The organism is Rhizobium sp. Leaf311, from assembly GCF_001423445.1.
In the GTDB taxonomy this organism is placed as follows: domain Bacteria; phylum Pseudomonadota; class Alphaproteobacteria; order Rhizobiales; family Rhizobiaceae; genus Agrobacterium.
Map to the genome: position 1 here is coordinate 434,589 of NZ_LMNZ01000004.1, position 55,438 is coordinate 490,026.

Here is a 55,438-nt window from a genome sequence, read left to right on the forward strand (position 1 = left end):
CGGCAGAGCTCCAAGACCGGCATATCTGCCTCAAGCTCCTTCAATATCCCGATGATCTGCTCGTCTGTGAAACGGTTGCGCTTAATTCTCTGGTCCTATCAATGGGCAAGAGCTTACTTCAAAATGGATTAGTTCAACGGGGAAGGTCAGTGATTTCGAATTGCTTCGTGAAGGCAGCGTGTTTCGAAGTTTGCCAGATAGAAGGAACTGTTGACTTGGTCACTTCAGTTTTCCCTGCTCGAATTCGGAAGAAACAAAGCCGCGATCGCGGCGGTCACGGATGAGAATGATAGCTCACGAGTCATTTTTGCCATCCGTCAACAACGGATGCAAGCAGAGATTGCGGATTGTAAGTATTGGCAAAACGAAAAAGGCACGCCCGTAGGCGTGCCCTCGTATTGCGAAATTTTCGACAGGCCGTGATTCCCGCAGGAAAAACGCGCGTTACAGCGCCATGTCTGGACGCTTGACGCCGGATTCGTTTGTCGCGCCCGGAGCTGCTTTGATCGCCGCCATGTCGATCTGCGGCGGTGTCGGCAGTTGCAGGTGTTCGCTGGTATAGGTCCATTCCTGCATGACCTTCTCCGGGTCGGCGTTCAGCTTTGTGCCATAGCTTGGAACGATCTGGCGGATCTTGGTCTGCCATTCGGGGGTGGCAACCTTTTCGGCAAAGACCTTTTCCAGAACCTGCAGCATGATGGGAGCGGCGGTAGAGGCGCCTGGGGAGGCGCCGAGCAGGGCTGCGATGCTGCCGTCCCTGGCGCTGACGATTTCCGTGCCGAGTTTGAGAACGCCGCCCTTGTCCTTGTCGCGCTTGATGATCTGCACACGCTGGCCGGCCTGCCACAGGCGCCATTCGCCCTGCTTGGCACCGGGGAAGTATTCCTGCAGCGCTGCAAAGCGATCGTCGTCGGATAGCATCAGCTGGCCCGCAAGATATTCTACCAGCGGATACTCATCCATGCCCACGCTCATCATTGGCCATGCATTGCTCATGGTCGTTGAGGTCAGGAGGTCGAAATAGGAGCCTTCCTTCAGGAACTTCGTAGAGAAGGTCGCAAAAGGTCCAAACAGGATGACGCGCTTGCCGCCGATGACGCGTGTGTCGAGGTGCGGGACGGACATTGGCGGAGAGCCGACGGACGCCTTGCCGTAAGCCTTGGCCAGATGAAGCATCGTTACATCGGGGTTTTCATTGACGAGGAAGGAGCCGCCAACCGGGAAACCGGCGTAATCGTCACCTTCCGGAATGCCGGACATCTGAAGCAGATGCAGCGCTCCGCCACCGGCACCCACGAAGACGAACTTGGCATCGACCGTGTGGCTGCTGCCATCCTTCGAATTGCTGTAGCTTACGCGCCATGTGCCGTCGTCGTTGCGTTCAATGCCATCCACTTCGCTTGAAACCTGCAGATTGAAGTTCTGCTGGCTTTTCAGATGCGCGACGAACTGGCGTGTGATCTCGCCAAATTCCATATCTGTGCCGAGCGGAGACCAGGTCGCGCCGATTTTCTGGGACGGGTCACGGCCCTCCATCATCAGCGGAACCCATTTTTTGATCTCTTCCGGATCGCTGGAATATTGCATTCCGGCAAAGAGCGGGCTGGCCTTCAACGCCTCATAACGCTTCTCCAGATAGGAGATGTTCTCATCACCCCAGACGAAGCTCATGTGAGGCGTGTGGTTGATGAAGGAACGCGGGTTTTTCAAGACGCCGTTGCGAACCTGCCAGGCCCAGAACTGGCGCGAAATCTGGAAGGATTCGTTGATTTCGATTGCCTTGGAAATATCAATGCCGCCATTGGCGGTTTCCGGCGTGTAGTTGAGTTCTGCAAGTGCAGAATGGCCTGTCCCGGCATTGTTCCAGCCATTCGAGCTTTCCATCGCCACTGCGTCCAGACGCTCGAGCATTTCAATCGACCAGGTGGGCTCCAGCTCATGCAGCCAAACACCGAGTGTCGCGCTCATGATGCCGCCGCCGATGAGGAGAACGTCCACTTTCTTGGTTGTGCCCTGTGCCAGCGCTGGCGCACCCGGAACCGCCGCAGCGACGAGACCCGCCAACGCCGTACCCAGCACCTGTCGGCGGTTCATCGTGAGGCTGTCCTGCGAAAATCCGGTGGTAAGGCCGTTGCCCTGTTCTACTTTGGTCACGTCTTTTCCTAACGCTTGATGATCTTCAATTTGTGCGGCGCAATAACGCAATCAAATCGGTAAGACAACTCTCGGCAGGTGTCGCTTGGAGCTCAGAAATAGAGACCACGGCAGCGATACGAGAGGGACCCTGGCTAAAGTCGCGTGCCGGCAATGAATGGGGGTTGAGATTTTTCCCTTATTTTCCGGGGACCTAAAGGCATTCCTCACCTGCCGCAGGGCGGCGTCAAGCTTAGCCAAGTATAAAATGCATTTCTAATATACAAAGACATGCAATCAGCGCATAACAGATCTGCGCATGGGAATCTGGGACGAAAGTGACATCCAACGACGTTGAGCAGGGTCAGTTCCGACATAAAAAAACCGCCGAAGTAAACTCCGGCGGGCACTGAAACTGTGGTACTCAGATATTACTCGGCAGCGAGGAATTCCGCGCAATAGCTCGGGCCGTTGACGCCGGGGCGGTCGGACACGGTACGGATCGAGCGGATCTTGTAGTCGCCGCCAACAACCAGCTGCACCGTGCAGGAGAGGTAGGATGTGCGTGCCGGAGAAATCTGGCGACCGCGTTTGCCGTCCTTGCCTTCTTCGAACTTGGCAGGAACCTTTGCCGTCTTGTAGCCGCCGCGCCAGTTGTATGTGGTCGTATCGCCGGTATCGACATCACTCAAGGGTGGACCGAACTTTGCGAAGAATACGCCTGCGGACTGTCCAACCCAACGTGTTTCCACGGCACTCTTGGGAGAGAGTGAAGGGGCGGTGGTTGTGCAGGCGGACAGGGCAATTGCCAGACCTGCCAGTGTTACGCTGCGAAAACGCATGTCGAATAATCCTTGTTGGGCCGTTTCCGGTGTGTTGTGGGAGATGACGTTCCCCTAGCAGATTTATCGAGAAGCGGGAGTGGCAGCGGCCACGAGATTGAAGTTTTTTTGCCACAATTGCTTTTTTGTAACGATTTTTCGCAGGCGTCGAAGGGGCGGGAGCCGCAGTTTGCAAAAGAAAATCCGTCACAAAAATTTCATCGCCATGCTTGTCGAGAAAACGGTGCTGGTTTATAGAAGCGCCGCTGGTCACGGAGTGTAGCGCAGTCTGGTAGCGCACGTCGTTCGGGACGACGGGGTCGGAGGTTCGAATCCTCTCACTCCGACCACCTTTCCTTAGATATTGCTGTTTGTTCTTGCGGTGGCGCAGAGACCTCGGGTCGTGCGTAAGCTTCGCAAAAGCCGGGCTCTATATCGCTTTGCCATAGTCTGTCGGGCTGTTTGTTCGTGAGGGGAGCAGCGCTGGCGGGTAGCAAGAGACTTAGCCCTGCGTCTGTCCTCGGGCTTGAGAATTGACTGTCGGCGAGGGGCAAGTTCTGCTGTCGTTTCAGAGACAATTCTTCACACGGGGCAATGCCGGAGCGTCATTCACAGGCGGTTGCAATGTCCAATTCAGAAGTTCTTCTATCCATTTGTGTGCCGACCTATAACAGGCAGTTCCTGCTTGAGCGGAATGTCAATTTCCATCTTGAGTGGTTTCGCAAGATGGGCATGTCTTTTGAAATCGTCATTGTCGATGACTGCTCTACAGACGGTACTGCCGATTACATAGCAACACTCGCCGATGTTCCCGAGGTAAGCCCCTACAGACGCACCAGGAATTCCGGCTTTGTCAGCAACTATGCCTTCGCAATGCGCCGGGCGCGTGGTCGCTATGCCGTATTCCTGGGCGATGACGACCTGCTGATCCCGGAAAAGGTCAGGGAATATGTCGGCATCATGGAAGCGGAACCCGGCATCGGCATGGTGCAGGCGCCGTGGCTGCTGGTCGATGCAAGAGGCGGTCAGCGCGATCTGGGACCGTTTTATCGGATTCCGGGACCAACGCGGCAATCGAGGGGCGATTTTTCCTCATTCCTCAATTTCGTCTTCAATCACCATGTGTTTCCCGAGTTTCTGATCGTTCGCCGCGACGTCCTGGCAAGATCCATATCGAGTGCAACGCCCTTCATCTTCTGGGCCTATCTTTACACGGTGCGGGCGCTCGACAAGGCCGATGTCCTGTTCATGCCGGAGCCCTTCGCTCGCGTCACCGCCATTTCTGACGATCCCAGAATGCAGCAGGGCAACAATGAATGCATGTTCCAGTGGGATACCTACCGCGGCGGTATCGAATACCTCGCCGCACAGATGTGGAAGAACAAGATACCCTCGACCCATGAGCGTGATGAGTTCTTCCGCCGGCTCGTTGAGTTCATGATGGTGCGACAGGGCGTTGCCTTGCGGCTGCATATCGAGGCGCGCAACTGGCCAGAAGCCTATATCCTCTACAACAGGATGGCAGCCTATCAGACAGTGCCGCTGGCGGGCACGTCAATCGGCACGTTGCAGAAACTCGCCGGGCTGGTGGTGGCGGCAAAAGAGGCCGCAGCTTTCAGCGATCTGCCGATAATCCTCGATCCTGCCGTCGGCAACGATATCGTGGAACTGCTGCCGGTGGCAGTCAAGGAGCGCATCACGCGCGACATTCCCACCTATGACGATGGGCCTCGTGCCTGGCTTCGGCTGGATCCGCGCTTCGGGGAACCTCTCAGACGGACCGATGCTGCATTCGATCTGCCGACCTATCTCGATCAATTCATTTGAGCGAGTTTGAAGCCTCCCTCCCGCCGGATGGAGGCTTTACTTCTTCAAGACATAGATAAACGACGAGTCTACCCAGCGGCCGGCACATGGTGCTGTTGCCCACTCTGCTGAGCGCAAAAGCAAGTTACTCTCTTCAAGAACCGTTCAGACAACGAAAAACCCTCTACAGACATAGGCGAAATCTTCGCTTCGTCTGGAGAGGGTTATTTTATGCTGGCTTGCTGCTTTTTGACGGTCGATCGACCTAGACTTTAAAGCCGCCGGCAATGGCGTCGAGCACGATTTCCGTTGAAGGACGTTCGTTGGGAAGGAGCTTTTCCAGCAGGCGGGCGCGTTCTTCACCCTGCTGCCACGGCTTGCCGTTGGCGTAGGCCATAACGGCAGCTTCGATCTGCGGCATGGTGGTAACATGTTCAGCGCAGGCGGATGCAAGCTCTCCCAAGGCGTTGAAGGGAACGCGACGCTGGGAATCGATGAAGACCAGGGGCTTGTTGAAGAGCTGGTACTCGGTCAGGAACGAGATGCCGTCCGTCAACATCAGGTCGGACGCATCGAAAAGCTCTCCGTACTGTCCGTCAACAATTGTGCAGTTGGGCAGGCTTTCCCATCGTGTCCTGAAGTCGTTGATATCGGCCTGGGAAATCAGACCCATTTTGACGACAAGCGCAAAAAGCGCCGGGTGAGGCTTCAGCACGAATTCGATGCGGGGCGAGCGTTGGGCCCAGCTCAGCATGTCCCGGTAGATGCGATGGAACACGCCGAATGCAAGCCAGTCGCTGCCAACGGAATGGTGCGGCGCCCAGATGACGCGAAAGGCTTTCTCGCCGTCATTCTTTATCGGCCACGAACCCCTGCCAATGAAGCTCGCGAGCCTCTCATGCTTCGGGTAGCCGGAGAGAACGAATTTGTTGGGATCCGAGTGCTGGAAGCTTCGAAAGTAGGATTGCGTCTGTTCCGTCTCGCAAAAGACCCGCCATGCCGATCTGTGATAGGGCTGATCGAAGGCCATAGGAGATATCTCGTTGCTGGGTTCAGAATGGCTGAATTTCGCAACAATGGAGACGCCGTAGGTGATCGCGCAAAGCCGTGCAAAGCCGAGCTCCGGGGTGCGGAAGGCAGGAGGGTAATCTCTGTCCCAATGCGACTGACGGAAGATGACGTCGGGCATCAGCGCGCGCAGCACATCCAGCCCCTCAAACGAATTGGGCATGCCCAGGCGAAGATGGGGAACGCCGAGATTTGTCAGCGACTCGCTGATGGAACTCTCGCCGCCGCAAACATTGTCGCCGGGGAAGACCCTGTCGATGCTGATGACGATCGGATCGAAACGATCATCCTTCTGCATGGCATGGAAAATGTCGATCTGTGCATCCCACGCCTCGATCAGATGAACGAGGAAGACGCAGCGGATCTTGCCCGATGTCGTCGGCATCTTGCGGATGCCGGTATGGACGATCTGCCGCAACTGCGCGAAATTGTTGGCCGCACTGGCTTCATTCGACCGGGCGAGGTTTTTGACGCTCTCGACCAGGTTGTTTGCGAACGTGTTGTTAGAGGATGAAAGGTCTCTGACGTTTCTGGCAATATCCTGCGATGCTTCATGTAGTTTCTGGGCGGTCGTCTGTTGCAGGCCGATGGTGTCCTCGCGGAAGCGAGCAAGGAAATTGACCAGTTCCAGCATGATTTCATCCTGGATTTGCTGCCTTTGCGCCAGCGAAGACAGGTCGGCGATGACCTGGTCGAGCTTTGCGTTGACGGAGGCCGGAGATGCGCCGTTCGTTGTCGAATCCATTGTAAAACTCTCACCCAATTTTCTGAAGCTATCTCAGGGTTTGCTTGCGCCGACCTGTACTGCGCATCCTCAAGGGTGGGGGCGGCAGGAACCATTGCGTGTCCCCGCGCGTTAACTAGCCACATAATAGAGGAGAGATATGATGTTGAAAGCTGTGGTATTGTGGGCGATGGGCGTGCCCCTGGTTGTAGTCGCGCTGCTGTGGATGTTCTTCTTCTAGAAACATCGCAGAACTTGAAATTCTGAAAAAAGCGTCGGTTCCAGCCGGCGCTTTTTCTTTGTGGGCAGTCTGGTCAGGCTGAGGAAAGGTTATGTTCCTAGTGATGAATTCACATCTGTTTTGATGCTCTGAAGCACATTTCCGGATTGCGCGTGCCTGTCGGGCGCGACTTTGGAGGGCGCCTTGCAGCATTGGGACGAGCGGTATTCGTACATGAAGGTTGTTATATGTATCGCCAAGCGACCCACGCCCAGACATTGACCTTTCAGCGCAGTCCGGCTCTCCTCAAGGGAGAGGAAATCCAGACCGCTTTCGCATTCGACCTCGACGGAACCATTACCCGCGCAGAGCTTCTTCCGATGATTGCTTCGGAGTTGGGTCTGGAGGCCGAGATGCGGCTTTTGACCGAGCTGACAATGGCTGGCGTCATTCCCTTTGAAGATTCGTTTCGTCTGCGTTTCGCCATTTTGCGCAGCGCCGGGATTGATCGCATTCGGTCGATTGTTTCGCAGGTCGAGTTTGATCCCGATATCGAAGCCTTCATTCGCGAGAATGTAGAGCGGTGCTTTGTGGTGACCGGCAATCTGGATCTCTGGGTTCAGCCGCTGATGGAGCGCCTCAAGTGCCAGTTCTACACGTCCACCGCAATTACGGACGCAGATGGCCGCATCACGGGCCTCGATACCGTCATGCGGAAAAACGTTGCCGGGCTTGAGTTGAAGGAGCGCTTTGACAGGCTCGTATCCATCGGCGATGGCTTCAACGACATCCCAATCTTCGATGTCGCAGATATCGGCATCGCCTTTGCAGGACTTCATAGCGCCCCTGACGCGCTGATTTCAGTTTCAAACTACGTTGCGCTGGATGGGAAATCTTTATGTCGCCTGTTAAACACGCTGTAATCGCAGCCGCCGGACTCGGCTCCCGGCTTGGCCATGGCAAGCCAAAATGCCTTGTCGAGATCGAGGGGGTGAAGATCCTTCGCCACCTTCTGTCTCTCTTGAGCGATGTGGAAGATGTGCGAGTCGTTGTTGGCTTCGAGGAAAAGGAAGTCATCAACGAAATCCGGAAAATTCGCTCTGATGTCATGGTCGTGCGCAACCCCGGCTTTCGGGCAACGACGACATTGCACAGCTATGAGCTCGGCGCGCGCCATATCAAGGGTGACTGCCTATTCATGGATGGCGACATGCTGATCGAAGAGGCAAGCTTCAAGGCGTTTCTGGCGTCCTGCAAGCCGAATACGCCGCGTCTGGCCATTACCAAGACCAAGACGCGCGATGCCGTGTTCACCACCATCGAAAACGGCATTGCGACCAGTTTCCGCCGCGACGACCCGACAGAATATGAGTGGGCAAACATTTCCTGGTTGCCGAACGCCTTCTTCTCGGACATCGGCAATACGGCCGTCTACGAACAGCTGCGCCAGTTCCTGCCCATGGAGACGCAGGAATTGATCGCCTATGAAATCGATAGCGAACAGGATCTGTCGCTGGCCAAAGAAAACCTCCACCTTTTCAGTCTGAGTGCTCTCGCAAGCTAGAGACGCCTGGGGCAGGAATGGTGGAGCAGGAGAGAGTCCGCATATGAGCAGAATCTACGATACGAAAGAAACAATCGACGGAAAGCAGGTCCAGACCTTCTTCAATTCGCGTGCAAAGAAGGAAGCAAATGCGGTTGATGCCGTCATGCTGCAGTCTGCGGGTTCGACACTGGCAACGGATCGCGACAAGTTCGAGCGGGAAAACCTGCTGCCAAGGCTCGATAAGCCAGCAAAGGTCGTGGAACTGGGATGCGGCGCTGGCCGTCTGGCGCCATTTTACGGCGCAGCTGGCCATCAATATCTCGGCCTCGACTTCTCGGACGAATTGATCGCGCGTGCGAATGCAGAGGCGATGGCCAGTGGCTCGATCCATTTTCAGGTTGCTGAAGTCCCCTATGTCAAAGTGGAAGAGCTGAAGCTCGAACCGCCATTCGACATGCTGGTCGTGACGGGGCTGATGATTTACCTCAACGATGAAGCGGTGCTGGATTCGTTCAAGCTGCTTGCAAAACTGGCAGCTCCGAAAGCCAAGATCTATGTCCGCGAATCTCTTTCCGACATGGACATTCGCCTGACCCTGAAAGAGCATTTCTCAGACGAGCTGGATGACGTCTACAACGCCATCTACAGAACGACTGCAGAATTGAAGGCCGTCATGGATGACACTCTCATTGCGGATGGCTTCCGTTACGAAGTCTGTGGCGAATATGCTTTCCCGCCCGCCCTGCGCAATCGCACCGAAACAACGCAACGCTATTTCACGCTGACACGTGATTAAGTCTGGACTGACCTCCGGAACGTAAAAGGCCGCCGATCATGATCGGCGGCCTTTTTCATTTAAACACTGTGAAGGTTCTCAATCCAGCTCGTCAAAAACACGAGACGCGGTGGCGCTGCTGGTCCGGCGGATGTCGATCTCGTCGCGGCGGCTGGAGAACTGCTCGCTGGCCAGAAGTGCTTCCGCCAGATCGGCAGGCAGAGACATGATCACGCGCTCGCCCTGCGATATCTTGCCGGTATCGCTGCGTTTTCCAAGGATCATGCCGCCCGCGACCGTGTTGTTGGTATCGGGGTCGATCAGGATGAAGGAGCCGGTCGAGCGGTTCTGGTCGTAGGGGTCGAAGATCGCCGTTTCATCGAAGGACAGGCGCACCTTGCCGATGGCGTTCATGGACAAGGTTTCGGCATGGGGCAACCATTGGCCGTTCTTCAGGTCAAGCTGTGTTGTCGGCTGCACTGTCACACGCTGGCGGCGGCTGCCGCTTTTCAGCCAGTAGCGCTTGCCGGGCTCGATACCGCCGGGCTGTAGCGCCACGATCTGCGCATCGAAGGCATGTCCGGTCTGCGGCTGGGCATCGATGGAAACGATCATGTCACCGCGCGATACGTCCACCTGCCGGTCCAGAACGAGCGTCACGGCATCGCCTGCGACGGCTGCATTGCGAACCAGGTCGAAGGTGACGATCTGCTTTACATTCGCCACCATGCCCGATGGCAGGATGACAACGGAATCGCCTGGTTTTACGGCGCCACCGGCAACCGTGCCCTGATAGCCGCGAAAGCTTTCGCCGGGGCGCGATACACGCTGCACCGGAAGGCGGAAGCCGCCGGTCTGGGTGGTGCGAACGGTGGCAAGCTCCAGCGTTTCTGCCAGCGTCGGGCCTTCATACCACGGCATGGATGTCTTGCCGGACAGCACGACATTCTCGCCCTTCAGCGCAGACATGGGAATAGCGGTGATCTGCTTGATGCCAAGCGACAGCGCAAATTCGCGGAACTCATGGGCAATCAGCTCGAACCCCGCCTTGTCGTAGTCGGTCAGGTCGATCTTGTTGACGGCCAGCACGAACTGGCGGATGCCCATCAGGGCCGCAATCGTCGCGTGGCGGCGGGTCTGTTCCAGAATGCCGGTACGAGCATCGACCAGAAGCACGGCGAGATCTGCCGTCGATGCGCCCGTTGCCATGTTGCGGGTATATTGCTCATGGCCGGGTGTGTCGGCCACGATGAAGGCACGCTTGTCGGTGGCAAAGTAACGATAGGCCACATCAATGGTGATACCCTGTTCGCGCTCGGCCTGCAGGCCATCCAGCAGCAGGGCGAAATCCGGCAGGCCCAGATCGTTCTGCTTGCCACTGTCGCGGTGCAGCGTGGCGGCCTGATCTTCCTTGACGGCCTTCGTATCCCATAACAGGCGGCCGATGAGCGTCGATTTGCCGTCATCGACGCTGCCGCAGGTGATGAGACGCAAGGGGCGTGCGTCTTTCACGGCCTTTGCAGGTTCAACGAATGGCAGAATTGTTGCAGATTGTGCGGCGTTCTGGCTCATCAGAAATAGCCCTCGCGTTTTTTCTTTTCCATGGAGCCCGACTGGTCGCGGTCGATTGCGCGGCCCTGACGCTCGGAGACGGTTGCGATCTCCAACTCGGAAATCACTTCGTCCAGCGTCGTCGCATGAGAGTTGATGGCGCCGGTCAGCGGGAAACAGCCAAGCGTGCGGAAACGGATCATGCCGCGCTGCACGACTTCGCCAGGCTGCAGTTCCAGACGCTCGTCTTCGGCAAGAATCATCATGCCATCGCGTTCCACATAGGGACGTTCCGCGGCGTAGTAGAGCGGCACGAGCGGAATGTTTTCCGCCTGGATGTAACGCCAGATATCGACCTCAGTCCAGTTGGACAGGGGGAAGGCGCGCACGCTCTCGCCCTGACGGACCATGCCGTTATAGATATTCCACAGTTCCGGACGCTGGTTGCGCGGGTCCCATTTGTGGTCGGGCGTGCGGAAGGAATAGATGCGTTCCTTCGCACGGCTGGCTTCCTCATCACGGCGCGCACCGCCGAAGGCGGCGTCGAATTTGCCGGCATCCAGTGCCTGGCGAAGCGCTTCCGTCTTCATGATATCGGTATAGAGCGCAGAGCCGTGGCTGAACGGCGTGACATTTTCCTCAGCACCGCGCGGGTTGGTGTGGGAGATCAGGTCGAGATCATATTCCCTGACGATATTGTCACGAAACTCGATCATCTCCTTGAATTTCCAGCCCGTGTTGACGTGCAGAAGCGGGAAGGGGATGCGGCCGGGGAAAAATGCCTTGCGCGCCAGGTGCAGCAGCACGGACGAGTCCTTGCCGATGGAATAGAGCATTACCGGTCGCTCGAACTCGGCGGCGACTTCACGGAAAATGTGGATGGCTTCGTTTTCGAGGGCCTTCAGGTGCGGGTCAAGTGGCTGCTTGGGTGAGGCGACACTTTTGCCTTCCGTCTCCGGAACTGCATTGGACATTGTAAACTCCGGCAATGTACTGATTTCTATGATCGTTATGATGCGGTGGGTATTATCGAGGCTTGCGCTGCCTCGGCCACATGCAGGCCGCATTCGCGCTTCTCGTCATTTTCCCACCACCACCGGCCGGCGCGTTCAGGCTCGCCGGGCTTGATGGCGCGCGTACACGGCTCACAGCCGATGGAGGGGTAGCCACGCGCATGAAGAGGGTTGATGGGGATATTCTCCGCTGCGACCTGGGCATTGATAAGACCAATGTCCCAGTCGGCCAGCGGGTTGATCTTGATGAGATTGCGCTCGGCGTCAAACTCGGCAAAGGGCGTTGTTGCACGGTTGCCGGACTGGCCACGGCGAAGGCCGGTGACCCAGAAGCTTGCACCTTCGAGCGCCTTGGCCAGCGGCACCAGCTTGCGCACGTGACAGCAGGCATGGCGGGCCTCGACGCTGTCATAGAAGCCGTTCAACCCGTACTTGGCCGCAAAGGCGTCGATATCGTCCTGCTGCGGGTAAAACCGCCGGATCGTGAGATTGTATCTCTCTTCGGTCTCGTCGATGAGCTTGACCGTCTCTGCAAACAGGCGGCCCGTTTCCAGTGTGGCGATGTCAATTGGCAATCGGTGCGTGCCGATTGCTGCGGTGATGACCTGATCCTCAATACCAAGACTGGTGGTAAACACCGCGCGCCCGCCAAGTCCCGCGATAAAGGCGAGCCGCTGCGCCAGGTCGAGACCGGCAAGTGTATCGTCCAGAGAAGAGACTTCCTGGCTGGAAAAGCTATGCGCAGATGTATTGATGGTCATTTCATCGTATCCGAACTCTACTGTTACGGATAATCCCTGAAATCCGGGTTTTTTGACAGGAATGGCTATGCTTCTGCATGGCCTTGCTGAGCAAATATCTCTCTTGCGCGCTCCTTAGGCGCAAAAGACTCCCAATCGCTCAAGCCCGGTTCAGATTTACACTGGTAAAAGAATGTCATTCGTAGAAAAACACAACCAGCTTATCCCGTTTCGGTAATTCAGAATGATTTCCCAGAAGGCAAAATATGCGCTGCGCGCCCTCATCGCATTGGCGAGAGCTGATGAGGGCTGTCCTGTCCAGATTTCCGACATTGCGCGCAGTCAGGTCATTCCCAAGAAATTCCTGGAGCAGATATTGCTGGAGCTGAAACGGGACGGGCTGGTGGCCAGTCGTCGCGGCAAGCAGGGCGGGTATCTGCTGCGCCGTTCGTCCAGCGATATCTCATTTGGAGAGGTGCTACGGCTCATCGATGGGCCAGTGGCGCCGCTGCCATGCCTTTCAAAGACGGCCTATAAGCGCTGCGAGGATTGCGATGGCGAAACCGGGTGCGAGATCCGCCACGTTTTTGCACGGGTAGCGGATGCCACGCGCAATATCCTGTTCAATACGACCATTGCAGACGCAATCAGCGGCACCGACGTTGCGGAACTGCTGACGGCGTGAGGCCGCAACCCACTTCCCGGCACTCAAAGTCATCACGCATCCGGCGATTTGCGCCGATATTGGTAAAAATCCCGAACTGGTTTTGCGTGAAGCCGATGTTTTGAACGGTGCTTGTTGCGCGTTTCGAAGTTGCCGCGCTGTGTTTGTTGCCGCCGAAGACAAGACAAGGGAAACACTTTTGCGATCGTCATTGGCCTGATTGACCAACTCTACTGATCCGGTAGTGTTAAGGGCAAGACATCCAGGAGGGTTAACATGTCGAAACTTCTTTCCAGCCTCAGCGCCGTGGCGCTCACCCTGTCCATTACGCTCGGCGCTGCCGGGACGGCATGGGCAGATACCAAGCTGCTCAATGTTTCCTATGATCCGACCCGCGAACTCTACAAGGACTTCAACGCAGCCTTCGCCAAAAATTGGAAGGCCGACACGGGTGAAGACGTTTCCGTACAGCAGTCGCATGGCGGCTCCGGCAAGCAGGCCCGTTCCGTTATCGATGGTCTGGAAGCCGATGTGGTCACACTGGCGCTTCAGAGCGATATCGACGCCATCGTCAAGAACGGCGGCAAGATCAAGGAAGACTGGCGCAGCCGCCTGCCGCACAATTCCTCTCCCTACACGTCCACCATCGTCTTCCTGGTCCGCAAGGGAAACCCGAAGGGCATCCACAACTGGGGTGACCTTGTGAAGGGCGATATCCAGATCGTAACGCCGAACCCGAAAACATCAGGCGGCGCGCGCTGGAACTATCTGGCCGCCTGGGCCTGGGCCAATGAGGAATACAAGGGCGATCAGGACAAGATAAAGGCCTATGTCGGTGAACTCTACAAGCGGGCTCCGGTGCTCGATACCGGCGCGCGCGGCTCCACCGTTACCTTCGCTCAGCGCCAGATCGGCGACGTCTTGCTGGCCTGGGAGAACGAGGCCTATCTGGCTGGCGAGGAATTCGGCAAGGACGAATTCGATATTGTCGTTCCGCCGATCTCCATCCTCGCAGAACCACCCGTTGCCGTGGTTGACGCCAATGTCGATGCCAAGGGCACCCGCAAGGTTGCCGAAGCCTATCTTCAGTATCTCTATTCTGACGAAGGCCAGAACATCGCCGCCAAGCACTTCTACCGTCCGTCAAACCCGTCTGTTGTTTCCAAGGATCTCCTGAAGCAACTGCCTGACATCAAGCTCGTCACCATCGACGATCCGCAGTTTGGCGGATGGGCCAAGGCACAGCCTGAACATTTTGGTGACGGCGGTATCTTCGACCAGATTTACAAGCCCGCAAAGTAAGCGGATGATGCAAAACGCCGAACAGGCCCACACCAGGGCTTTGTTCGGACCGGATACAAGATCGACCGGCCGCAAGCCGGTCGAAGACGCATCAGAGGGCGGCTGACGATGGCCCCCATTTTACCGGAGCCTTGATGAGCAGTACCCCATCGCCAGCGAAATGGAAGTGGCGTCAATCGAGCGTGTTGCCTGGTTTCGGCCTCACGCTCGGCTATACCATCACCTATCTTTTTCTCATTATTCTCATCCCCCTGGCCGGTCTGGTCTGGTCCACCGCCAAGCTTGGCTTTTCGGACTTTCTTGCCATCGCAACCGATAGCCGAACCTTGAACGCGCTGCGCATCAGCTTCAGCACGGCCTTCGTCGCAGCCTTCGTCAACGCCGTCTTCGGTGTGCTGATTGCCTGGGTGCTGGTGCGTTATCGCTTTCCCGGGCGCCGCTTCGTGGATGCCATTGTCGATTTGCCTTTCGCGCTTCCCACCGCCGTTGCCGGCATTGCGCTCACCGCGCTTTACTCCAATCGCGGTTGGGTCGGGCAGCTGTTCGAACCCTTCGGCATCAAGATTGCCTTTACCCCTTCCGGCATTGTCATTGCGCTGATCTTCATCGGACTGCCCTTTGTGGTTCGCACGGTGCAGCCTGTCATGGAAGAGATCGACCGTCAGGTGGAAGAGGTGGCTGCAACGCTGGGCGCCAACCGTTTCCAGACCATCACCCGCATTCTTCTGCCGGGGCTGGTTCCAGCCATCCTCACCGGCTTTGCGCTGGCCTTCGCCCGTGGCGTCGGGGAATATGGTTCGGTCATCTTCATTGCCGGCAATATTCCCTATGTCTCGGAAATCGCCCCGCTGCTGATCGTCATCCGGTTGGAGGAATTCAATTATGCAGCCGCAACCGGCATCGCCACGATCATGCTGATCATTTCCTTCGCCATGCTGTTCGTCATCAATCTCATTCAGGCCTGGAGCCGCAAGAGGTACGGTTATGCCTGATCACGCGCCCGCCACTCCCTCCCGCCCGTTCCGGGATCCTGCCAGCGAAACGCTGCCTGCAAAGCTGGTGCTGGTCGGTATCGCCTTCCTGTTTCTTGCGCTGTTCCTCGTCCTGCCGCTGGTGGCGGTTTTCGTGGAAGCCTTCCGCAAGGGCTTCGAGTCCTTCTGGGAAGCCATTGTCGAGCAGGATGCGCTATCGGCCATTCGCCTCACACTTCTTGTTGCGGCCATCGCCGTGCCGCTCAACCTCGTCTTCGGTGTTGCCGCGGCCTGGTGCATTGCGAAGTTCGAATTCAAGGGCAAGGCATTTCTGATCACCCTGATCGACCTGCCTTTCTCCATCTCACCCGTCATTTCCGGCCTGGTCTATGTCATCCTGTTTTCCTCCCACAGCGTGCTCGGCCCCTGGCTGAAAAGTTACGGCATCGAAATCCTCTTTGCCGTTCCCGGCATTGTGCTCGCCACCATCTTCGTGACCTTCCCCTTCGTTGCGCGCGAACTCATTCCGCTCATGCAGGATCAGGGAACGGGCGATGAGGAAGCCGCCATTTCGCTCGGTGCATCCGGCTGGCAAACCTTCTGGTTCGTCACGCTGCCCAATATCAAGTGGGGTCTGCTCTACGGTGTGTTGCTCTGCAACGCCCGCGCCATGGGGGAATTCGGTGCCGTTTCCGTCGTGTCGGGCCATATCAGGGGCGAAACCAACACCATGCCGCTGCATGTCGAGATACTCTATAATGAGTATAATATCGGTGCGGCCTTTGCGGTGGCGACCCTGCTTGCCGGGTTGGCGCTCGTTACCCTCGTCTTGAAAACAATTCTTGAAATACGCTTTGGCGCGGGCAACGCTGCCGGCAAGCATTGAAGGGCATTTTTATGGAAGTCAAAGTTTCCGGCATTACAAAGCAGTTCGACCGTTTTCCCGCCTTGAACGACGTGTCGCTCAACATCCGTTCCGGCGAGTTGATTGCGCTGCTGGGCCCATCCGGCTCCGGCAAGACCACGCTGCTGCGCCTCATCGCCGGTCTTGAACAGCCCACGCAGGGGCAGATCTTTTTTGGCGATGAAGACGCATCTCATCGTTCCGTGCAGGAGCGCAATGTCGGCTTCGTGTTCCAGCATTACGCGCTTTTTCGCCATATGACGGTGGCTGAAAATATCGGCTTCGGTCTGAAAGTGCGCCCTTCAGCCACCCGCCCGCCCAAGGCGGAAATCCGCAAGCGCGTCTCCGAGCTTCTCGATATGGTGCATCTGCAGGGTCTGGAAAAACGTTACCCCAACCAGTTGTCGGGTGGCCAGCGTCAGCGCGTTGCGCTCGCGCGTGCGGTTGCCATCGAGCCCCGGGTGCTGCTGCTGGATGAGCCATTCGGTGCGCTGGATGCCAAAGTGCGCAAGGAACTGCGCCGCTGGTTGCGCGAGTTTCATGACCGCACCGGCCATACCACCGTCTTCGTCACGCATGATCAGGAAGAAGCACTGGAGCTGGCCGACCGCGTGGTGGTCATGAGCCAGGGCAAGATCGAGCAGGTCGGCACGGCCGATGACGTCTATGACACGCCCAACTCACCCTTCGTTTTTTCCTTCATCGGTGAGTCGTCAAACCTGCCTGTAACGATCCGTGATGGTCACGTGCTGTTTCAGGGCGAGAGCATTGGCATCAGGGAGGCCAATGATGGCGGGGGCGACCTTTTCTTCCGCCCGGAGGATGTGGTGCTGACCAGCGACCGCGATGCGCTCTACGGCAAGGTTACCACCTGTCGCCGCCTTGCCGGAACGAGGATTGCCGAGATCGATATCGCCAATGACGGGCACGAGCCCTACCATCTGGAAATCGAGGTGCCACTCGATGCGTCCGTATCCGTCGGAAACGAACTGCGCTTCCGACCCACGCGCTGGAAAATATTTCGCGCATAACAAGCGGAAATAGGAAAAGGGCCGCTTTTGGCGGCCCTTCCATGAGTTTGGTCGTTGTTTCAGACCGAAAACGCAATCAACGTTTTCAAGGGAAGGCGGATCAGGCCGAGGGCTGCCTCGTCAAAATCAAATCCTTTCCATTGCCTGCTACGAAGACCGAAATCTCATTAGACATTGGATCACCTTCCTTTCACTACGTTGAACATAAGAAGAAGGTAATACGATTCGCTGCGATTGCAAGGGGCGAAATCGGGCCTTTTGCAACGCCTGCTGAACAGCCTTTATGAAACCTTCATGACGATCTTGCCGATATGGCTGCTGCTTTCCATCAGCCTGTGACCCTCGGCTACATCATCAAAGGCAATCACATCGTGGATGACGGGTGCAATCTTTCCGGCTTCCAGAAGCGGCCAGACTTCCGCCACCAGCTCGTCGCGGATCGCTCTCTTCTCGTCTGCGGTGCGTGGGCGCATGGTAGAGCCGGTCACAGTCAGCCGCTTGACCATGATTGGCCGCAGATCGACATTCTCAGCCACATTGCCGCCCAGAAACGCGATCATCGACAGACAGCCATCCTTTGCGAGCGCAGAGAGGTTCTTTGCAAAGTAGGAGGCACCTATCATGTCGAGGATGACGTCCACGCCTTTGCCATCCGTTTCAGCCTTGATGACCTCAAGGAAATCCTCTTCCCGGTAGTTGATCGCCCGCTTGACGCCCAGCTTTTCGCAGGCCTGGCATTTTTCCGCAGAACCGGCAGTGGCGTAAACCTCGGCACCAAAGGCTGTCGCCAGCTGGATGGCCGTCGTGCCGATGCCGCTGGTTCCGCCATGGATCAGCACGCTTTCACCTTCGGTCAATCCGGCCATCTGGAAGAGATTTGCCCAGACCGTGAAGAATGTCTCCGGCACGGCTGCAGCCTTGACGGCATCGTAGCCCTTGGGGAAGGGAAGGGCCTGGCCCGCAGGCACGACGCAATATTCCGCATAGCCGCCGCCATTGGCCAGTGCACAGACGTGATCGCCGACCGCAAATTCACTGACGCCATCGCCAAGGGCCACAACCTCTCCGGCAATCTCCAGTCCCAGAACAGGGCTTGCGTCTTTCGGCGGCGGATAGGCACCCTGTCTTTGGGCAACATCGGGCCGGTTGATGCCAGCGGCTTGTACCTTCACCAGAATTTCGCCCGCGCGTGGCGTCGGGAGGGGACCAGTCGCAAACACCATCACGTCGGGTTCGCCAAAACTTGGCAGGTCAACAAATCGCATCGTCGTGGGCAGTGTCATGGAGGCCTCCATTGCTTTCAATGGCGGAAACCTATGCGAGAAGCGACCGGGATGGAAGCGTGCGTTTGCGCCATGGCACCGCGTCTTAAAGCCGCGCGCTGGCAATCGGGCGAGCGAGACGACGCAGGCACCGCATCAGGACCGGTCTCCGAAAGTGCGGATGATGAACCCGTTTTCGCTCTCCTTGGCCGCCTTTTTGACGGTCGCGATCTCGCTACCGATTCGCTCGGGATTGCCGAGAATAAGTCCCTTGGAAAGCTCCAGAACGCCGATCGAGCAGCGTAACAGGGCAAACTCCCGCTCATTGCCGAAACGGTCATAGCCGGTGATCTGGCCTGCGGCACGGTCTTCGTCAGAATAGAGCTGCACCACATCGTCGTGGAAATCGCTCAGCAAGCGTTCCAGGATTTCGGTGACCTCTTCCTTGTCCCAGTCACGCACGCCGATGAAGAAATCGTCGCCGCCGATGTGGCCGAGGAAGCAGTCGCCTGAGAAGAAATAACGCTTCATCAGCGCAGAAAACAGCGTGATGGCGTGGTCGCCAATGTGGAAGCCGTATTTGTCGTTGAAGGGTTTGAAGTTGTCGAAGTCGCAGTAGCAGAAGAAACGGTTGTCGTCGCTGTCGCGGCAACTGTCCTCGATGAAGCTGCTGATGGCGCGGTTGCCGGGCAGCGCCGTCAGCGGGTTCTGTTCCTGCGCCAGCTTCAGCTGCTTCTCGTTCATGACCTTGATGAGGGATGCTGCCGAAACGACGCCGATATAGCGCATGTTCTCCGTCAGAATGACGCAGGCGCTGCCAGCCGTATTGGCAAAGACGCTCATCAACTGTTCTGCATCCGCATCCAGCCCCACAATCGGCGCGCCATCCACGAAGTGCGAGATCGTGCGCTCATAGACCTTGTTCTTGAGCAGGTCGCGACCGAAGGGCTGGTAGATATATTCCTTCAGATGATGTTCGTTGATGACGCCGCGCGGCTCGCCATTGGCATTGAGAACCGGGAAAAAGGCCTGGGCCGGATTGCGGCGAAACAGTTCGAAGACGCTGTCGATCGTGTCGTTCTCAAAAACCGTCGGCAGCCGCTCGATTTGCCGTCGAATGAGGATTTCGTCCAGTTTCTGGCTGCTGCGGCGGGTTTCACCCAGATGCTGCAGATGCGGAAAAGCGCTCTGCAACTCGCTGACGAAAGTGGTAGGGCGGGAGATGAACCAGCCCTGCACCAGATCGACGCCATGTTCGCGGCAGGCCAGAAATTCCTGCTCTGTCTCGATGCCCTCGGCAATGACCCGGACGCCGAGGACATGCGCGATGTTGACGATGTTCTTGACGAGGTGACGCTTTCTGGGATTGCGATCGACTCCATCGATGAAGTAGCGGTCGATCTTGAGATAGTCGACGGGGAAATCGCAAAGCAGCTTCATCTCGCCATGACCAACCCCGAAATCATCGATAGCCAGCTTGAAGCCTTCCTTGCGCATCCGTGCAATCAGTGCACTGAACTCCGGCACGCTGGTATTGTCAAACCGCTCGGAAAGCTCGAAACAGATGGAGGAGGGCGGAATGGACGCCTTGCCCAAATGCTCCAGAAGCGTGTCCAGAATGGCATTGCCGTGGGGAATGAGACGGACGTCGAGATTGAGAAACAGCGTCGCGGATGAGAATTCCGGCAGCGTCGAGAATTTCGCCAGCGCGCGCCCGGCCAGCATCTGCTCGACAGCCACCAGCTGTCCGTCCGTTTCGATATGGTCAAGCAGGTCCAGAGGGCTGGAAAAACCAATGCGGTCGAAGCCGCGCATCAGCGACTCATAGCCAAAGACGGTGCCCGTGGATGCTTCGACGATCGGTTGGAAGGCTGTTTCCAGGACGAGCTTCGCCATGGAAGCGATCTGCCCACTGGCAAATCGCCTGATAATATCGGGGTCGATCGCCGTCGACTGCATGAATTTTCTCCACGGTCGCGTCCTTTTTGGGGATTTTATGGACGCTTTTTATGGAGAAGGTGGTCGAAACTTCTCAACAAATACTTTCTCGTTGATGAAGCTTTTTTGAATTTTTCATGACATGTCTGCGACGCACTAAAACAGACATCATTGAGAAACATCAAGATGCTAGGCTTGGCGCCGTTTCTGCGCGTGAGCCGCGTAAAGCTCTGCGACATTCAGCTGTTCATCATGGGGAAGAGGGGCTGTCCGCTCGTTGCGGTGGCGATTGCTGCCGGCGGCAACGGTGTCTACCCAAAGCCGCAATGCCGCGCGAACGACTTCGCTACCTGAGGCATAGTCGCCAGCCATCACGGCTTCGCGCATTTTTGCCGCCTGTTCCGGCGAAATGGATACGGTTACCATTGGCATCATCTCTCTCCCTTTTTTGACGAGCCGTTCGGCACAGGTGCCGGGCAGCATCGTTTTGGCCTTTTTTCTCGTCCGTCGCCGGCCTTTTGCAGCGGACTTTACTGTCTGGATGGCGCATATTTCACAGATGCGCCGGGAGGAACGTTCATCCCCCGGTTCGGTTCCTGCAAAGTCTTGAAATTGATGTGAAAACTGGACCAGCGACGGGGCCGTCCAAGCGAATGTCTTCGCCAGCACAGGTCTGCGACAGGCCGTGGGTATGTATTGTCAAGCGAATGCGATCGGTCATGCGATGCGACCTTCCATCTGCCAGTTGGTCAGAGCCTATCACAATCGCACCATAGAACAACGTGTTCAGACTGCTTTGACATGGCGCAAAGCACACTTTTCCGTGTCGCATTTATTATTGATTGATCAGTCAATCAATAATAAATTGACCACCAAAGGAGAAGGCCAATGCCAAAACTCGGAATGGAGCCCTTGCGCAAAAAGGCCCTGATGGATGCAGCCTTGCGGACCATCGGTCAAAACGGGTCCCTCAACGTCACCATGTCGGATATCGCCCGCGAAGCAGGGGTCTCGGCGGCGCTTGCGCATCATTATTTCGGCAGCAAGCAGAAGCTGCTTCTCGAAACCATCCGCAGTCTGCTGCGCGCCCTGCGCCGAGATGCGATTGCGGCGCTCGCGCAGGCCTCCGGTCCTCGCGCGCGGCTGAGCGCCATCGTCCGTGTGTCGTTCCAGAGCGACCAGTTCACCAGCGAAACCGTGGCGGCGTGGCTGGCCTTTTATGTCGAAGCGCAGCGTTCCGACGAGATGCGTCGGCTGCTGATCACCTATACGCGGCGTCTGCGCTCCAACATCATGGATAGTCTCAACCGCCTCTGCCCACCCGATGATGCGGCACGGATTGCCGAGGGGGCAGCGGCGTTGATCGATGGGCTCTACATTCGCCACAGCCTTCACGCCGCTCCGCTCGGACTGGCCGCAGCCCCGGCGCTGGTCGAAAATTATTTCGATACGCAGCTCAGACCCTTTTCGGACGCGCCCGCAACAGACGGCAAACCGTCCATTCGCATTCTTTGAGGACCACGACATGACACTGAAAGCCCAACCAAAAGCCTCGCACTTCATCGACGGTGCCTATGTCGAGGACGCAGATGGCGCGATCTTCGAGAGCATCTACCCTGCGACGGGTGAGGTCGTGGCGCGGCTGCACGCGGCCACCCCGGCCATCGTGGAGCGCGCGGTAGCATCCGCCAAGCAGGCGCAGAAAGAATGGGCTTCCATGAGCCCCACCGCACGCGGCCGCATCCTGCGCCGTGCCGCCGATATCATCCGCGAGCGCAACCGCGAACTGTCAGAGCTGGAAACGCTCGATACCGGCAAGCCCATTCAGGAAACAATCGTTGCCGATTCCACCTCGGGCGCGGATTCATTCGAATTCTTTGGCGGCATCGCGCCATCTGCCCTCAACGGCGACTACATCCCGCTTGGCGGCGATTTTGCCTATACGAAGCGCGTTCCGCTCGGCGTCTGCGTCGGCATCGGTGCGTGGAACTATCCGCAGCAGATCGCCTGCTGGAAGGCGGCCCCAGCCCTGGTCGCAGGCAATGCCATGGTCTTCAAGCCATCGGAAAATACACCGCTCGGCGCGCTAAAAATTGCTGAGATTCTGATTGAGGCCGGTTTGCCGAAGGGCTTGTTCAACGTCATCCAAGGGGACCGCGAGACAGGCCCGCTGCTCGTCAACCATCCTGACGTGGCCAAGGTCTCTCTGACAGGCTCGGTGCCAACAGGCCGGAAGGTGGCCGCTGCCGCTGCCGGTCAACTCAAGCATGTCACCATGGAACTGGGCGGCAAATCGCCACTCATCGTGTTCGACGATGCCGATATCGACAGCGCGGTTGGCGGTGCGATGCTCGGCAACTTCTATTCCTCCGGTCAGGTCTGCTCCAACGGCACGCGCGTCTTCGTGCAGCGCGGCGCAAAGCAGCGTTTCCTCGACAACCTGAAAAGCCGCACGGATGCCATGGTCATCGGCGACCCCATGGATGAGGCAACCCAGATCGGCCCGCTGGTTTCCAAAGCGCAGCAGGAAAAGGTGCTCGCCTATATCGAAAAGGGCAAGGCCGAAGGCGCAACGCTGATTACCGGTGGCGGCATTCCCAACCACGTTGCGGGCGAGGGCGCCTATGTCCAGCCGACTGTCTTTGCTGACGTGACGGATGGCATGACCATTGCGCGCGAGGAAATCTTCGGACCGGTCATGTGCGTTCTGGATTTCGATGATGAGGACGAGGTCATCGTCCGCGCCAATAACACCGAGTTCGGTCTTGCGGGCGGCGTTTTCACCGCTGACATTTCCCGTGCCCACCGCGTGGTTGACCAGCTGGAGGCGGGCACGCTGTGGATCAACACCTACAATCTCTGCCCTGTCGAAATGCCCTTCGGCGGCTCCAAGCAGTCCGGCTTCGGGCGGGAAAACTCTGCGGCTGCCCTCAGTCACTATAGTGAGTTGAAGACGGTCTACGTAGCGACGGGCAAGGTAGACGCGCCTTACTGACCCGCCAGTCGGAGCGGACACCCCACCCGGACCCACGCTGATTTTTTAGAGAGCAACCGCAATGCAGCAAGCAGATTTCGTCATCGTCGGCTCGGGTTCCGCAGGGTCCGCCATGGCCTATCGTCTGTCGGAAGACGGGCGTTACTCGGTCATCGTCATCGAGGCAGGCGGAACGGATTTCGGTCCCTTTATCCAGATGCCCGCCGCGCTTGCCTGGCCAATGAGCATGAAGCGTTACAATTGGGGCTATTACTCAGAGCCGGAGCCGAACCTCAACAATCGCCGCATCACCGCTCCGCGCGGCAAGGTCATTGGTGGGTCATCATCCATCAATGGTCTCGTCTATGTCCGCGGCCATGCCGAAGACTTCAACCGCTGGGAGGAACTTGGCGCGCACGGCTGGTCCTATGCGGATGTGCTGCCCTATTTCAAGCGAATGGAAACCAGCCATGGCGGCGAAGAGGGTTGGCGCGGCACGGATGGGCCCTTGCATGTGCAGCGCGGGCCTGTGAAGAACCCGCTGTTCCATGCCTTCGTGCAGGCAGGCGCACAGGCGGGTTTCGAACTGACGGACGATTATAACGGCTCCAAGCAGGAGGGCTTCGGCCTGATGGAGCAGACCATTCACAATGGTCGCCGCTGGTCCGCCGCCAACGCCTATCTCAGACCGGCGCTGAAACACGGCAATGTCACACTGGTCAAGGGCTTTGCCCGCAAGATCGTCATTGAAAACGGTCGCGCAACCGGCGTTGAGGTGGAGCGCCGGGGTGCCATCGAGACCATAGGCGCAAACCGCGAGGTGATCGTCGCTGCCTCATCCTTCAATTCGCCCAAGCTGCTGATGTTGTCGGGCATCGGCCCCGCCCGGCACCTGCAGGAACTCGGCATCGAGGTGAAGGCAGACCGGCCCGGTGTGGGCGAAAATCTCCAGGATCATATGGAGTTCTATTTCCAGCAGGTTTCCACCAAGCCGGTCTCCCTCTATTCGTGGCTGCCGTGGTTCTGGCAGGGCGTGGCGGGCGCGCAATGGCTGGTGACGAAGGGTGGGCTCGGCGCTTCCAACCAGTTCGAGGCCTGTGCCTTCCTGCGCTCCGAGCCCGGATTGAAGCAGCCGGATATCCAGTTCCATTTCCTGCCGGTCGCCATTTCCTATGATGGTAAGGCAGCGGCCAAAAGCCACGGTTTTCAGGTTCATGTCGGCTATAATCTGTCAAAATCGCGCGGCAATGTCACGCTTGCCTCCAGCGATCCCAAGGACGATCCCGTCATCCGCTTCAATTATATGAGCCATCGGCAAGACTGGGAGAAGTTCCGCCATTGCGTGCGCCTGACGCGGGAAATCTTCAGCCAGAAGGCATTCGACGACTATCGCGGACCGGAAATTCAGCCGGGCGAGGGTGTCCAGTCCGATGAGGATATCGACGCCTTCCTGCGCGAGCATCTCGAAAGCGCCTACCATCCCTGCGGCACCTGCAAAATGGGCGACCGCAACGACCCGATGGCGGTGGTCGATCCGGAATGCAGGGTCATCGGCGTGGAGGGTCTTCGCGTCGCCGACAGTTCCATCTTTCCGCATGTGACCTACGGCAATCTCAACGGCCCGTCGATCATGACCGGAGAAAAGGCTTCCGACCATATTCTCGGAAAACAGCCTTTGCCCCGCTCAAATCAGGAGCCATGGAGCAACCCGCGCGCAGCAGTTAGTGATCGGTAAAAGCCACTGGCGCCCAAGTCTTCTTGATAATTGTCAGGGTTAAGGTTGCAATCGCGGCGCTGCGGTTCGATAAGGAAGGTCTCTCCCAGACGACAGAAAAGCTGCCATGCCCGCCAGATATAGAAAAATGAAGATGTTGCGCCGTACCCGTGTGGTGTGGGGTAACTGGCAGGTGTGGAAGCCGCGTGCGATTTTCTGGACCGGTGCGCTTGCCGTCGGTGTGATCAGTGTCGCCTTTGCAAAAATGGCGGACTGGGCGCAGCATCTGTTCTTCTCGGTAACATCGTCGGGTACGTGGGCCTTTCTGCTGCCGCTTCTCATCACGCCGATTGGCTTTGCCCTCTGCGCCTGGCTGTCCATCAAGGTCTTCCCCAATTCCGGCGGCAGCGGCATTCCGCAGGCCATCGCGGCGCGACATTTTCACGAGGATGAGGATCGCTCCCGCCTGCTGTCGCTGAAACTGGCGTTCGGCAAGATTATTCTGACGATTGCAGGTCTTCTGTCCGGGGCATCGATCGGGCGTGAGGGGCCGACCGTGCAGGTGGGTGCCTCCATCATGCTGCAGGCAGCAAGGCTTGGCGGCATGGCGCAGGCCAGAGGTCTTATTCTGGCGGGCTCGGCCGCCGGCATCGCTGCCGCTTTCAACACGCCGCTCGCAGGCATTGTCTTCGCCATCGAGGAAATGGGCCGTACCTATGAAGCGCGGTCCAACGGGCTCGTGCTCACGGCGGTCATTCTCTCTGGTCTGGCGTCGCTTGGCCTTGTCGGCACCTATACCTATTTCGGAACGAGCAGCGTCTCGGCCCAGACCGTAGCCGACTGGGGGCTGGTGCTGGTCTGCGGGATCGGAGGCGGATTGTTCGGTGCCGTTTTCAGCGCCTTCGCACTCAAGGCTTCGCAGCGCATTCGCCGCTGGAGCCATAGCGTGCCTCTCAAGCGTATGCTGATCGTCGCCGCTCTCTGCGGACTGGCCTCAGCCATGATTGGTGTTGCCACCGGTGGCGCGACCTTCGGCACCGGTTACGAACAGGCGCGTTCCGCTATCGAGGGTCATGCTGCCCCAAGCTTCTTCTTTCTCGAAAAGCTGGCGGCCACTTTCCTGTCGATGATGTCAGGGATTCCAGGCGGCATATTTGCGCCTTCCCTGTCTGTCGGGGCGGGCTTCGGCAGCACCGTGGCGTCGGTTCTAGGCACCAGCATCGGGCTTGGTGCCATACTGGGCATGGCGGGTTATTTTGCGGGCGTGGTTCAGGCGCCCATGACGGCCTTCGTCATCATTCTGGAGATGACGGGAAACCATGAGGCGCTGATCCCCATCATGGCCGCATCGATGCTCGGCTATCTCACATCGCGCATGGTTTCAGCAGAGCCGCTCTATCACGGCCTGTCGCGCGTCTTCATCGCGCAGGGCATAAGGGCAAAGCGGGCCAATCGCAGCGGCGAGGAACGTCACACGCCCAGCTGATAACCGGTGCCGAAATAGCCGAGGCCGGGGATCTTTATCCCGGGATTGACCACGTCGAACCCCGCGACAAGCCCAAGAAAATTCAGCTCAAAACCGCTGCGCACGCCCGCAGAGACACCCAGCAATCCGCCAAGCGAGAGGCTGATGTCCTTCCAGTCATCGGCGACATGGATGAACGCGCCATTGGGAAGATAATCGCGACCGACAGCATCGGGCGGCAGGACGACGCCCAGTTCCGGCACGCTGCGCAGCACATGAGCAACGAAGGTGTTCGAGTTCGGGCCGGGATAGATGTGGTAGCCACCGGGTTTCCCATAGGGATAATCTTCAATCGCTTTTTCGATTTTCGGTATCAGCCTTGCTGCTTCCTCTCCATGCAGCTCCAGCACGCGTCTTGGCATGTTGGAATACCAATAGGCGTCCGGCGGATAGGCGTTGCGGCGAATGGGCGTGCCCCAGCCAACCTTGTCATATCGTTCGTAACGCGCAGCACCCTCCTGCTTCGTGACGATCCAGGCATGGCTTGCAATTGAGCCCTTGAGGCCGCCGGTCATGGCCGAATAGACATAAATGGCGGCGGGGTTGTCGGCTTTGGCTTCCGGCAGAATGCCCGCCGAGGACCAGCGCGCATTGCGGTAGCCTGTCGGGTGTTCCTTCATCGCCCATAAACCGGCTGACGCCAGCGCGGGCAGAAGATAAATGAGGAAAACGGCAACGACGAAACGTTTGGCGAATTTCAATTGGGCGATCTCGTGCATCGTGGAGACAATTGCTCTAAACAATGGTGTCAAATCCGTATTTTTTGAGGCCAGACCATGCACAACCCCGTTACCGTCGAAGTCACCCGCGGCAATATTGTCGAAAGCCGCCATCGGGGCATGGCAGTGGTCGTGGATGGCGATGGTTCAGTGCTGCTGTCAGCAGGGGATGTGGATGCTGCCGTGTTCCCGCGTTCTGCCTGCAAGGCAATGCAGGCGCTGCCGCTGATCGAAAGCGGCGCTGCCGATGCCTACGGGTTCGGTAATCGCGAGCTTGCCCTTGCCTGTTCCTCGCATTCCGGCGAGGACGCCCATGTGGAACTTGCCGCCGCCATGCTCGCCAAGGCGGGACGCGATGTCGACAGCCTGGAATGCGGCGCGCACTGGTCTTCGGATCAGAAAACCATCATTCATCAGGCCCGGACACTGGAAAAGCCGACCGCACTGCATAACAACTGCTCGGGCAAGCACTCCGGTTTCGTCTGCACTTGCTGTCATACCGGCACCGATCCGCAGGGATATGTGGGCTATGACCATCCTCTCCAGAAGGAAATTCGTGCGACCATGCAAAGCCTGATGGGCGAAGCCATTGGCCACGACAATTGCGGCATCGATGGATGCTCCATTCCCAATTATGCCATTCCGCCGAAAAGCCTCGCGTACGGCTTTGCCAGAATGGCGACGGGGCAGGGGCTGGAGGCGGTCCGTGCGCAGGCATCCCGTCGTTTGATGGAGGCCTGCATGGCAGAACCCTTCTATGTGGCTGGAACTGGCCGCACCTGCACGAGGCTGATGGAAATCGATCCCGGCCGAATTTTTGCCAAGACGGGGGCGGAAGGCGTCTTCGTTGCGGCGCTTCCGCAACAGGGGCTGGCCATGGCGGTGAAATGCGAAGACGGCACCACCCGTGCCGCCGAAGCCATGATTGCAGCCCTGCTTGCGCGCTACATGGAAAAGGACAGCGCCGCACAGAACAGGATGATGGCCATGGCAAACCGTTCCATGAAGAACTGGAACGGCATCACCGTCGGCGAAATACGGGTTACCTCGGCGCTCTGATCAGGCCGCTTCGCTGTCGCGGGCGCTCCACATCGCCTTGAAGGCGGCGCGGCTCTGGCACCGGTCCAGCCAGGCCTTAACGGCCGGATTCGCCTCAAACAACGGCGTGTGCGCCTGCGCATAGCGCACGACCTCGGCAACATTGATATCGGCAACGCTGAAGCGGTTTCCGACGAGATATTCATTTTCGGAAAGATGCTGTTCCAGAACCTTGAAAGGACGGCGCAGAAGGCGCGCGGCCACTTCTATGACGGCCTGGCCCGCATCTGTATTGGCAAGCCCCTCCGACACGGTGGACGAAATCTTCAGCGCATTGGTTTCGATTTCCGTTGCCGCGAAGAAGGACCACTGCATCATTTGCGCGTCTTCGGCCAGATCGGCGGGTGCAACGGCGGTGCCGTGCTTGCGGGCAAGATAGAGGTTGATTGCCATGGATTCGTAAAGAACCATGCCTTCATCCTCTATGCAGGGAATGGTGCCCATGGGGTTGATTGCCAGAAAGGATGGCGTCAGCGTGTTCATCGGAGCGTTGGCTGCCAGTGGATCTTCCACCCGTCTGGCCTGAATGACAGGCACCAGTTTGAAATTCAGCCCCAACTCGCCCGCCAGCCACAAGGTGCGCGTGGCGCGAGACCGGTAGACACCGTAAATTGTCAGCATTTGAAACCCCCTTCGATCGCTGCGGCCAAGCTATTGCCGGTAGCGCCAAAACGGAAGCGGGATTGTTCTTCCTATACACGTTTTTTCTAAATCTAGCACACAGCTTTCGATTGCATTTAAGTCGAATCATAGCTATCTGCGACTATATTGCAGCATAATAGTTCAATTCCAAATATACTTTCCGCTAGGGTCAGTTTAAGATCTACTTTAATAAGGCATAAGTAATTCTATGCCAATATCGCTGGCGCAGCACTGTTTGCTAGGGCATGGTGGCGATCGTGGGGCAATAATGACCGGCGAAGGTGGAACAGTTAAGGATCCTTGCGCAATGCGTGAAGAAAATAGCGCTCGCTTGCTTGACGTGCAGGCACTGGCTGCAAATCTTCTTGAACCTGGGATAGCCGATCCTCGGCTCGCTTACCTGCTCGACAACATTCCCGAAATTGTATTCCTCAAGGATATGGATGGTTACTTCACCTACCTGAATGCCGCTGCACTCGCGGGCCTCGACCATGTCCCCTTCAAGAAGGGAAGATTGACAATATTCGACATGGTTCCGCCGGATGCCGCGCGGGCTATAGACGCCATGGAACGCCGTATCATGGAGACCGGCGAAAGCGTTTATGACGCAGAGGAGCGCATCTGCAAGGATGGAAATATCCGCTGGTTTTCAGCCAGTCGCATTCCCATTCGCGACGCGCAGGGAAACATCATCGGCCTGGCCGGTATCTCGCGCGATATCACCGCCGCCAAATGGCAGGAAACATTGCGCCGCAGCCACGCCTCGCTGCTGGAGATGATTGTCCACGGTCAGCCCTTGCCGACAATTCTTGAGGGTGCGGTCAATACTGTCGAAAACATTCTGGATAATCTGCGCGGTTCCGTTCTGCTGGTCGAGCAGGGGCGCCTGCGAAACGGCGCAGCGCCATCGCTGCCTGCGGCCTATACGGCACTCATCGATGGCATCGAGATAGGTCCCGAGGTGGGCTCCTGCGGCACGGCAGCCTGGCATAGAGAGCCCGTCTATGTCAGCGATACCTATCAGGACAGGCTCTGGAAAAACTATGTGGACACCGCAATGCTTCACGGTCTGCGCTCCTGTTGGTCCACGCCCATCTTTGGAAATGGCGGAGTGCTTCTTGGCACGTTTGCGCTCTATTCCGGCACTGTCAGGATGCCGACCCAGATTGAAAAAGAAATCATCGAGATGGCGACGAATATCGCCGGGATCGCGATTGACCGACGCCGCGCTGAAGACCGTGTGCATTTCCTCGCGCATCACGATCCTCTGACGGGGCTTTCCAACCGTAACCTGTTCTGGAGCCAGTTTCATCGGGCCATCCACGAAGCCAGACGCGAAGACCGGCTGGTTGCGGTCAGCTATATCGATCTCGATAATTTCAAGGAAATCAACGATCTGCACGGACATGCGGTCGGAGACCTCGTATTGCGCACTCTTGCAGAACGGATCACCAGCTGCATTCGCGCCTCCGATATTGCCGTCAGGCTTGGCGGTGACGAGTTTGCCATCATCTTCAGCAACCCGAGGCATGATGAAATCGGGATATTGAACAGGTTGGAGAGCATCCGCAAACGCGCGGCAGAGCCCATTCCAATCGAAAACGGATCGGTCAGCGTCACCTGTTCGTCCGGCACGGCTTTTTACCCCGGCGATGGAGACACGCCGGAGGCTTTGCTCGCAAAGGCGGATGCGGCCATGTATCAGGCCAAGAAGCAGGGCAGGAACGGTGTGCGCTTCTTCGACCAGACCTTCGGATCGGGCATCTGACGCCTGCGGCAGTTTGCCTCAAAGCGTATGAAATTCTGGCATAAGCTATTGTCATAATTGATTATTATGCAAGTCGAGCAAGGCGCAGAACGCCGTTCGACTACCCGCGTTTGATCTCGCGCAATTTCAGCAACCGAGCATATCGTACTCTGCCATCGACAAAAGATGGAGATTCCGATGAGAGATTCGCAGACAGTTTTCGATAGCATGATGACGCCCGTCTATGCGGGCGCTGCAATCGCGCTGCTCCTGTCTGTCCGGCAGGTTGATGCATGGCAGAAATCGCGCCGCCACCACCAGACGCAGGCTGCGTTGCGCAAGGACGGTCCGGTCAAAACGGCGGCTCCAGCGAGCGTGAAAGCCGCGCTGCCCTGAACGCGCCTTTCGCCTGTCAGCTGAATTTGAGGACTAGCTGCGGGGAGGGCAGACCCTTGTCTCGCCCGTCAGACTGACGGCATCCGGCATCAGGCGCTTTTCGAATCGACCGATGAAGCGGTCGAACAATCTGGCAAAGGCTTCCACATCGTCAGCGGGCCAGTCGCTGACGACATCATTGATGATGCTGATCTTTGCGCTGTGCATTTCCGCAAGAATGCTGCTGCCCAGGGGGGTGATCTCGATCACGCTGCGGCGTCCGTCCTCCTGACAGACATCACGTTTGAGCAGGCCCCGGCCTACCATTTCCGCGACGACGCGACTGCCGCGCGACGGATCGAGGCGCATCGCTTCGGCAATCGAACCGACGGTCGATGGCATGTCTGCGCGGCGAACGATATCGAGCACATCGATATGGGAAAGCTCCAGCCCCGGTGCCAGCTTGGCAATGGCCATGCGGCCGATCACCCGCCGCCCGATCATCAAACGCATACGTGTCATCGTATTGCTGATATCCAGCACCATGTCGGGATCAGCCTTTCCCAAATTCTGCGCCGCTGCTGCGTGCTCGTTCATATCCCTGCAATCCCCGAACAACTCATCCGTAACTATAGCACATACACGATAATGTGCCATTGACATATATGTGCTAAAGTCACATAAATTGCACATCAAGCGTGAGACCCTCCCATGGATATGTCTGTTACGCCTGTGGCGCCTCTTGTTCCGGACCGCCGTCGCAGGCTCGTTGTTTTCTTCTTTCTGATGTTTGCCATGTTCATGGCGACGCTCGACAACCAGATTGTATCGACGGCATTGCCGACGATTGTCGGGGAGTTTGGCGCGCTGGAGCGGTTTGGCTGGATTGGCTCGGCCTATCTTCTGGCCATGAGCGCTGTCATGCCCGTCTATGGCAAGCTGGGAGACCTCTTTGGACGCAAATATGTGATGATGGCCTCCATCGTCATCTTCACGGCGGGTTCGCTGGCCTGCGGGCTTGCATGGTCCATGGACTCGCTGATTGCGGCCCGCGTGCTGCAAGGTCTTGGCGGCGGCGGCATCATGGTGTCCATATTCTCCGTCAATGCGGATCTGTTCGAGCCCCGCGAAAGAGCCCGGTATCAGAGCTATTCCAGCCTTGTCATCATGGCGTCCGGCAGCGTCGGTCCCATTCTGGGCGGCACCATGAGCGACCTGTTCGGATGGCGCTCCATCTTCCTCATCAACCTGCCCATCGGCATCATCGTGCTGACCGGACTGGCCTTCATGCTGCCCTATCGCAGGCCGGACCGGCAGCCGAAGATCGACTATCTCGGTGCCATTCTTCTTGCGCTGACCATTTCCAGCGTCGTCCTCTGGGCCGACAGCTCGCAGCTTTTCGGCTCCATCTTCGCGTGGCAGAGCCTTGGCATTGTCGCCTTCGGTGCCGTGACAGCCTATCTCTGGGTACAGGTGGAGCGCCGCGCTCCAGAACCTGTCGTGCCGTTACGGTTGTTCAAGGACAGCACATTCCCGCTGTTCATGATCATTTCGCTGGTCAGCGGCGGTCTGGGCATCGGCATGGTCAACTACTATGCGCTGTTCCTGCAAACGACCACCGGCCTGTCGCCGTCGTCTGCCGGCCTTTTCTTCATCGCCGTGGCTGGCGGCATCGTCATGGGCTCTTTGACCGCAGGGCGGCTGATTTCGAAAACCGGCAGCTACAAGATATTCTCCATCATCAGCCTGTCGATCGCTGTCGTGGCCATGCTAAGCCTGTCGCAGGCCCATGCCGGCACTCCGCTTTTCGTCATCGCCATCATTCTGTTTGCGCAAGGTCTGGGCGTTGGCCTTGGCCAGCAGGCACCCATCATCGGGGTCCAGAATTCGGCACCCCGCACGGATGTGGGTGCCGCAAGCGGAGCGGTCTCCCTGACCCGCATGGGCGGAGCGGCCATCACCATCTCCATCTATGGCGCAATCATCTCCGCCAATCTGAAGGGGGCGGGTGGCGACATTCCCGGCGTCGGCAAGATACAGGAACTGACGCCAAAGATGCTGGCAGAACTGCCGGCGGCTTCACAGGCTGCGGTGGCAAATCTCTATGCCGGTGCGTTCACGCCGTTGTTTCTCGCCGCCGCTGCCACAGCCGTTATCGGTCTGATTGCTGCGCTGTCCCTGAAAAATGTCCGGCTGCCAGCCGCGGTGGTTGAAAAACCGACGGCTGCGGTAGAGTAGGGTTCATCGAAAACATGGCGGGTGAGGAACGGGTTGCCAATGTGAGCGTTTCTTCCATCCACGCCGTCATCGAATGAGCCCATGAAGCCAGACAAATTGCTCTACCCCACGCCAAAGGGACTTTATTGCCCGGTAGGCGACTTTTACGTGGATCCAGTTCGCCCGGTTCCGCGCGCCTTGATCACGCATGGTCACTCCGACCATGCCCGCGCGGGGCATGAGAAGGTGCTGGCGACGCGCCAGACGCTCGACATCATGCGCATCCGCTACGGCGAGGATTTCACATCGAGCGAGCAGGCGGTAGGCTTTGGCGAGACGGTTGAGGTAAACGGCGTAAAAGTTGGCTTCCACCCGGCGGGGCATGTCCTTGGTTCGGCCCAGATTTCCATCGAACACGCTGGCACGCGCATCGTTGCGTCAGGCGATTACAAGCGTGGTGTCGACCCCACCTGCGCACCCTTCGAGCCGGTCAAATGCGATGTCTTCATCACCGAGGCGACCTTTGGACTTCCGGTCTTTCACCATCCCAAACCCGCCCGCGAGATTGCCAAGCTGCTGACATCCATTCGGCAGTTTCCCGAAAGAACCCATCTAGTCGGGGCCTACTCCCTCGGCAAGGCGCAGCGGGTGCTGCGCCTCCTGCGCGACAATGGTTATCGCGAGCCCGTCTATATTCATGGCGCGCTGGCACGGCTGTGCGACTACTATATTTCGCAGGGTATAGATCTGGGAGAGCTCAAGCCAGCCACGCTTGAAAAGAGCAATCCAGCCCAGTTCAAGGGTGCAATCGTCGTTGGGCCTCCATCCGCCTTTCAGGAAAAATGGGCCCGTCGCTTCAACGAACCGCTGATCTCCTTCGCGTCAGGTTGGATGATGGTGCGCCAGCGCGCAAAGCAGGGTGGCGTGGAATTGCCTCTTGTTATCTCCGATCATTGCGACTGGCCGGAACTGCTGGAAACGATCAAGGAAGTTGCGCCGTCTCAGGTCTGGGTCACGCATGGGCGCGAGGAGGCGCTGGTGCGATGGTGCGAGTTGCAGGGCATTCCGGCAAGGCCGCTGCATCTTGTCGGCTACGAGGACGAGGGGGATTGATGGTATGAAGTCTTTCGCAAACCTCCTCGACCGTCTGGTGCTGACCCCATCGCGCAATGGCAAGCTGAAGCTGCTGACAGACTATTTCCGCGATGCGCCCGATCCCGACAGGGGATATGGGCTGGCCGCTATCGCGGGTACGCTCGACCTCAAGAGCATCAAGCCCGCCATGCTGCGCGAGCTGGTTCTCGAGCGAATGGACGATGTCCTGTTTCGCTATTCCTATGACTATGTGGGCGACCTTGCCGAGACCATCTCGCTTGTCTGGGACACCAGCCAGAATGCGGATGTTCCGCAAGCCGATGATCCTGGTCTTGGCGAAGTCATTGCCATGATGAATGCGCTGGGCCGCACCGAAGTCCGCTCCGCTGTGCGCGATCTCCTGGACAGGCTCGACACATCTTCTCGCTTTGCTTTTCTAAAGCTCGTCACCGGCGGCCTGCGCATCGGCGTCTCGGCACGGCTTGCGCGGCAGGCCCTGGCTGATTTCGGTGAGCGCGATATCACGGAAATCGAAACCCTGTGGCATGGTCTTGAACCGCCTTATGAGCCCCTCTTTGCCTGGCTCGAGGGCAAGGCAGAGCGCCCTGTTCTGGCTACTCCCGCGATCTTTCACTCCGTCATGCTGTCAACGCCCGTTGGCGACAACGATCTGCAAAACCTCATCCCGGAGGATTTTGTCGCGGAGTGGAAGTGGGACGGGATTCGTGTCCAGCTTTCCCGCTCGGGCGATACGAAAAAGCTCTACTCCCGCTCCGGCGACGACATTTCCGGGGCCTTCCCTGACATTCTCGAAACGGTCAATTTCGAGGGCGTGATGGATGGCGAGTTGCTGATTGGCGGTACCGCGCGCTCCAACAACGCCACGCGCACCTTTTCCGACCTTCAACAGCGTCTGAACCGCAAGACCGTCACGGGCAAGATGCTGGAGGAATATCCCGCCTTCATCCGCGCCTACGATCTTCTGTTCGACGGGGAGGAGGATATCCGCGGCGAGACATTCCTCCAGCGGCGTGAAAAGCTGAAGGGGCTAATTGACGGTGCCCCGCATGATCGTTTCGACCTGTCTCCGCTCGTGCCATTCACGAGTTGGGACGAACTGGAGATGCTGCGCAAAGCACCGCCCGATCCTGTCATTGAAGGCGTCATGATCAAGCGCAAGGACAGCATCTATCAGGCCGGGCGCGCCAAAGGTCCGTGGTTCAAGTGGAAGCGAGACCCCTTCAACATCGATGCGGTGATGATGTACGCGCAGCGCGGCCACGGCAAACGCTCCAGCTATTATTCGGATTTCACCTTCGGCGTCTGGTCGGAAAACGAGGATGGCGAGCAGCTTGTGCCCGTGGGCAAAGCCTATTTTGGTTTCACGGACGCGGAACTCGAGGTGCTGGACAAGTTTGTGCGCGACAACACCGTCGAACGTTTCGGTCCGGTCCGCGCAGTTCGCGCAACGCCGGAGTTCGGCTTCGTTCTGGAGGTGGCGTTCGAAGGGATCAACCGCTCCAATCGCCATAAATCCGGTGTCGCCATGCGGTTTCCACGCATTGCCAGATTGCGCGCCGACAAGCTTCCGTCAGAGGCAGACCGCCTGTCGACACTCGTCGCCATGATCGATGAAAAGGCTGAGTGATGAATTTACCCTTTCGAAACATTAACTAGACAATCGCGGAACGGAGTGATGAAATTGCACTGTGCGCAACGCTGTTTGGGTCATCGCATATGAAAGATCGATCACCGCCATCTGCCATGGGCAGTTCCCTATCGCGACGCTCCATCCTTGCGGGTGCCGCAGGTTTGACCGCAGCGGCATGTCTTCCCGGAGTTGCCGGTGCCAGCCTTGTGATGCCCGATGTCATGCCGTTCGAGCATGATGACTACGCGCACGCCAGGAAGCGCTTCCACACCCATCTCGTCAAAAAGATCTCGGCTCCGGAAAAATCGTCACCGCTCGGCACGCCCGAGGGTGGACGTCGTGTGACCTATCCCGGCGGCCCGAACGGCTCCATCGAGCTTGTTGCCTGGCTTTCCGACTACACGCCCACGACCAAGCTGAAACCGGCAGTCCTGTTTCTCCATGGCGGCAACGCCACCGGGGAGGGGCACTGGGCGCTGATGAGGCCCTATTGGGAAGCGGGATATGTCGTCCTTTTGCCCACCTTCCGCGGTGAAAACGGCCAGCAGGGCAATTATTCCGGCTTTTATGACGAAACATCCGATGCGCTTGCCGCAGCGACCTATCTCGAAAACCTGCCGGGAGTGGACAAGGACCGCATCTATCTCGCTGGCCACTCCAATGGCGGCACCCTGTCGCTGCTCGCATCCATGGTGCGGCAGTTCCGCGCCTCGGTTCCGATTTCAGCCGGTGTCAATTCCTGGCGCTATTTCAATCGTTATTCCGATGAACTGTGTTTTGACGAGAGCAATCCGCAGGAATTCATCATGCGCTCGTCGGTCTGCTTCGGGCCAAGCCTGAAATGCCCGACTCTGCTGTTGCGTGGAACGGAAGAGCGCCCCTTCGATGCCGACCATAAATTGCTGATGGAGCGCGCCCGTTCCGCCGGAATGCGGATCGACAACATGCTGCTGCAAGGCACCCACAATGGCGTGGTGCCCGGTGCGGTGGCGGAAAGCATACGCTTCTTCAGTCAGTTTGGCTGAAGAAGCGCCAAACTGACCGTTTCTCCAGCTTCGCGCCAGCCGGGCAGGGCATGGTCATCGCAACGATGACTCCCTTTGAAGCGGTTCAATGACAGTTCTATCCCTGAAACACTGCCGTCGCCTTCTGTCTCTTGCGGTGCTTTCCCTTTTGCCGGGCCTGAGCGGGTGCCTGTTCATAACCGATACGAGCCGTATGAACCCGGATGTGTTCGTGCAGGAAACGGCGCCAGTCTTCAATTACAACAATGTCGGCTCGATCCCGCGTCCGCCGCTTCCGCCCACGCCGGGCTCGATCAATAGCCGCCCGCCGGATCTTTTCCGGTCGCAATTCCAGCAGCAATATGGCCCGCCATCCACAACGCGGCCTTCCGGTTCGGGCCAGTCGCCAGCCTACAGCACGCAGGTGCTGGGATACGGCCTGCCGGTTAGCAACCCGCTGCATCGTGTCATGTACGACCAGATCAGCGATGATGGGCATACGCTTCCCGCCATCCCTTACTCTCGCGTCGATCCGCGCTTTTTGCGGCAGGATGTCGATTATCAGACCGCCGAGGCGCCGGGTACGATCGTCGTCGATACCAAGCAGCATTTCCTTTATCTCGTTCAGCCCGGTGGAAAGGCTGTTCGCTATGGCGTGGGTCTTGGCCGGGAAGGCTATGCCTGGGCCGGACGTGGCAAGATTCAATGGAAGGCCAAATGGCCGCGCTGGACGCCGCCCGATGAAATGGTCCAGCGACAACCGGAGCTGGCGTCGATTTCTTCCGCCAATGGCGGCATGGTTCCCGGTCTCAACAATCCGCTCGGTGCCCGGGCGCTTTACATTTTCAAGGATGGCAAGGACACGCTTTACCGCGTCCACGGCACGCCCGATTGGCAATCGGTCGGCAAGGCCACGTCGTCGGGATGCGTGCGAATGCTCAATCAGGATGTCATCGATCTCTATGACCGCGTGCCGCAGGGTGCGCCGATTGTGGTTATCTGATCACGCACTGAAATAAAGCAGGCCAAAAGTGCCATTGTTGCGCAACAGCAACTGTCCCTTAGCTATCTGTTAACTGCTATACCAATAGCTGATCTGCTGTGGAACAAACGACGTACAGCGAGATTGAAGGATGGTTCTGCAACCCCGCGTACATCCGCCTAGTCGCTTCGATGTGAGAAAAACGGCCTTATGATGAGCACCGACACAAATATTTCCAGACGTAGATTACTTTCCCTTCTCGGCCTTTCCTCTGCATCGCTTCTGACGGGCTGCGCTTCCTACAGCGCTCGGCCTTTCAACAGCGTTCAGCCGGGAACCCTTGCGAGCAATTTCGCGGGCGATATGCGCTCGATGTTTGCCGGTGGCATTTCCGATGACGAACTTGCCGTCATGTATGGCACGGTTGAAGATGGCGGCTACGTCATTCCCGCCGTTCCCTACCAGAAGATCGACCGCCGCTACTATCGCCAGCGCGTTGTCGACCCGACAGGCGAACCTGCCGGAACCATCGTCGTGGATACGCGCTCGCGCCTCCTCTATGTCGTAGAGGCTGGCGGTTCCGCCATGCGCTACGGTGTCGGCATCGGCCGCGAAGGCTTCGCATGGTCGGGCGAGGGCGTCATCCAGTGGCGTCAGAAATGGCCAAAATGGACCCCGCCGGATGAAATGGTCGCCCGCCAGCCGGAACTGGTCAAGTTCTCATCCAAGAATGGCGGCATGCCACCGGGCCTTAAAAACCCGCTCGGCGCGCGCGCGCTCTACATCTTCCAGAACGGCAAGGACACACTCTATCGCCTGCACGGCTCGCCAGAATGGAACTCCATCGGCAAGGCCGTCTCTTCCGGCTGCGTGCGCCTGATGAACCAGGACATCATCGACCTCTACGACCGCGTGCCGAACAAGGCGCGGGTTGTGGTGTGGCAGTAAAAATTGAGTGAGGGCAGCTTGGGCTGCCCTCACTTCGTTTGGCAGGCAGTGTCTGCTTGAGCGCCGCCCATTTACGCTGACAACGAATGACTTGCGTCTTCTTGAGCCAAGACTCGATGACAGGCCGCCCCCGCGTCATTCCTTCACCAAGTTTTCCTTCAACGCATTCAGCCTGTCTCGCAGCTGCCCCAGCTCCTCCAGGCTGCACCCGGTTGCTTGTCCGATGGAGCGCATCACGTTTGTGGCTTTTTGTTTCATACCGGCACCTTCTTGCGTAAGGGCTATCAGAACCTGACGCTCATCCACGGTGCCGCGCTTGCGGGTGATCAGGCCTGCCTGTTCAAGCCGCTTGAGGAGCGGGGAGAGGGTGCCTGAATCCAGCCCCAGCATTTCGCCGAGCGTTTTGACGGTTGCCGTTTCCTTCTCCCAAAGGGCCATCATGACGAGATATTGCGGATATGTCAGGCCCAGTGGCTCTAGCAGCGGTTTATAGGCGCGGTTGAAGGCATGTGCTGCGCCGTATAGCGCGAAGCATATTTGCAGGTCGAGCCTCAGCAGGCCGTCCATCGTTCCGTCGTCCATCATGTGAGCTCCAAAATGCTGCTGGAGAGGGAACAATTTATCCTGTCACTCGGTTCCTGCACTATGCAAAAGGCAACGCAATCTCCTCAACACATATTGCAGAAACGGGAAAATTTCTCAATGTGCAAAATTATATTGCGCACAATTTAATTGTGGGCTATATGATCGATAACATCAACCAAAGGAAGTGATCGACATGGCAATTCTCTACACAACACAGGCATCCGCAACGGGCGGCCGTGCAGGCAACGCCAAGTCCGCAGACGGCAATCTGGATGTCACCTTGACGGTTCCGAAGGAGCTGGGTGGCGACGGTGCAACCGGCACAAACCCGGAGCAGCTTTTCGCAGCCGGATATTCCGCTTGCTTCCTCGGCGCGCTCAAGAACGTCGCTGGCAAGGAAAAGGTCAAGATCCCCGAGGACACGACCGTTACCGCAACCGTTGGCATCGGCCCGCGTGATGACGGCACCGGCTTTGGCATCGAAGTGTCCCTGAAGGTCAACATTCCCGGTCTCGACAAGGAAACCGCGGAAGGTCTCGTCCAGAAGGCACATATCGTTTGCCCATACTCCCACGCCATGCGCACCTCGACCGAGGTTCCGGTCTCTCTGGCGTAATCTGGTTTTCCCAAGATATGACGCATCAAGGGCTGGCTCATCGCCAGCCCTTCTTGTTTTCAGAAAGAAATCTGCTATATTCTTTCCAAGGAAAGGATATGCCATGAATATCCGCGTGAAACCAGAGGCAGCGCCCGCAGAGCAGGGCAGGGTCGTGACGAAAGCCGTCATTGCCGCAGCCGATCGGTTGGGCCTCAGTGCCGCCCGCGTCGCAGACATTCTGGGCGTCTCGGCACCAACTGTTTCCCGCATGAAGAAGCTGGATTTCGTTCTCGATCCGGCCAGCAAATCATTCGAGCTTGCGGTGCTGCTCATCCGCATCTTTCGCTCCCTGGATGCTGTTGTCGGCGGGGACGAAGGCGTCGCGCGCGGCTGGCTGAAAAACCACAATACCGCTCTGGCCGCTGCGCCAGCCGACAAACTCACAACCATTACCGGATTGCTCGATGTCCTTGCATACCTGGACGCCCGACGCGCTCCGCTCTGAAAGACGGGAAATTTCCGGGCGCTGGTGGCGGCTGGTGGAGGCGCAGCACCGTGTTTCGACCATGAAGCTTGTCGATACTGTCGAGGAACAGTCCCTGCTTGAGGATCTGCTGGAAAACAGCAAAAGGCGCTTTCCGCCTGAATGTGATGGCCTCGATTACCTTCTCGCCACGCCCTTCCGTTACGATGCCGCCTATCCGCACGGATCGCGTTTTCGCAGGGCGGGTTTTACCAAGGGCGTTTATTACGCGTCTGCGGCGGTGGAAACGGCGCTGGCTGAAATGGCCTTTTACCGGCTGCTCTTTTATGCGGAGTCGCCGTCAACGCCGCTACCTGCCAATGCGGCGGAATACACTGCCTTTTCGGCCGCCATCGACACGCCGTCCGCGCTGGATCTCACGCAGCCACCTCTTTCACGCGACAAGACCATCTGGACGGACCCGACGAATTATGAACCCTGCCAGGGCCTGGCTGACTGCTCGCGCGAGGCGGATGTTGATGCCATCCTCTACCAGTCTGTCCGTGATCCGAAAGAAGGGCTGAACATCGCCCTTCTGACGCCGCTTGGCTTTTCCCGCAAGCAGCCGGTAGAGCGCACCAGCTGGCGCATCCGGCTTGCAAATTCCGGTGTTCAGGCGCTCTGCGAATTTCCGATGCACAGAATTGGGTTTGCGCTTGAGGATTTTGCAGGAGACCCGCGTATTGCCCAACTCGGCAAGGGCAGCCCCTAGCCGAGATCGATCAGGTCTTGCCTGAGGCGATTGGCATCGCCGCTTGCAATCTGCGCTTCCACTTCCACATGGGTCTGCGTCCAGATCGGTAGTGCGCGGACAAGCACAGCCAGGCCTTCTTCCGTCAATCGAAGTCGTTTGCCGCGCTTGTCCTTCGGGTCTGGCTCTACCGATACCAGCCCACGCTTTTGCAGCGGCTTCAGCGCCGCTGTCAGGGTGGTTCGATCCATGGCCAGAAGCTGCGCCACCGGTCCCATCGGCGGCGGTTCAGACCGGTTCAGAGACATCAGAAGCGAAAATTGACCATTGGTCAGTCCCGCCGGCTTCAATGCCGCGTCAAAGCGGCGGGCAAGGGCGCGTGCGGCACGTTGCGCATGAAGGCAGAGACAGGTGTCTCGCACAAAAAGCGTTGTCGAAAAAGGAATCACCGGCATATTTGACATGCGTAATATATGTTGATATCAACGTAATTAGTCAAGCAAAATCGCACCAGTCGCCGCGAGAGCGGCGCTGGTCGTGATGGTTTGACGTCAGGCAGGCAGATGGACGATCGAAGGAGGATAAGGTCATGCCGAATGCTGTTGTTTCGAGACAGGAGTGGTTGGAAGCCCGCAAGGCGCTTCTGGTCAAGGAGAAGGAACTGACGCGTGCCCGCGATAGGTTGAACGAGGCGCGCCGTGCGCTGCCCTGGGAGCCGGTGACGCGAGACTATGTTTTCGACACGGCCTCGGGCCCAAAGTCGCTGGGCGAACTCTTTGGACACTGCAGTCAATTGCTGGTCTACCACTTCATGCTGGCGCCGGATTGGGAAGAAGGCTGTGTGGGATGTTCTTTCCTGGCGGATCATCTCGACGGCGCAGTCGTTCATCTCAAGGCAGGCGATGCAGCTTTTGTCGCCGTCTCCCGCGCTCCGCTGGAAAAGATCGAGGCTTACAAGGCGCGCATGGGCTGGAAATTCCCCTGGGTCTCATCAAACGGAAACGATTTCAGCTACGACTATCAAGTCTCGTTCCGCGATGAGGACGTAGCCTCCGGAACCATTACCTATAATTACCGGGATATACCCGCCATGGGCGAACTGAAGGATCTGCCCGGTGCCAGCGCCTTTGCGAAAGGTGAGGATGGCAGGATTTATCACACCTATTCCACCTACGCCCGCGGGGCGGAGCAGGTCATCTCAACCCTCATGCTGCTGGATTTCATGCCAAAGGGCCGCAACGAAGAGGGCACGATGAACTGGGTGCGCCGCCACGACCAGTATGAGGATGCACCGAAAGCATCCGGCTGCTGTCACTGAAGCGAGAGGGAGGAAACGTGAGATGGAAGACGCAAAGCCACAGGCAGAACACGCGTTTTTGCAAAGATTGGTCGGCGAGTGGCATATGGTTTCAGCCACCGGCTGTCAGGAATACGATCCCAATGATCCGCAAATGCGATTTACGGAAACGGTAAAGTCCATCGGCGGGCTGTGGATCGTCTCGGAGGGCAAAGGCAGGATGCCGGATGGCACGCCCACCACGATGGTCCTGACACTTGGCTTCGATCCGGCCAGCGGACATTATGTCGGATCCTGGATCGGTTCCATGATGACGACCTTCTGGACCTACAAGGGCTGGCTGGAGCCGGATGGCAAGACGCTGGTGCTGGAAGCGAAGGGCCCGAAATTCGACGGCAGCGGTGAGACGACGACCTATCGTGATGTCGTGACATTGCACGATGACGACAGTCGCACGTTCTCCGGCAGCGTGATCCAACCCGACGGCAGCTTCCAGCAATTCATGTCGTCTGATTTCCAGCGCACCCGTTAGGGACGTTACCGCCGCAAACTGCCCAGAATACCGCGCACCAGCGCCCGTCCGACAGAGCTTGCAACGGTGCGAGCAGCGCTTTTCATGGCGGCCTCGATGACGGTTTCGCGCTGGTAACCGATCGTCTTGCGGGTGCCGCCGCCTTTCTTCGTCTGGGCGGGCTCGTCGTCGCCGAAGCCGGGAAGGGTCCAGCGACCGGCTGCCGTATCCGGCTGCTGGCGCGCCTGTTCCTCTGCGGCTCGCTTCGCAGCTTCTGCCTCGGCCGCCTTGCGGGCGCGGGCCGCGAGCATCTCAAAGGCAGATTCTCGGTCGAGATCCTGATCATAAACACCGGCAACAGGGCTCGTGCTCATGATCGTGCGGCGTTCCTCGTCGCTGACAGGCCCGACCCGGCCGGATGGCGGACGCACCAGCGTGCGCTCGACGATGGAGGGCGCTCCCTTGTCGCCGAGCGTTGAAACCAGCGCTTCGCCCGTGCCCAGCGTTGTAATCGCATCTGCCGTGCTGAAGCCGGGGTTCTGCCGGAATGTTTCGGCTGCCGTTTTTACGGCCTTCTGTTCGCGCGGCGTGTAGGCGCGCAGCGCATGTTGCACCCGGTTGCCCAGCTGCGCCAGCACGGTTTCCGGCACATCGAGCGGGTTCTGGGTGACGAAATAGACGCCGACGCCCTTGGAGCGGATGAGCCGCACTACCTGCTCCACGCGTTCCACCAGCACGCGGGGCGCATCGTTGAACAGCAGATGGGCTTCATCGAAGAAGAAGACCAGCCTTGGCTTTTCAGGGTCTCCAACCTCAGGCAGTTCCTCGAACAGTTCCGAAAGCATCCACAACAGGAAGGTGCCGTAGAGGCGCGGGTTCATCATCAGCTTGTCGGCGGCAAGCACGGAGATCGTGCCGCGACCATCGGGTGTCACGCGCATGATGTCTGAAATCTTCAGTGCCGGTTCGCCAAAGAAATGCTCGGCACCCTGCTGCTCCAGAACCAGCAACCCGCGCTGCAGCGAGCCGACAGATGCCTTGGAAATCAGGCCGAACTGGTTGGAAAGTTCGGATGCGTGTTCGCCCATGTAGTTGAGGAGAGCCTGCAGGTCTTTCAGATCCAGCAGCGGCAAGCCGCCCTGATCGGCAATCTTGAAGGCAATGTTGAGCACGCCTTCCTGCGCTTCCGAGGCATCCATGAGGCGTGCCAAGAGAAGCGGCCCCATTTCTGCGATAGTGGCTCGAACGCGGTGGCCTTTTTCGCCGTAAAGATCCCAGAAAATAACCGGAAACTGCTCGAAGGACAGGTCGGAGAATCCGATCTGCTCGGCGCGTTTCATCACCCAGTCTTTCGCCTCGCCCTTTGCGGCAATGCCGGAAAGATCGCCCTTGATATCGGCGCAGAGAACGGGAACGCCCGCGCGCGCAAATCCTTCCGCCATGACCTGCAGGGAAACCGTTTTGCCGGTGCCCGTCGCGCCGGTAATCAGGCCGTGGCGATTGCCGAATTTCAGGTCCAGATATTCACCCTTGTTGAGCGTGTCGTCAGGATTGCGGCTCGTGCCGATGTAAAGCTTTCCGTCCTGCAGCATCTGGCAATCCCTCCGGTGACGCGGGCGTGATGCCCTTTATCCATTCTTTGCAATATACTTATAGGAACTGTTTCCAGCCTCGACAACTGTTTGATAGGGTTCAAAGAAAGGCGGCATAAAAGCTTCTGCCACGCCCTTTCACGGCCTTGAGTCTGCAGGGCAATTGTTTTACGTTGACGTGAACGTAATTTTCGCATCAGGAGGAATATATGAGCGAGATCGTAACGCAGGTGGCTGACAAGGTGGGCATAGCGCCCGAGCAGGCCGAAAAAGCTCTTGGCATGATGCTTGGATTTCTCCAGCGCGAAGCCGATGATGCGCCTGTGGCAAAGATGATCGAATCGATCCCCGGCGCACCAGAGCTTGTGGCCCGTTTCAACGGTGAAGGCCAGGGCGGCGGCGGCCTTCTGGGCGGCCTGATGAGCGCCATCGGTGGCGGCGGCATCATGGGTCTCGGTCAGCAGCTGATGAGCCAGGGCCTCGGCATGGGCGAAATCTCCGCTCTTGCCAAAGAAACCATCGCAATCGCCCGCCAGCACGCAGGCGACGAAACAGTGGATCAGGTCATTTCATCTGTTCCCGGCCTTAGCCAGTTCGCCTGATAACCAATCTCAAATCGCAGGGCGCGCCGGGTGTTCGCTGAACGCCTTGCGCGCCTTTTCTATATCTGCGTGATGCGTTTCCGCCCAGATCCAGACGCCGCAGAAGGCGCTGTCGAGGCTCTTGCCGAGCGTGGTCAGGCTATAGTCAACATGCGGCGGAATGACGGGATGGATGACGCGGGTGACCAGCCCGTCGCATTCCATCTGTCTTAGCGTCTTTGTCAGCATTTTCTGGCTGATGCCTGAAACGTGCTGGCCGATCTGCGTGAAGCGCAGCGTGCCGTGTTCTTCCAGAATTTCCAGAATGAGCATCGTCCACTTGTCCGCCACCTTGGCGATAATGTCGCGCACCAGTGCTTCGATGGCCGCATCAGCTCTGCACGGCGGGGCCGGTCGGCGACTTGTTTCGATGGGTTGATCTTTGAGATGCCCTGTCATTCCGACACTCTCCTTTGGGTGCGTATAAATCTTTTCAGTGCCTACTATCCATTGGAGAGCAATCTACCTAGGTTTCGGCAAGACAACAAGGAAGGCACCCCCATGCAAATCACAGGCAACACCATCCTCATCACCGGCGGCGGCTCCGGCATTGGTCGCGCACTGGCGCAAGCGTTTCACGCACTTGGCAACAAGGTCATCATTTCCGGCCGTCGCGCAGACGTCCTGAAGGAGGTCGCCGCGGCAAATCCGGGCATGGCCTGGGCTACGATGGATGCGACCGATGCCGAAGGCATCAAGGCGTTTGCAGACAAGCTGATCGCCGACCATCCTGATCTCAACGCCGTCATCAACAATGCCGGCATCATGAAGAACGAAGATATCAAGGCCGCGCCGACCTATCTGGATACTGCCGAGGAAACGATTGCCACCAATCTTCTCGCGCCCATCCGCCTGACAGCAGCGCTGCTGCCGCATTTTCTGACGAAGCCCAAGGCAACGGTGTTGACGGTTTCTTCCGGTCTTGCCTTCGTTCCCATGGTGGCCACGCCCACCTACAGCGCCACCAAATCCGCCATTCACGCATATTCCATGGCCATCCGTGAGCAGCTCAAGGGGACGTCGGTCGACGTCATCGAAATCATCCCGCCCTATGTGCAGACCACATTACAGGGCGACCATCAGGCCACGGACGAGCGTGCCATGCCGCTCGATGCCTATATCGCTGAGGTCATGGACATTCTGACCAACCAGCCGCAGGCAACGGAAGTTGTCGTCGAACGCTGCAAGCCGCTCCGCTTTGCCGCCCAGAACGGCAATTTCGATCAGGTCTTCGGGATGGTGAACGGTCTGCATTCCTAATCCGCAGAACGGCTGATATCTCGTCTTTCGAGAGCAACGTAGCCCCGGCCTTGAGCAGGGTTTCGCCAACCCAAGTCATTGGGTTGGCAGCTTGCTTGACCTGGCAGACGCTCTGCATCGTTAAGGCAGGAATGACTAATAGTGGTGGCCAGTCATGGCGCTCAAATAATGGATCAGTGCGAGGCTACTTGTCCCACTCCGGTGCCAGATGGCCCGGATTGACAATCCGTCCATCCGCCTTAGCGAGCGCGTGGATCGCCTGCATCTCATCGTTGGACAGTTCGAAATCGAAAATATCGTAGTTTTCCTGCAGACGGCTTTCGGTCGCCGTCTTGGAAAGCGCGATCAGATCGGGCTGTTGTATGGCCCAGCGCAGAGCGACCTGTGCTGCGGTCTTGCCGTGCTTTGCGCCGATGTCCTTTAACGTTGCATCGCCAGGCACCTTTCCATCCGCCATCAGATAATAGGCGGTGACAGAAATGCCGTGTCTGCGGGCGGCTTCGATGACTTTTGTCTGATCCAGATAGGGGTGATACTCGATCTGGTTGTTGGCAATCGGCGCGTCGGAAAGCTTTACGGCCTCATCCATCAAGGCGACGTTGAAGTTAGAAATACCGATATTGCGGACTTTACCGGCTTTGTGAACTTCGTTCAGCGCGCCGATGCGTTCTGCCAGTGGCACATCGCTCTTCGGCCAATGCAGCAACAGAAGATCGACGTAATCCGTCTTCAGTTTTTTCAGGCTCTCATCGACCGATTGGATGAAGTCATCGTGCCTGTACTGATCGACCCAGACCTTTGTCGTCAGGAAGATATCGCCGCGCGCAACGCCCGAATTGGCGATGACATCGCCCACCGATGCCTCGTTCTTGTAGACCTGCGCCGTATCGACATGGCGAAAACCGAGATCGAGCGCCTTTGGAAGAATACGATGGACATCTTCGTCAGGCATACGGAACGTGCCGAAGCCGAGCGCCGGAATATGTGCGCCATTGGCGGTAACTGTGTGCATGGATTTACTCCCGTGTGAATTCAGCCCTGCAGGAAATGCGGGCCGGGATGACAAGGGAATAAGTGGGGCAGGGGGGAATTGGTTCAAGCCGTGAGCACGGTTTTAGCCAATTGGCCGGTGACACCCAACGCTGGATGCCACCAGATCGCGCTGGAAATCAGCTCGTCAAGCGTGGCGAGGTGATGATGCGCTTGAACAGTGCCGTCATGGCCTCCGAGATGCCCTGAGTCGGGCTGACTTCGAAGAAGAGGCCTGGGGTTGCGCATTCCTGCATGCGGGTGCTGATCTGCGATTGGAACGGACTGATCCAGGTGTTGTACCAGTCGTCATGGGGCAGGGGCAGATAGGTCGTATAGAGAACGGCGATCTTGTATCCCTTGTCCTTCAGGGCCGTGCAGAAGCGGGTGTCGATCGGTTCCTGGCACCGTCCGCCATTGCTTTTCTTCGTGCAGGTGGATGGCTTGTGGCTGTCGCCCACGCCATCGGAAACGAAAAACACGACCTTGTTCGGTGAGGAAGAGCTGGTGCCGTTGCCGGGCAAACCCATCTGGTTGCCAAGCTCCGTCAGCGTATTGTCGAAATCCGTCAACTTGCTCTCATCCGACTTCTTCGAGGTTGCCGACATCAGGTCGATCGTCGCCGCTTTCTTTTTTGCCATTGCCAGATTGGTCGTCAAAGGCACGACTTCCAGAAGCTTGGGGTCCTGTGACTTTTCGCCGAACGTATAGACTGCCATGCGATACTGGTCGGTAACCGTGCGCATATTGGTGGCGGTGTCCATCAACGATGCCGTTGCCTGGGCAACGACATTGATGCGCGTCGTCACACCCAGCTTCTTGGCGAGATGATAGTAGCTGTTGGTATCGTCGACGCCATCCTTGCTGACGACGTGGCAGGCGAAGGCGCACTGGTCCTTTGTGTTGTCCATCATCAGCTTGACGTCAGCCGGGGTGGCGCCTACGCCCATCGACGGGGTGTTGTCGAGCAGGAGATAGAAATCGCTATAGGCTTCCGTCTGGTAAACAGCCGTGGCCTTGCCCCCGACCGTTACGAAATCCTTGCCCAGAACGCGCGTCAGCGTCGTTTTCACGGTGGCTTTGAAGCTGACGGCGGCCTGCACCGAATTGCCGACCTTCTCGACGGTCACCGCAACGGATTCGATTTCGAAATCGTCGCGACCAACGGAATCGTTTTTGAAAAATTCCTCGGCTTCGTCTTTTGGCAGCTCGATCGTGCCATCGCCGGACATTTTTCTGGCTGCGATGACCTGCGGCGACATCTTGGCTACCGATGACAGAACTGCGGCATCGGCAGCCTGTTGCAGATCTTCCTTCACCGAAAGGGCCTGGCTGAGATCGAGCGCAACACCGGCGGCGCCAAAAACAGGCACAATCAATAGCGCGGTAAGAATACCGAAGTTACCTGATGTCTCTTTCCAGAAATTACGCACAATATACCCCAGCGATAAAATTCACCGGAAAGAATAGCCAGATAAAATTGAAAACTGGTTTCTTAAAATAACTAACCAAGAGTGAAAAAATTAGGTCAACTTATTGATATCGATACATTAAAACGTGCTTTTAAAGTAATTGCGCAAATGAGGCTGGAGTGCAAGCGGAAATGACGGAGCACCGCCTCGTCACGCCTTGATGGCAACGACGAAAAGGCGAGGAAAACGCAAAAGCCGACGCCCATCCGCCATGGCCGGGTATGCGGCGTCTATGCGTGCAAGATAATCCGCAAGAAATGCCGCGCGATGGGTCTCACCCGCCGTCTCCAGATAGGGTCGCAGACCTGTGCCCTTGACCCATTCGACAATCGCCTGCGCATTCTGCATCGGGTGATTGTAAATGCTGTGCCAGACATCGACCCTCGACGACACGGCCGACAGACGGTCGAAATATGTGGCGGGGGCGGGCAGTGGTTGCCGTCTCAGGGACTTGCCTTCGAAGGCCGATTTCCAGTCTCCGGCCGCACTGCTTTCCTCCATCATGAGATGGGTGGGTTCAGCCAGATTATCCGGCATCTGCACGGCCAGCACGCCGCCGGGCTTGAGGTGGGCCATCAATGCCACAAGAATGTCGAGGTGGTTCGGCAGCCACTGGAAAACGGCGTTGGCATAAAGCAGATCAGCCGGTTGCTTTGGCCGCCACGTGGCAAGGTCCGCCCGCTGGAACGTGGTATTGGGCATTCTCAGCTGAGCCTTTTCCAGCATGTCTGCATCGCTGTCTATCCCGGTTACGACGTTGACGCCGTAGCGCTCAGCCAGAAGTTCGGTGGAATTGCCGGGGCCGCACCCGAGATCATAGGCTGCGCTCAAGCGCTCCAGCGGCACCTGGGCCAGAAGGTCGCTGGCGGGACGGGTGCGTTCGTTTTCGAATTTCAGATATTGTTGCGCCGACCAGACCATGATGCACTCCTTTGCCGAATAAAGAATTGCATGGCAAAAGCGGGTGCGCCATCCAAAGATCCATCAAAAAGGATGATGAGTGGATCGATATGATTTGAGCGTTGCGCAATATTGTCCAAGCGATCAGCTATTTTCCCGTAACTTTCCATCAATTTCCGCGAAGGGCTGAATTTGGCCTTGACGCAAAACATGTGGGGGCTTTCATTCCTCGCAAATGTTCAAGGAGAATATCATGTCCGTCGATACTGCGCCGCGTTCCCCAACCTGGACCTATGTTGATGGCCAGTGGCTGCCCGGCAATCCACCTTTGATCGGGCCGACATCGCACGCCATGTGGCTCGCCTCCACGGTGTTCGATGGCGCGCGCTGGTTCAACGGTCTGGCGCCGGATCTCGATCTCCACTGCCAGCGTGTCAATCGCTCGGCCATCGCCATGGGCATGAAGCCGACGATGACGCCTGAGGAGATCGAGCAACTGGCGCTGGAAGGTGTCACCAGGTTCGATGGTAATACGGCCATCTACATCAAGCCCATGTATTGGGCAGAACACGGAATGCCCGGCAGCATCGTTGCCCCTGACGCCGCCTCCACCCGTTTTGCGCTGTGCCTGTTCGAGGCGCCGATGGATGCCGGTGCGCCGGTCACGCTCACCGTATCGTCCCTGCGTCGCCCGTCGCCTGAAACCGCGATGACCGACGCCAAGGCTGGCAGCCTTTATCCCAATAGCGGTCGCGCCATTCTTGAGGCACGCTCGCGCGGCTTCGGTGGCGCCCTGATGCTGGATATGAACGGCAATGTGGCTGAAACCTCGTCGGCCAACGTCTTCATGGTCAAGGATGGCGTTGTTTTCACACCCGTTCCAAACCGTACCTTCCTTGCCGGCATCACCCGTTCCCGCGTCATGGGCCTGCTGCGCCAGGCGGGCTTCGACGTGCGCGAGGCGACATTGTCGGTTGAGGATTTCCGCGAAGCCGATGAGATTTTCTGCTCGGGCAATTATTCCAAGGTTTCTCCGGTCACCAAGCTGGATGACAGGGAATTGCAGGCCGGGCCGGTGGCTCGCAAGGCTCTGGATCTCTACATGGAATGGTCGGCAAAGCCGGGTGCCGGGGCTGAGTGAGGGCTGGTGCCCTCATTTCTGGATCAGAACACCTCTCGCCACATCCACCAGCGCCTGCGTCAATGGCTTCAACCGGTCTGCCGCCAGCCGGTTGACCTGCCAGTAGAGCGGAATATCGAGCGGTGTTTCCGGCACCAGCTCCTTGAGACGGCCCGCTGCCAGATGATCCCGCACCAAGAGTTGCGGGTTCATTCCCCACCCCATCCCCAGCAGCGAGGCGTCAACGAAGCTGTGCGTGGAAGGAAGCCAGTGGGTGGGGTAGACAATGGACGGGCCGAAATGCTTGGTAACCCATGTCAGTTGCAGCCGGTCCTTCTGGCTGAAGGTGAGGGCAGGCGCCTGGCCAAGGTTCGCCTGCGTTACGCCGCCCTGGAAATGCCGGTCCATGAAGGCCGGGCTTGCCGTTGCGTGGTAACGCAAGGCGCCCAGCGGCACCACGCGACAGCCCTGCACCGGCTTTTCCAAACTCGTCACCGCCGCCAGAACCCGTCCCCGTAGCAGCCAGTCAGCCGTGTAATCCTCGTCATCAACGGCGATATTCAGCAGATAGTCCGTATCGGTCGCAAAACCGGCAATGGCATTCATGAACCATGTGCCGAGGCTGTCGGAATTGGTGGCGATGTTCAGCGTCACTTTCTGCCCCGGCTCATCCTCTGTCATCAGGGATGGAAGCTGGTCGAGAAGCTCCATCTCCAGCATGCCGACATGTTCCATGTGGCGGCAGACCCACTCTCCCTTTTCAGATGCGGTGCAGGGTTGTCCGCGCAGAATGAGAACAGTGCCGAGCTTCTCTTCCAACTGCTTGACGCGTTGGGATATGGCCGAAGGCGTAACGCGAAGCGCCAAAGCCGCCTTCTCGAAACTGCCGGTCTGTACCACCATGGCGACCGCGCGAAATGCTGCATAATCCATCATTTGAATTAGCCTGACTTAATTGTGCTTAGGAACATTAACTGGATTAATCCGATTGCGGCGATTATCCAAGCCTTCGAACAGGGGGTACGGATGGATTTTTCGATTTATGTGACTGGACTTACCGTGGGGCTGACCTTGATTGTCGCGATCGGAGCGCAGAACGCCTTTGTGTTGCGACAGGGCCTGCGCGGAGAGCATGTTCTGGCCGTGGTTTTGACCTGCGCCATATCGGAGGCCATTCTGGTCACGGTCGGCGTGACGGCGTTCAGCCGCATCGCCGCGATCCTGCCGGGGCTTGAGCCAGTCATGCGCTATGCGGGGGCTGCCTTCCTGTTGTGGTACGCCGCCAAAAACCTGCAATCTGCGCTGGGCTCGTCCAGCGTCCTTCTTGCCGCATCCGGCAACGTGACACCGCTCGCACCCACCCTGGCGACATGCCTTGCGCTGACGTGGCTCAATCCGCATGTCTATCTCGATACGGTCATCCTGCTTGGCAGCATCTCCAGCCAGTTTCCCGGCAAGGAAGCATCGTTTGGGGCAGGCGCTGTCAGCGCTTCCGTGCTGTTCTTCTTCTCCCTTGGCTATGGCGCACGCTGGCTGCGCCCCGTCTTCGCCAGTCCGCAGGCGTGGCGCATATTGGAAGGCGTCATTGCGTTGACCATGCTGCTCATCGCCATCACGCTTCTGGCCGGTGGCTGAGAAGTGCGCTCAGCGCGCGCAAGGGAGCGGTCATATGTTTGTCGCGACGAAGAGCAAGGGCCAGCCTGCGCTCCAGCCTTGGAGAGAGGGACCGTATCACCAGCGATGCCGAAGCGGCCTCATCCTGCACGGCCATGGATGGAACGATGGCAATACCAAGCCCGGCTTGCGACAGCTTCTTCAGGGCTTCGACACTGCCCAGCTCCATCACCGGCTGCAGGCGCTTCCCGCTTGCCCGCAGCCAGTCATCCACCAGCCGTCGCGTGTTTCCGCCCTCGTAGAGCAAAAGCGGCTGGTCGCAGAGATAATCGGGGGTGATATCTCCGCGCGGCACGGGGGCGTCCGGCGGAAAGATCGCCACCAGCTCGTCGCAGATGATGTCGCGCAGGTCGATGCTGCGCGCGCTGGCGGGCAGGGTCACGATAGCCGCATCGATCATATTGTCCTCCAGAAACCGCAGGATATCCGGCGTGTTGCCGGTCTGAACCTTGATCTCAATGTCAGGCATGGCGTGGCGTATCTGGCCCAGAATGGCGGGCAGGAAGTAGATCAGCGCCGTTGCGCCGGTGCCGATCCGCAGCCGGCCAGCGGCACCACTGCGATGGGGCGCAATCGCCTCCATGGCCTGCGCCACATCCTCGGCAATGCGTCGCGCATGGACCAGAAGATCACGTCCCGCCGTTGTCGGTTGCGCCCGCCGCCCGACACGCTCGATCAGCCGTGTGCCCAGCTGCTTTTCCAGCAAGCGGACATGCAGGCTGATGGCGGGCTGCGTCATGCCGACCTTCTGCGCCGCAGCCGAAAAACTTCCCAGATCCGCCACGTCGATAAAGCTGCGCAGCTGCTTGAGATCGAAATCCATGAAACGAAGAATTCCTTATGGTTTGCATAAGATGGATAAGCTTTATTTTGGTTTCCGTCTGATGCAAACTGCGTGCAACGATTTTCCCAGGACATTGAAATGCATTCCCAGCAAAAACCTGCCGTCTTGATCCGCCCCTGCGAGGAGGCCGACATCTCCGTCATTACTGAAATCTACCGCGACGCGGTCCTTCACGGCAGCGCCAGTTTCGAGATCGAGCCACCTTCTGCAGAGACCATGCTGGAGCGCAGACGGGCGCTGGTCGAGGGTGGATTTTCCTATATCGTTGCGGAAGTGGAAGGCACCGTCGCGGGCTATGCCTATGCCGGGCCGCACCGCGCACGCCCAGCCTATGGCGCAACCGTCGAGGATTCGATCTATGTCGATCCGGGCCGCAAGGGTCTCGGGATCGGCAAGACGCTGTTGCTGGCTCTGATAGAGGATGCGACATCGCGCGGCTTTCGCCAGATGGTGGCCGTCGTCGGCGATTCAGACAATGCAGCCTCGATCGGCGTTCACCGTGCCGCCGGTTTCGACATGGTCGGCACGCTGAAGTCGGTCGGCTGGAAGCACGGGCGTTGGCTGGATATCGTGCTCATGCAACGCCCGCTGGGTGAAGCGGACAGCACGCCCCGCTTCTGACCCGCGCTGTCAGGGCTTGGTGGAGCCCGGCATTTCGACCTTGACCGTATCTGCGGCCAGCTCGCTACCCAGTTCCACGGCCTTGCTCTTCTTGTCGTAAACGCAAATGTGGCTGACGGCTGTATCTGTGCCCTTTGCCTTGCCGGTCATGATGGCCAGGCCGAAATGCTCGCTGCCGGTCGGGTCGACCACGGCCTTGGCATCCTGAAGCAGGTCTTTCGACGCGGCAAGACATTTTGCCTGCACGTCGGCCGCAAATTCCTGCCAGGCATCGCCGGACGATGCGGCGGCGGGCAAGGCGGCGAGGCTTGCGAGACATGCGGCCAGAACCATGCGTTTCATGAAAATCTCCCTGCTGCTTCATCATCCGGAAATCGAACGGATTTTTCGTGTTTGGTACGCCAGCCTTGCTGTCAAAAATGTTTTTCGAGAGGCATTGGTGGAATTTTCTCTTTTGCCGGAACATTTTGATATTTCACAGGTTGCCTCGGATGGCGTCCGCTCTTATGGTCCGCGCACAAGGTTTCAAGGAGCGGCCACGCCGCTGCAACAAGGAGTAAAACCATGGCCTTTGAACTTCCCGAACTGCCTTACGATTACGATGCGCTCGCGCCTTACATGTCGCGCGAAACGCTTGAGTTTCACCACGACAAGCATCACAAGGCCTACGTGGACAACGGCAACAAGCTCGCGGCCGAAGCCGGTCTTGCGGATCTTTCGCTGGAAGAAGTGGTCAAGAAGTCCTTCGGCACCAATGCCGGCCTGTTCAACAATGCTGCCCAGCACTACAACCACGTCCATTTCTGGAAGTGGATGAAGAAGGACGGCGGCGGCAACAAGCTGCCTGGCAAGCTGGAACAGGCATTTGCCTCCGACCTCGGCGGCTATGACAAGTTCAAGTCCGATTTCGTCGCAGCCGG

Annotated in this window: 57 protein-coding genes and 1 tRNA gene (1 of these 58 running past the window's edge); 35 read left to right on the plus strand and 23 right to left on the minus strand. The window is 58.0% G+C overall.

Features of this window, described 5'->3' with window-relative positions; genetic code table 11:
* The 3 genes from ASF69_RS23560 to ASF69_RS07805 all read right to left on the minus strand — a co-directional run.
* Positions 1-86, minus strand: an 86-nt coding sequence (locus tag ASF69_RS23560; RefSeq protein ID WP_244475440.1) for a transposase, incomplete at its 3' end; no start/stop codon positions are given.
* A gap of 358 nt (positions 87-444) precedes the next feature.
* Positions 445-2,094 carry a malate dehydrogenase (quinone) gene (mqo, locus tag ASF69_RS07800; RefSeq protein ID WP_082469686.1) on the minus strand — a complete coding sequence of 550 codons (1,650 nt, stop codon included), beginning with the start codon at positions 2,092-2,094 and terminating at the stop codon, positions 445-447.
* Between the two features lie 470 nt (positions 2,095-2,564).
* The gene (locus tag ASF69_RS07805) at positions 2,565-2,975 is read right to left on the minus strand and encodes a hypothetical protein (protein ID WP_062586734.1); all 411 of its coding nucleotides are present in this window, start codon (positions 2,973-2,975) and stop codon (positions 2,565-2,567) included.
* 252 nt (positions 2,976-3,227) lie between these two features.
* On the opposite strand from ASF69_RS07805, the gene ASF69_RS07810 reads away from it, so the two are divergent.
* Both ASF69_RS07810 and ASF69_RS07815 read left to right on the plus strand, forming a co-directional pair.
* Positions 3,228-3,304: transfer RNA gene (locus ASF69_RS07810), tRNA-Pro, on the plus strand.
* 274 nt (positions 3,305-3,578) lie between these two features.
* Positions 3,579-4,781: a glycosyltransferase family 2 protein gene (locus tag ASF69_RS07815; protein WP_162238066.1), complete on the plus strand. Its 1,203-nt coding sequence runs from the start codon at positions 3,579-3,581 to the stop codon at positions 4,779-4,781.
* A gap of 244 nt (positions 4,782-5,025) precedes the next feature.
* On the opposite strand, the gene ASF69_RS07820 is transcribed toward ASF69_RS07815, so the two are convergent.
* Positions 5,026-6,573 (minus strand): hypothetical protein, encoded by a 1,548-nt coding sequence (locus ASF69_RS07820; protein WP_062586736.1) that lies wholly within the window; start codon positions 6,571-6,573, stop codon positions 5,026-5,028.
* A gap of 447 nt (positions 6,574-7,020) precedes the next feature.
* Here ASF69_RS07820 and ASF69_RS07830 point away from each other — a divergent pair, with 447 nt between their 5' ends.
* Genes ASF69_RS07830 through ASF69_RS07840 form a run of 3 tightly spaced genes read left to right on the plus strand, consistent with a single transcriptional unit; the run spans position 7,021 to position 9,114 of the window.
* The gene (locus ASF69_RS07830; protein ID WP_062586738.1) at positions 7,021-7,695 is read left to right on the plus strand and encodes an HAD family phosphatase; all 675 of its coding nucleotides are present in this window, start codon (positions 7,021-7,023) and stop codon (positions 7,693-7,695) included.
* Positions 7,671-8,336 (plus strand): NTP transferase domain-containing protein, encoded by a 666-nt coding sequence (locus tag ASF69_RS07835; protein ID WP_062586739.1) that lies wholly within the window; start codon positions 7,671-7,673, stop codon positions 8,334-8,336. Before ASF69_RS07830 ends, ASF69_RS07835 begins: the two co-directional genes overlap by 25 nt.
* A gap of 43 nt (positions 8,337-8,379) precedes the next feature.
* Positions 8,380-9,114, plus strand: a complete 735-nt coding sequence (locus tag ASF69_RS07840) for a class I SAM-dependent methyltransferase (protein ID WP_062586740.1) — start codon at positions 8,380-8,382, stop codon at positions 9,112-9,114.
* 78 nt (positions 9,115-9,192) lie between these two features.
* Here the strand turns inward: ASF69_RS07840 and cysN are convergent, their stop codons facing one another.
* From cysN to ASF69_RS07855, 3 genes are read right to left on the minus strand one after another with little or no spacing between them, the layout of a single operon-like run.
* Positions 9,193-10,665: a sulfate adenylyltransferase subunit CysN gene (gene cysN / locus ASF69_RS07845; protein ID WP_062586741.1), complete on the minus strand. Its 1,473-nt coding sequence runs from the start codon at positions 10,663-10,665 to the stop codon at positions 9,193-9,195.
* Positions 10,665-11,618: a sulfate adenylyltransferase subunit CysD gene (cysD, locus tag ASF69_RS07850; protein WP_062586742.1), complete on the minus strand. Its 954-nt coding sequence runs from the start codon at positions 11,616-11,618 to the stop codon at positions 10,665-10,667. Before cysD ends, cysN begins: the two co-directional genes overlap by 1 nt.
* Positions 11,619-11,653: 35 nt before the next feature.
* Positions 11,654-12,418, minus strand: coding sequence for a phosphoadenylyl-sulfate reductase (locus ASF69_RS07855; protein ID WP_062586743.1), 765 nt, complete (start codon positions 12,416-12,418; stop codon positions 11,654-11,656).
* 223 nt (positions 12,419-12,641) lie between these two features.
* Between ASF69_RS07855 and ASF69_RS07860 the strand changes: the two genes are divergently transcribed.
* From ASF69_RS07860 to ASF69_RS07885, 6 genes are all read left to right on the plus strand, one after another.
* Complete coding sequence (locus ASF69_RS07860; protein WP_062586744.1) at positions 12,642-13,082, plus strand: Rrf2 family transcriptional regulator; 441 nt, start codon at positions 12,642-12,644, stop codon at positions 13,080-13,082.
* Positions 13,083-13,337: 255 nt separating this feature from the next.
* Complete coding sequence (locus ASF69_RS07865; protein ID WP_062586745.1) at positions 13,338-14,363, plus strand: sulfate ABC transporter substrate-binding protein; 1,026 nt, start codon at positions 13,338-13,340, stop codon at positions 14,361-14,363.
* A gap of 134 nt (positions 14,364-14,497) precedes the next feature.
* Positions 14,498-15,355: a sulfate ABC transporter permease subunit CysT gene (cysT, locus tag ASF69_RS07870; RefSeq protein ID WP_062586746.1), complete on the plus strand. Its 858-nt coding sequence runs from the start codon at positions 14,498-14,500 to the stop codon at positions 15,353-15,355.
* Entirely contained in the window at positions 15,348-16,220 is an 873-nt protein-coding gene (gene cysW, locus ASF69_RS07875) for a sulfate ABC transporter permease subunit CysW (protein WP_062586747.1), read from the plus strand. Before cysT ends, cysW begins: the two co-directional genes overlap by 8 nt.
* 11 nt (positions 16,221-16,231) lie before the next feature.
* Positions 16,232-17,269: a sulfate/molybdate ABC transporter ATP-binding protein gene (locus ASF69_RS07880; protein ID WP_062586748.1), complete on the plus strand. Its 1,038-nt coding sequence runs from the start codon at positions 16,232-16,234 to the stop codon at positions 17,267-17,269.
* A gap of 41 nt (positions 17,270-17,310) precedes the next feature.
* The gene (locus ASF69_RS07885) at positions 17,311-17,556 is read left to right on the plus strand and encodes a hypothetical protein (RefSeq protein ID WP_062586749.1); all 246 of its coding nucleotides are present in this window, start codon (positions 17,311-17,313) and stop codon (positions 17,554-17,556) included.
* On the opposite strand, the gene ASF69_RS07890 is transcribed toward ASF69_RS07885, so the two are convergent.
* The 3 genes from ASF69_RS07890 to ASF69_RS07900 form a co-directional block, all read right to left on the minus strand.
* Positions 17,551-18,564 carry an NAD(P)H-quinone oxidoreductase gene (locus ASF69_RS07890; protein WP_062586750.1) on the minus strand — a complete coding sequence of 338 codons (1,014 nt, stop codon included), beginning with the start codon at positions 18,562-18,564 and terminating at the stop codon, positions 17,551-17,553. The two genes, ASF69_RS07885 and ASF69_RS07890, sit on opposite strands and share 6 nt — an antisense overlap.
* Positions 18,565-18,687: 123 nt before the next feature.
* The gene (locus tag ASF69_RS07895) at positions 18,688-20,490 is read right to left on the minus strand and encodes an EAL domain-containing protein (RefSeq protein ID WP_062586751.1); all 1,803 of its coding nucleotides are present in this window, start codon (positions 20,488-20,490) and stop codon (positions 18,688-18,690) included.
* Positions 20,491-20,658: 168 nt separating this feature from the next.
* The gene (locus tag ASF69_RS07900) at positions 20,659-20,901 is read right to left on the minus strand and encodes a type II toxin-antitoxin system ParD family antitoxin (protein WP_062587221.1); all 243 of its coding nucleotides are present in this window, start codon (positions 20,899-20,901) and stop codon (positions 20,659-20,661) included.
* 456 nt (positions 20,902-21,357) lie between these two features.
* Between ASF69_RS07900 and betI the strand changes: the two genes are divergently transcribed.
* From betI to ASF69_RS07920, 4 genes are all read left to right on the plus strand, one after another.
* Entirely contained in the window at positions 21,358-21,984 is a 627-nt protein-coding gene (gene betI, locus ASF69_RS07905) for a transcriptional regulator BetI (RefSeq protein ID WP_062586752.1), read from the plus strand.
* 16 nt (positions 21,985-22,000) lie between these two features.
* The gene (betB, locus tag ASF69_RS07910) at positions 22,001-23,464 is read left to right on the plus strand and encodes a betaine-aldehyde dehydrogenase (RefSeq protein ID WP_200939062.1); all 1,464 of its coding nucleotides are present in this window, start codon (positions 22,001-22,003) and stop codon (positions 23,462-23,464) included.
* 61 nt (positions 23,465-23,525) lie between these two features.
* Positions 23,526-25,178: a choline dehydrogenase gene (betA, locus tag ASF69_RS07915; protein ID WP_062586754.1), complete on the plus strand. Its 1,653-nt coding sequence runs from the start codon at positions 23,526-23,528 to the stop codon at positions 25,176-25,178.
* A gap of 106 nt (positions 25,179-25,284) precedes the next feature.
* Positions 25,285-26,643, plus strand: a complete 1,359-nt coding sequence (locus ASF69_RS07920) for a chloride channel protein (RefSeq protein ID WP_062586755.1) — start codon at positions 25,285-25,287, stop codon at positions 26,641-26,643.
* On the opposite strand, the gene ASF69_RS07925 is transcribed toward ASF69_RS07920, so the two are convergent.
* Entirely contained in the window at positions 26,628-27,383 is a 756-nt protein-coding gene (locus ASF69_RS07925) for a DUF3750 domain-containing protein (protein WP_062587222.1), read from the minus strand. The two genes, ASF69_RS07920 and ASF69_RS07925, sit on opposite strands and share 16 nt — an antisense overlap.
* Positions 27,384-27,458: 75 nt before the next feature.
* Between ASF69_RS07925 and ASF69_RS07930 the strand changes: the two genes are divergently transcribed.
* Entirely contained in the window at positions 27,459-28,460 is a 1,002-nt protein-coding gene (locus tag ASF69_RS07930) for an asparaginase (protein WP_062586756.1), read from the plus strand.
* On the opposite strand, the gene ASF69_RS07935 is transcribed toward ASF69_RS07930, so the two are convergent.
* Positions 28,461-29,120, minus strand: coding sequence for a glutathione S-transferase family protein (locus ASF69_RS07935; protein WP_062586757.1), 660 nt, complete (start codon positions 29,118-29,120; stop codon positions 28,461-28,463).
* A gap of 328 nt (positions 29,121-29,448) precedes the next feature.
* Between ASF69_RS07935 and ASF69_RS07940 the strand changes: the two genes are divergently transcribed.
* Both ASF69_RS07940 and ASF69_RS07945 read left to right on the plus strand, forming a co-directional pair.
* On the plus strand, positions 29,449-30,909 hold the full coding sequence (locus tag ASF69_RS07940; RefSeq protein WP_062586758.1) for a diguanylate cyclase: 1,461 nt from the start codon (positions 29,449-29,451) through the stop codon (positions 30,907-30,909).
* Positions 30,910-31,086: 177 nt separating this feature from the next.
* Positions 31,087-31,284: a hypothetical protein gene (locus tag ASF69_RS07945; RefSeq protein WP_062586759.1), complete on the plus strand. Its 198-nt coding sequence runs from the start codon at positions 31,087-31,089 to the stop codon at positions 31,282-31,284.
* Positions 31,285-31,317: 33 nt separating this feature from the next.
* On the opposite strand, the gene ASF69_RS07950 is transcribed toward ASF69_RS07945, so the two are convergent.
* Entirely contained in the window at positions 31,318-31,809 is a 492-nt protein-coding gene (locus ASF69_RS07950) for a MarR family transcriptional regulator (protein WP_113169797.1), read from the minus strand.
* 165 nt (positions 31,810-31,974) lie between these two features.
* On the opposite strand from ASF69_RS07950, the gene ASF69_RS07955 reads away from it, so the two are divergent.
* The 6 genes from ASF69_RS07955 (at position 31,975) to ASF69_RS07980 (ending at position 39,160) form a co-directional block, all read left to right on the plus strand.
* Positions 31,975-33,501, plus strand: a complete 1,527-nt coding sequence (locus ASF69_RS07955) for an MDR family MFS transporter (RefSeq protein WP_062586761.1) — start codon at positions 31,975-31,977, stop codon at positions 33,499-33,501.
* 81 nt (positions 33,502-33,582) lie between these two features.
* On the plus strand, positions 33,583-34,593 hold the full coding sequence (locus ASF69_RS07960; protein ID WP_062586762.1) for a ligase-associated DNA damage response exonuclease: 1,011 nt from the start codon (positions 33,583-33,585) through the stop codon (positions 34,591-34,593).
* 4 nt (positions 34,594-34,597) lie between these two features.
* Complete coding sequence (locus ASF69_RS07965) at positions 34,598-36,223, plus strand: cisplatin damage response ATP-dependent DNA ligase (protein ID WP_062586763.1); 1,626 nt, start codon at positions 34,598-34,600, stop codon at positions 36,221-36,223.
* A gap of 89 nt (positions 36,224-36,312) precedes the next feature.
* Entirely contained in the window at positions 36,313-37,251 is a 939-nt protein-coding gene (locus tag ASF69_RS07970; protein ID WP_062586764.1) for an alpha/beta fold hydrolase, read from the plus strand.
* 88 nt (positions 37,252-37,339) lie between these two features.
* Positions 37,340-38,233 (plus strand): L,D-transpeptidase, encoded by an 894-nt coding sequence (locus ASF69_RS07975; RefSeq protein ID WP_062586765.1) that lies wholly within the window; start codon positions 37,340-37,342, stop codon positions 38,231-38,233.
* A gap of 192 nt (positions 38,234-38,425) precedes the next feature.
* A complete protein-coding gene (locus ASF69_RS07980) occupies positions 38,426-39,160 on the plus strand; it encodes a L,D-transpeptidase (protein ID WP_062587223.1) in 735 nt (244 codons plus the stop codon).
* A 135-nt stretch (positions 39,161-39,295) separates the two neighbouring features.
* Here the strand turns inward: ASF69_RS07980 and ASF69_RS07985 are convergent, their stop codons facing one another.
* On the minus strand, positions 39,296-39,742 hold the full coding sequence (locus ASF69_RS07985; RefSeq protein WP_062587224.1) for a MarR family transcriptional regulator: 447 nt from the start codon (positions 39,740-39,742) through the stop codon (positions 39,296-39,298).
* Positions 39,743-39,938: 196 nt separating this feature from the next.
* Here ASF69_RS07985 and ASF69_RS07990 point away from each other — a divergent pair, with 196 nt between their 5' ends.
* From ASF69_RS07990 to ASF69_RS08000, 3 genes are all read left to right on the plus strand, one after another.
* Positions 39,939-40,361 carry an organic hydroperoxide resistance protein gene (locus ASF69_RS07990; protein ID WP_062586766.1) on the plus strand — a complete coding sequence of 141 codons (423 nt, stop codon included), beginning with the start codon at positions 39,939-39,941 and terminating at the stop codon, positions 40,359-40,361.
* A 103-nt stretch (positions 40,362-40,464) separates the two neighbouring features.
* Entirely contained in the window at positions 40,465-40,848 is a 384-nt protein-coding gene (locus tag ASF69_RS07995; RefSeq protein WP_062586767.1) for an MbcA/ParS/Xre antitoxin family protein, read from the plus strand.
* Entirely contained in the window at positions 40,808-41,578 is a 771-nt protein-coding gene (locus ASF69_RS08000; RefSeq protein ID WP_062586768.1) for an RES family NAD+ phosphorylase, read from the plus strand. The genes ASF69_RS07995 and ASF69_RS08000 overlap by 41 nt, the downstream gene beginning before the upstream one ends.
* Here the strand turns inward: ASF69_RS08000 and ASF69_RS08005 are convergent.
* A complete protein-coding gene (locus ASF69_RS08005; protein ID WP_062586769.1) occupies positions 41,575-42,021 on the minus strand; it encodes a MarR family transcriptional regulator in 447 nt (148 codons plus the stop codon). The two genes, ASF69_RS08000 and ASF69_RS08005, sit on opposite strands and share 4 nt — an antisense overlap.
* A 125-nt stretch (positions 42,022-42,146) precedes the next feature.
* Here ASF69_RS08005 and ASF69_RS08010 point away from each other — a divergent pair, with 125 nt between their 5' ends.
* Both ASF69_RS08010 and ASF69_RS08015 read left to right on the plus strand, forming a co-directional pair.
* Complete coding sequence (locus tag ASF69_RS08010; protein ID WP_062586770.1) at positions 42,147-42,875, plus strand: thioredoxin family protein; 729 nt, start codon at positions 42,147-42,149, stop codon at positions 42,873-42,875.
* A 22-nt stretch (positions 42,876-42,897) separates the two neighbouring features.
* Positions 42,898-43,386: a DUF1579 domain-containing protein gene (locus ASF69_RS08015; protein ID WP_062586771.1), complete on the plus strand. Its 489-nt coding sequence runs from the start codon at positions 42,898-42,900 to the stop codon at positions 43,384-43,386.
* 5 nt (positions 43,387-43,391) lie between these two features.
* Here the strand turns inward: ASF69_RS08015 and ASF69_RS08020 are convergent, their stop codons facing one another.
* Entirely contained in the window at positions 43,392-44,957 is a 1,566-nt protein-coding gene (locus tag ASF69_RS08020) for a helicase HerA-like C-terminal domain-containing protein (RefSeq protein WP_062586772.1), read from the minus strand.
* Between the two features lie 209 nt (positions 44,958-45,166).
* Here ASF69_RS08020 and ASF69_RS08025 point away from each other — a divergent pair, with 209 nt between their 5' ends.
* Positions 45,167-45,559 (plus strand): DUF937 domain-containing protein, encoded by a 393-nt coding sequence (locus tag ASF69_RS08025; RefSeq protein WP_062586773.1) that lies wholly within the window; start codon positions 45,167-45,169, stop codon positions 45,557-45,559.
* 9 nt (positions 45,560-45,568) lie between these two features.
* On the opposite strand, the gene ASF69_RS08030 is transcribed toward ASF69_RS08025, so the two are convergent.
* Positions 45,569-45,997: a helix-turn-helix domain-containing protein gene (locus ASF69_RS08030; protein WP_062586774.1), complete on the minus strand. Its 429-nt coding sequence runs from the start codon at positions 45,995-45,997 to the stop codon at positions 45,569-45,571.
* A gap of 102 nt (positions 45,998-46,099) precedes the next feature.
* On the opposite strand from ASF69_RS08030, the gene ASF69_RS08035 reads away from it, so the two are divergent.
* Positions 46,100-46,858 carry an SDR family oxidoreductase gene (locus tag ASF69_RS08035; RefSeq protein ID WP_062586775.1) on the plus strand — a complete coding sequence of 253 codons (759 nt, stop codon included), beginning with the start codon at positions 46,100-46,102 and terminating at the stop codon, positions 46,856-46,858.
* A 184-nt stretch (positions 46,859-47,042) separates the two neighbouring features.
* Here the strand turns inward: ASF69_RS08035 and ASF69_RS08040 are convergent, their stop codons facing one another.
* The 3 genes from ASF69_RS08040 to tam all read right to left on the minus strand — a co-directional run bounded on the left by ASF69_RS08040 (position 47,043) and on the right by tam (position 50,280).
* On the minus strand, positions 47,043-47,870 hold the full coding sequence (locus tag ASF69_RS08040; RefSeq protein ID WP_062586776.1) for an aldo/keto reductase: 828 nt from the start codon (positions 47,868-47,870) through the stop codon (positions 47,043-47,045).
* 157 nt (positions 47,871-48,027) lie between these two features.
* Positions 48,028-49,320: a Tad domain-containing protein gene (locus ASF69_RS08045; protein ID WP_062586777.1), complete on the minus strand. Its 1,293-nt coding sequence runs from the start codon at positions 49,318-49,320 to the stop codon at positions 48,028-48,030.
* Between the two features lie 189 nt (positions 49,321-49,509).
* On the minus strand, positions 49,510-50,280 hold the full coding sequence (gene tam, locus ASF69_RS08050) for a trans-aconitate 2-methyltransferase (protein WP_062586778.1): 771 nt from the start codon (positions 50,278-50,280) through the stop codon (positions 49,510-49,512).
* A gap of 232 nt (positions 50,281-50,512) precedes the next feature.
* On the opposite strand from tam, the gene ASF69_RS08060 reads away from it, so the two are divergent.
* Positions 50,513-51,400, plus strand: a complete 888-nt coding sequence (locus ASF69_RS08060; RefSeq protein WP_062587225.1) for a branched-chain amino acid aminotransferase — start codon at positions 50,513-50,515, stop codon at positions 51,398-51,400.
* A gap of 12 nt (positions 51,401-51,412) precedes the next feature.
* On the opposite strand, the gene ASF69_RS08065 is transcribed toward ASF69_RS08060, so the two are convergent.
* Positions 51,413-52,315, minus strand: coding sequence for a LysR family transcriptional regulator ArgP (locus ASF69_RS08065; protein ID WP_062586780.1), 903 nt, complete (start codon positions 52,313-52,315; stop codon positions 51,413-51,415).
* A 90-nt stretch (positions 52,316-52,405) separates the two neighbouring features.
* Here ASF69_RS08065 and ASF69_RS08070 point away from each other — a divergent pair, with 90 nt between their 5' ends.
* The gene (locus tag ASF69_RS08070; protein WP_062586781.1) at positions 52,406-53,014 is read left to right on the plus strand and encodes a LysE/ArgO family amino acid transporter; all 609 of its coding nucleotides are present in this window, start codon (positions 52,406-52,408) and stop codon (positions 53,012-53,014) included.
* Here the strand turns inward: ASF69_RS08070 and ASF69_RS08075 are convergent.
* Positions 52,992-53,876, minus strand: a complete 885-nt coding sequence (locus ASF69_RS08075; RefSeq protein WP_062586782.1) for a LysR family transcriptional regulator — start codon at positions 53,874-53,876, stop codon at positions 52,992-52,994. The two genes, ASF69_RS08070 and ASF69_RS08075, sit on opposite strands and share 23 nt — an antisense overlap.
* 99 nt (positions 53,877-53,975) lie before the next feature.
* Between ASF69_RS08075 and ASF69_RS08080 the strand changes: the two genes are divergently transcribed.
* Positions 53,976-54,518 carry a GNAT family N-acetyltransferase gene (locus ASF69_RS08080; protein ID WP_062586783.1) on the plus strand — a complete coding sequence of 181 codons (543 nt, stop codon included), beginning with the start codon at positions 53,976-53,978 and terminating at the stop codon, positions 54,516-54,518.
* Positions 54,519-54,527: 9 nt separating this feature from the next.
* Here ASF69_RS08080 and ASF69_RS08085 read toward each other — a convergent pair whose 3' ends face one another.
* On the minus strand, positions 54,528-54,860 hold the full coding sequence (locus ASF69_RS08085) for a hypothetical protein (protein WP_062586784.1): 333 nt from the start codon (positions 54,858-54,860) through the stop codon (positions 54,528-54,530).
* A gap of 222 nt (positions 54,861-55,082) precedes the next feature.
* Here ASF69_RS08085 and ASF69_RS08090 point away from each other — a divergent pair, with 222 nt between their 5' ends.
* A protein-coding gene (locus tag ASF69_RS08090) for a superoxide dismutase (RefSeq protein ID WP_062586785.1) crosses the window boundary here: on the plus strand, positions 55,083-55,438 show its 5' portion. Its footprint extends 247 nt past the window's final position; the window shows 356 of its 603 coding nt (coding positions 1-356); its start codon is at positions 55,083-55,085; the stop codon falls past the right edge of the window.

Bases quoted from the DNA above. Each gene is read 5' to 3' on its own strand.
- ASF69_RS08070 (WP_062586781.1), top strand. From the start codon at position 52,406: ATGGATTTTTCGATTTATGTGACTGGACTTACCGTGGGGCTGACCTTG.
- ASF69_RS07840 (WP_062586740.1), top strand. From the start codon at position 8,380: ATGAGCAGAATCTACGATACGAAAGAAACAATCGACGGAAAGCAGGTC.
- ASF69_RS07890 (WP_062586750.1), bottom strand. From the start codon at position 18,564: ATGGAGGCCTCCATGACACTGCCCACGACGATGCGATTTGTTGACCTG.
- cysD (WP_062586742.1), bottom strand. From the start codon at position 11,618: ATGTCCAATGCAGTTCCGGAGACGGAAGGCAAAAGTGTCGCCTCACCC.
- ASF69_RS07930 (WP_062586756.1), top strand. From the start codon at position 27,459: ATGCACAACCCCGTTACCGTCGAAGTCACCCGCGGCAATATTGTCGAA.
- ASF69_RS08075 (WP_062586782.1), bottom strand. From the start codon at position 53,876: ATGGATTTCGATCTCAAGCAGCTGCGCAGCTTTATCGACGTGGCGGAT.
- ASF69_RS07945 (WP_062586759.1), top strand. From the start codon at position 31,087: ATGAGAGATTCGCAGACAGTTTTCGATAGCATGATGACGCCCGTCTAT.
- ASF69_RS07820 (WP_062586736.1), bottom strand. From the start codon at position 6,573: ATGGATTCGACAACGAACGGCGCATCTCCGGCCTCCGTCAACGCAAAG.
- ASF69_RS07995 (WP_062586767.1), top strand. From the start codon at position 40,465: ATGAATATCCGCGTGAAACCAGAGGCAGCGCCCGCAGAGCAGGGCAGG.
- ASF69_RS08085 (WP_062586784.1), bottom strand. From the start codon at position 54,860: ATGAAACGCATGGTTCTGGCCGCATGTCTCGCAAGCCTCGCCGCCTTG.
- ASF69_RS07860 (WP_062586744.1), top strand. From the start codon at position 12,642: ATGATTTCCCAGAAGGCAAAATATGCGCTGCGCGCCCTCATCGCATTG.
- ASF69_RS07880 (WP_062586748.1), top strand. From the start codon at position 16,232: ATGGAAGTCAAAGTTTCCGGCATTACAAAGCAGTTCGACCGTTTTCCC.
- ASF69_RS07830 (WP_062586738.1), top strand. From the start codon at position 7,021: ATGTATCGCCAAGCGACCCACGCCCAGACATTGACCTTTCAGCGCAGT.
- ASF69_RS07965 (WP_062586763.1), top strand. From the start codon at position 34,598: ATGAAGTCTTTCGCAAACCTCCTCGACCGTCTGGTGCTGACCCCATCG.
- ASF69_RS07980 (WP_062587223.1), top strand. From the start codon at position 38,426: ATGAGCACCGACACAAATATTTCCAGACGTAGATTACTTTCCCTTCTC.
- ASF69_RS08030 (WP_062586774.1), bottom strand. From the start codon at position 45,997: ATGACAGGGCATCTCAAAGATCAACCCATCGAAACAAGTCGCCGACCG.
- tam (WP_062586778.1), bottom strand. From the start codon at position 50,280: ATGGTCTGGTCGGCGCAACAATATCTGAAATTCGAAAACGAACGCACC.
- ASF69_RS08060 (WP_062587225.1), top strand. From the start codon at position 50,513: ATGTCCGTCGATACTGCGCCGCGTTCCCCAACCTGGACCTATGTTGAT.
- ASF69_RS07990 (WP_062586766.1), top strand. From the start codon at position 39,939: ATGGCAATTCTCTACACAACACAGGCATCCGCAACGGGCGGCCGTGCA.
- ASF69_RS07920 (WP_062586755.1), top strand. From the start codon at position 25,285: ATGCCCGCCAGATATAGAAAAATGAAGATGTTGCGCCGTACCCGTGTG.
- ASF69_RS07835 (WP_062586739.1), top strand. From the start codon at position 7,671: ATGTCGCCTGTTAAACACGCTGTAATCGCAGCCGCCGGACTCGGCTCC.
- ASF69_RS08005 (WP_062586769.1), bottom strand. From the start codon at position 42,021: ATGTCAAATATGCCGGTGATTCCTTTTTCGACAACGCTTTTTGTGCGA.
- ASF69_RS07935 (WP_062586757.1), bottom strand. From the start codon at position 29,120: ATGCTGACAATTTACGGTGTCTACCGGTCTCGCGCCACGCGCACCTTG.
- betI (WP_062586752.1), top strand. From the start codon at position 21,358: ATGCCAAAACTCGGAATGGAGCCCTTGCGCAAAAAGGCCCTGATGGAT.
- ASF69_RS07985 (WP_062587224.1), bottom strand. From the start codon at position 39,742: ATGGACGACGGAACGATGGACGGCCTGCTGAGGCTCGACCTGCAAATA.
- ASF69_RS07955 (WP_062586761.1), top strand. From the start codon at position 31,975: ATGGATATGTCTGTTACGCCTGTGGCGCCTCTTGTTCCGGACCGCCGT.
- cysT (WP_062586746.1), top strand. From the start codon at position 14,498: ATGAGCAGTACCCCATCGCCAGCGAAATGGAAGTGGCGTCAATCGAGC.
- ASF69_RS07900 (WP_062587221.1), bottom strand. From the start codon at position 20,901: ATGCCAATGGTAACCGTATCCATTTCGCCGGAACAGGCGGCAAAAATG.
- ASF69_RS07940 (WP_062586758.1), top strand. From the start codon at position 29,449: ATGCGTGAAGAAAATAGCGCTCGCTTGCTTGACGTGCAGGCACTGGCT.
- ASF69_RS07885 (WP_062586749.1), top strand. From the start codon at position 17,311: ATGAGTTTGGTCGTTGTTTCAGACCGAAAACGCAATCAACGTTTTCAA.
- ASF69_RS07975 (WP_062586765.1), top strand. From the start codon at position 37,340: ATGACAGTTCTATCCCTGAAACACTGCCGTCGCCTTCTGTCTCTTGCG.
- ASF69_RS07950 (WP_113169797.1), bottom strand. From the start codon at position 31,809: ATGGTGCTGGATATCAGCAATACGATGACACGTATGCGTTTGATGATC.
- ASF69_RS07865 (WP_062586745.1), top strand. From the start codon at position 13,338: ATGTCGAAACTTCTTTCCAGCCTCAGCGCCGTGGCGCTCACCCTGTCC.
- ASF69_RS08065 (WP_062586780.1), bottom strand. From the start codon at position 52,315: ATGATGGATTATGCAGCATTTCGCGCGGTCGCCATGGTGGTACAGACC.
- cysN (WP_062586741.1), bottom strand. From the start codon at position 10,665: ATGAGCCAGAACGCCGCACAATCTGCAACAATTCTGCCATTCGTTGAA.
- ASF69_RS07815 (WP_162238066.1), top strand. From the start codon at position 3,579: ATGTCCAATTCAGAAGTTCTTCTATCCATTTGTGTGCCGACCTATAAC.
- ASF69_RS08000 (WP_062586768.1), top strand. From the start codon at position 40,808: ATGTCCTTGCATACCTGGACGCCCGACGCGCTCCGCTCTGAAAGACGG.
- ASF69_RS07970 (WP_062586764.1), top strand. From the start codon at position 36,313: ATGAAAGATCGATCACCGCCATCTGCCATGGGCAGTTCCCTATCGCGA.
- ASF69_RS08040 (WP_062586776.1), bottom strand. From the start codon at position 47,870: ATGCACACAGTTACCGCCAATGGCGCACATATTCCGGCGCTCGGCTTC.
- cysW (WP_062586747.1), top strand. From the start codon at position 15,348: ATGCCTGATCACGCGCCCGCCACTCCCTCCCGCCCGTTCCGGGATCCT.
- betA (WP_062586754.1), top strand. From the start codon at position 23,526: ATGCAGCAAGCAGATTTCGTCATCGTCGGCTCGGGTTCCGCAGGGTCC.
- mqo (WP_082469686.1), bottom strand. From the start codon at position 2,094: ATGAACCGCCGACAGGTGCTGGGTACGGCGTTGGCGGGTCTCGTCGCT.
- ASF69_RS08025 (WP_062586773.1), top strand. From the start codon at position 45,167: ATGAGCGAGATCGTAACGCAGGTGGCTGACAAGGTGGGCATAGCGCCC.
- ASF69_RS08010 (WP_062586770.1), top strand. From the start codon at position 42,147: ATGCCGAATGCTGTTGTTTCGAGACAGGAGTGGTTGGAAGCCCGCAAG.
- ASF69_RS08020 (WP_062586772.1), bottom strand. From the start codon at position 44,957: ATGCTGCAGGACGGAAAGCTTTACATCGGCACGAGCCGCAATCCTGAC.
- ASF69_RS08080 (WP_062586783.1), top strand. From the start codon at position 53,976: ATGCATTCCCAGCAAAAACCTGCCGTCTTGATCCGCCCCTGCGAGGAG.
- ASF69_RS08035 (WP_062586775.1), top strand. From the start codon at position 46,100: ATGCAAATCACAGGCAACACCATCCTCATCACCGGCGGCGGCTCCGGC.
- ASF69_RS07855 (WP_062586743.1), bottom strand. From the start codon at position 12,418: ATGACCATCAATACATCTGCGCATAGCTTTTCCAGCCAGGAAGTCTCT.
- ASF69_RS08015 (WP_062586771.1), top strand. From the start codon at position 42,898: ATGGAAGACGCAAAGCCACAGGCAGAACACGCGTTTTTGCAAAGATTG.
- ASF69_RS07895 (WP_062586751.1), bottom strand. From the start codon at position 20,490: ATGCAGTCGACGGCGATCGACCCCGATATTATCAGGCGATTTGCCAGT.
- ASF69_RS07960 (WP_062586762.1), top strand. From the start codon at position 33,583: ATGAAGCCAGACAAATTGCTCTACCCCACGCCAAAGGGACTTTATTGC.
- ASF69_RS07805 (WP_062586734.1), bottom strand. From the start codon at position 2,975: ATGCGTTTTCGCAGCGTAACACTGGCAGGTCTGGCAATTGCCCTGTCC.